Origin of the sequence: Brevundimonas sp. GCM10030266, assembly GCF_042666595.1 — a bacterium.
Taxonomy (GTDB): Bacteria; Pseudomonadota; Alphaproteobacteria; order Caulobacterales; family Caulobacteraceae; genus Brevundimonas.
In genome coordinates this window covers 319,276-372,548 of sequence record NZ_JBHTCY010000005.1, presented here as the reverse complement: position 1 = coordinate 372,548, position 53,273 = coordinate 319,276, and the positions used below count along the sequence as shown (strand labels likewise).

General features: G+C 68.4%; 59 protein-coding genes and 2 tRNA genes (1 of these 61 running past the window's edge). 24 read left to right on the top strand and 37 right to left on the bottom strand.

The window, feature by feature from the left end:
* Window positions 1-882, bottom strand: the 5' portion of a protein-coding gene (locus tag ACFQQC_RS16720) for an arginine N-succinyltransferase (RefSeq protein WP_376863666.1). 126 nt of this gene lie to the left of the window's left edge; the window shows 882 of its 1,008 coding nt (coding positions 1-882); the start codon lies at window positions 880-882; the stop codon falls past the left edge of the window.
* A gap of 4 nt (window positions 883-886) precedes the next feature.
* The gene (locus ACFQQC_RS16715) at window positions 887-2,137 is read right to left on the bottom strand and encodes a hydrolase (protein WP_376863665.1); all 1,251 of its coding nucleotides are present in this window, start codon (window positions 2,135-2,137) and stop codon (window positions 887-889) included.
* Between the two features lie 103 nt (window positions 2,138-2,240).
* Here ACFQQC_RS16715 and ACFQQC_RS16710 point away from each other — a divergent pair, with 103 nt between their 5' ends.
* On the top strand, window positions 2,241-2,777 hold the full coding sequence (locus ACFQQC_RS16710; protein ID WP_376863664.1) for a hypothetical protein: 537 nt from the start codon (window positions 2,241-2,243) through the stop codon (window positions 2,775-2,777).
* A gap of 3 nt (window positions 2,778-2,780) precedes the next feature.
* On the opposite strand, the gene ACFQQC_RS16705 is transcribed toward ACFQQC_RS16710, so the two are convergent.
* From ACFQQC_RS16705 to ACFQQC_RS16695, 3 genes are all read right to left on the bottom strand, one after another.
* Entirely contained in the window at window positions 2,781-7,016 is a 4,236-nt protein-coding gene (locus tag ACFQQC_RS16705) for a translocation/assembly module TamB domain-containing protein (protein WP_376863663.1), read from the bottom strand.
* The gene (locus ACFQQC_RS16700; RefSeq protein ID WP_376863662.1) at window positions 7,013-8,800 is read right to left on the bottom strand and encodes an autotransporter assembly complex family protein; all 1,788 of its coding nucleotides are present in this window, start codon (window positions 8,798-8,800) and stop codon (window positions 7,013-7,015) included. Before ACFQQC_RS16700 ends, ACFQQC_RS16705 begins: the two co-directional genes overlap by 4 nt.
* 100 nt (window positions 8,801-8,900) lie before the next feature.
* Window positions 8,901-9,155 (bottom strand): hypothetical protein, encoded by a 255-nt coding sequence (locus tag ACFQQC_RS16695; protein ID WP_376863661.1) that lies wholly within the window; start codon window positions 9,153-9,155, stop codon window positions 8,901-8,903.
* Window positions 9,156-9,352: 197 nt separating this feature from the next.
* On the opposite strand from ACFQQC_RS16695, the gene ACFQQC_RS16690 reads away from it, so the two are divergent.
* Complete coding sequence (locus tag ACFQQC_RS16690; protein WP_376863660.1) at window positions 9,353-11,089, top strand: ATP-binding protein; 1,737 nt, start codon at window positions 9,353-9,355, stop codon at window positions 11,087-11,089.
* 2 nt (window positions 11,090-11,091) lie between these two features.
* Here ACFQQC_RS16690 and ACFQQC_RS16685 read toward each other — a convergent pair whose 3' ends face one another.
* The gene (locus ACFQQC_RS16685; protein WP_376863659.1) at window positions 11,092-12,183 is read right to left on the bottom strand and encodes a CaiB/BaiF CoA transferase family protein; all 1,092 of its coding nucleotides are present in this window, start codon (window positions 12,181-12,183) and stop codon (window positions 11,092-11,094) included.
* Between the two features lie 124 nt (window positions 12,184-12,307).
* On the opposite strand from ACFQQC_RS16685, the gene ACFQQC_RS16680 reads away from it, so the two are divergent.
* Window positions 12,308-12,384: transfer RNA gene (locus ACFQQC_RS16680), tRNA-Lys, on the top strand.
* Window positions 12,385-12,473: 89 nt separating this feature from the next.
* On the opposite strand, the gene ACFQQC_RS16675 is transcribed toward ACFQQC_RS16680, so the two are convergent.
* Window positions 12,474-13,355, bottom strand: coding sequence for a DUF1206 domain-containing protein (locus ACFQQC_RS16675; RefSeq protein ID WP_376863658.1), 882 nt, complete (start codon window positions 13,353-13,355; stop codon window positions 12,474-12,476).
* Between the two features lie 249 nt (window positions 13,356-13,604).
* On the opposite strand from ACFQQC_RS16675, the gene ACFQQC_RS16670 reads away from it, so the two are divergent.
* A complete protein-coding gene (locus tag ACFQQC_RS16670; protein WP_376863657.1) occupies window positions 13,605-14,144 on the top strand; it encodes a hypothetical protein in 540 nt (179 codons plus the stop codon).
* Between the two features lie 91 nt (window positions 14,145-14,235).
* On the opposite strand, the gene tgt is transcribed toward ACFQQC_RS16670, so the two are convergent.
* Entirely contained in the window at window positions 14,236-15,351 is a 1,116-nt protein-coding gene (tgt, locus tag ACFQQC_RS16665; protein ID WP_376863770.1) for a tRNA guanosine(34) transglycosylase Tgt, read from the bottom strand.
* Window positions 15,348-15,824: a hypothetical protein gene (locus tag ACFQQC_RS16660; RefSeq protein WP_376863656.1), complete on the bottom strand. Its 477-nt coding sequence runs from the start codon at window positions 15,822-15,824 to the stop codon at window positions 15,348-15,350. Before ACFQQC_RS16660 ends, tgt begins: the two co-directional genes overlap by 4 nt.
* Before the next feature lie 111 nt (window positions 15,825-15,935).
* On the opposite strand from ACFQQC_RS16660, the gene ACFQQC_RS16655 reads away from it, so the two are divergent.
* Complete coding sequence (locus ACFQQC_RS16655) at window positions 15,936-16,271, top strand: hypothetical protein (protein ID WP_376863655.1); 336 nt, start codon at window positions 15,936-15,938, stop codon at window positions 16,269-16,271.
* Between the two features lie 5 nt (window positions 16,272-16,276).
* On the opposite strand, the gene queA is transcribed toward ACFQQC_RS16655, so the two are convergent.
* Window positions 16,277-17,377: a tRNA preQ1(34) S-adenosylmethionine ribosyltransferase-isomerase QueA gene (queA, locus tag ACFQQC_RS16650; RefSeq protein WP_376863654.1), complete on the bottom strand. Its 1,101-nt coding sequence runs from the start codon at window positions 17,375-17,377 to the stop codon at window positions 16,277-16,279.
* A gap of 83 nt (window positions 17,378-17,460) precedes the next feature.
* Between queA and ACFQQC_RS16645 the strand changes: the two genes are divergently transcribed.
* From ACFQQC_RS16645 to ACFQQC_RS16620, 6 genes are all read left to right on the top strand, one after another.
* Window positions 17,461-17,883 (top strand): hypothetical protein, encoded by a 423-nt coding sequence (locus tag ACFQQC_RS16645; RefSeq protein ID WP_376863653.1) that lies wholly within the window; start codon window positions 17,461-17,463, stop codon window positions 17,881-17,883.
* 68 nt (window positions 17,884-17,951) lie between these two features.
* Window positions 17,952-19,394, top strand: a complete 1,443-nt coding sequence (locus ACFQQC_RS16640; RefSeq protein WP_376863652.1) for a response regulator — start codon at window positions 17,952-17,954, stop codon at window positions 19,392-19,394.
* 53 nt (window positions 19,395-19,447) lie between these two features.
* The gene (locus ACFQQC_RS16635) at window positions 19,448-19,912 is read left to right on the top strand and encodes a hypothetical protein (protein WP_376863651.1); all 465 of its coding nucleotides are present in this window, start codon (window positions 19,448-19,450) and stop codon (window positions 19,910-19,912) included.
* 92 nt (window positions 19,913-20,004) lie between these two features.
* Window positions 20,005-20,421: a hypothetical protein gene (locus tag ACFQQC_RS16630; RefSeq protein ID WP_376863650.1), complete on the top strand. Its 417-nt coding sequence runs from the start codon at window positions 20,005-20,007 to the stop codon at window positions 20,419-20,421.
* 50 nt (window positions 20,422-20,471) lie between these two features.
* On the top strand, window positions 20,472-22,151 hold the full coding sequence (locus ACFQQC_RS16625) for a lysine--tRNA ligase (protein WP_376863648.1): 1,680 nt from the start codon (window positions 20,472-20,474) through the stop codon (window positions 22,149-22,151).
* A 115-nt stretch (window positions 22,152-22,266) separates the two neighbouring features.
* A complete protein-coding gene (locus tag ACFQQC_RS16620; RefSeq protein ID WP_376863647.1) occupies window positions 22,267-22,746 on the top strand; it encodes an SH3 domain-containing protein in 480 nt (159 codons plus the stop codon).
* 101 nt (window positions 22,747-22,847) lie between these two features.
* Here the strand turns inward: ACFQQC_RS16620 and ACFQQC_RS16615 are convergent, their stop codons facing one another.
* The 7 genes from ACFQQC_RS16615 to ACFQQC_RS16585 form a co-directional block, all read right to left on the bottom strand.
* A complete protein-coding gene (locus ACFQQC_RS16615) occupies window positions 22,848-23,300 on the bottom strand; it encodes a helix-turn-helix transcriptional regulator (protein ID WP_376863646.1) in 453 nt (150 codons plus the stop codon).
* A 251-nt stretch (window positions 23,301-23,551) separates the two neighbouring features.
* Window positions 23,552-23,980: a hypothetical protein gene (locus ACFQQC_RS16610; RefSeq protein WP_376863645.1), complete on the bottom strand. Its 429-nt coding sequence runs from the start codon at window positions 23,978-23,980 to the stop codon at window positions 23,552-23,554.
* 88 nt (window positions 23,981-24,068) lie between these two features.
* Window positions 24,069-24,410, bottom strand: a complete 342-nt coding sequence (locus ACFQQC_RS16605; protein WP_376863644.1) for a hypothetical protein — start codon at window positions 24,408-24,410, stop codon at window positions 24,069-24,071.
* 38 nt (window positions 24,411-24,448) lie between these two features.
* Window positions 24,449-24,853 carry a hypothetical protein gene (locus tag ACFQQC_RS16600; RefSeq protein WP_376863643.1) on the bottom strand — a complete coding sequence of 135 codons (405 nt, stop codon included), beginning with the start codon at window positions 24,851-24,853 and terminating at the stop codon, window positions 24,449-24,451.
* Between the two features lie 64 nt (window positions 24,854-24,917).
* Complete coding sequence (locus ACFQQC_RS16595; RefSeq protein ID WP_376863642.1) at window positions 24,918-25,316, bottom strand: PaaI family thioesterase; 399 nt, start codon at window positions 25,314-25,316, stop codon at window positions 24,918-24,920.
* Complete coding sequence (locus ACFQQC_RS16590; protein WP_376863641.1) at window positions 25,313-25,789, bottom strand: PaaI family thioesterase; 477 nt, start codon at window positions 25,787-25,789, stop codon at window positions 25,313-25,315. Before ACFQQC_RS16590 ends, ACFQQC_RS16595 begins: the two co-directional genes overlap by 4 nt.
* Window positions 25,790-25,856: 67 nt before the next feature.
* Complete coding sequence (locus ACFQQC_RS16585; RefSeq protein ID WP_376863640.1) at window positions 25,857-27,464, bottom strand: response regulator; 1,608 nt, start codon at window positions 27,462-27,464, stop codon at window positions 25,857-25,859.
* Between the two features lie 204 nt (window positions 27,465-27,668).
* Here ACFQQC_RS16585 and queC point away from each other — a divergent pair, with 204 nt between their 5' ends.
* From queC to ACFQQC_RS16570, 3 genes are read left to right on the top strand one after another with little or no spacing between them, the layout of a single operon-like run.
* Complete coding sequence (gene queC, locus ACFQQC_RS16580; RefSeq protein ID WP_376863769.1) at window positions 27,669-28,379, top strand: 7-cyano-7-deazaguanine synthase QueC; 711 nt, start codon at window positions 27,669-27,671, stop codon at window positions 28,377-28,379.
* Window positions 28,376-29,011, top strand: coding sequence for a 7-carboxy-7-deazaguanine synthase (gene queE, locus ACFQQC_RS16575; protein ID WP_376863639.1), 636 nt, complete (start codon window positions 28,376-28,378; stop codon window positions 29,009-29,011). The genes queC and queE overlap by 4 nt, the downstream gene beginning before the upstream one ends.
* On the top strand, window positions 29,011-29,379 hold the full coding sequence (locus ACFQQC_RS16570; protein WP_376863638.1) for a 6-pyruvoyl tetrahydropterin synthase family protein: 369 nt from the start codon (window positions 29,011-29,013) through the stop codon (window positions 29,377-29,379). Before queE ends, ACFQQC_RS16570 begins: the two co-directional genes overlap by 1 nt.
* On the opposite strand, the gene ACFQQC_RS16565 is transcribed toward ACFQQC_RS16570, so the two are convergent.
* From ACFQQC_RS16565 to ACFQQC_RS16550, 4 genes are all read right to left on the bottom strand, one after another.
* Window positions 29,376-30,068: an alpha/beta fold hydrolase gene (locus ACFQQC_RS16565; RefSeq protein WP_376863637.1), complete on the bottom strand. Its 693-nt coding sequence runs from the start codon at window positions 30,066-30,068 to the stop codon at window positions 29,376-29,378. The two genes, ACFQQC_RS16570 and ACFQQC_RS16565, sit on opposite strands and share 4 nt — an antisense overlap.
* 32 nt (window positions 30,069-30,100) lie before the next feature.
* Window positions 30,101-30,358 (bottom strand): hypothetical protein, encoded by a 258-nt coding sequence (locus ACFQQC_RS16560; protein ID WP_376863636.1) that lies wholly within the window; start codon window positions 30,356-30,358, stop codon window positions 30,101-30,103.
* A 70-nt stretch (window positions 30,359-30,428) separates the two neighbouring features.
* Window positions 30,429-30,505 (bottom strand) — tRNA-Val (locus ACFQQC_RS16555).
* Window positions 30,506-30,608: 103 nt separating this feature from the next.
* A complete protein-coding gene (locus ACFQQC_RS16550) occupies window positions 30,609-33,938 on the bottom strand; it encodes an autotransporter domain-containing protein (RefSeq protein ID WP_376863634.1) in 3,330 nt (1,109 codons plus the stop codon).
* A 200-nt stretch (window positions 33,939-34,138) separates the two neighbouring features.
* On the opposite strand from ACFQQC_RS16550, the gene ACFQQC_RS16545 reads away from it, so the two are divergent.
* The 4 genes from ACFQQC_RS16545 to ACFQQC_RS16530 all read left to right on the top strand — a co-directional run bounded on the left by ACFQQC_RS16545 (window position 34,139) and on the right by ACFQQC_RS16530 (window position 37,167).
* A complete protein-coding gene (locus ACFQQC_RS16545; RefSeq protein ID WP_376863633.1) occupies window positions 34,139-35,023 on the top strand; it encodes an SPFH domain-containing protein in 885 nt (294 codons plus the stop codon).
* A gap of 2 nt (window positions 35,024-35,025) precedes the next feature.
* Window positions 35,026-35,211: a hypothetical protein gene (locus ACFQQC_RS16540; protein WP_376863632.1), complete on the top strand. Its 186-nt coding sequence runs from the start codon at window positions 35,026-35,028 to the stop codon at window positions 35,209-35,211.
* A 133-nt stretch (window positions 35,212-35,344) separates the two neighbouring features.
* Window positions 35,345-36,595, top strand: a complete 1,251-nt coding sequence (locus ACFQQC_RS16535; protein WP_376863768.1) for a glycosyltransferase — start codon at window positions 35,345-35,347, stop codon at window positions 36,593-36,595.
* A gap of 53 nt (window positions 36,596-36,648) precedes the next feature.
* Window positions 36,649-37,167, top strand: a complete 519-nt coding sequence (locus tag ACFQQC_RS16530; protein ID WP_376863631.1) for a phosphoglycerate mutase family protein — start codon at window positions 36,649-36,651, stop codon at window positions 37,165-37,167.
* A gap of 15 nt (window positions 37,168-37,182) precedes the next feature.
* Here the strand turns inward: ACFQQC_RS16530 and ACFQQC_RS16525 are convergent, their stop codons facing one another.
* The 5 genes from ACFQQC_RS16525 to ACFQQC_RS16505 all read right to left on the bottom strand — a co-directional run bounded on the left by ACFQQC_RS16525 (window position 37,183) and on the right by ACFQQC_RS16505 (window position 43,602).
* Window positions 37,183-39,315, bottom strand: a complete 2,133-nt coding sequence (locus ACFQQC_RS16525; RefSeq protein ID WP_376863630.1) for a DNA topoisomerase IV subunit B — start codon at window positions 39,313-39,315, stop codon at window positions 37,183-37,185.
* Complete coding sequence (locus ACFQQC_RS16520; RefSeq protein ID WP_376863629.1) at window positions 39,281-40,606, bottom strand: O-antigen ligase family protein; 1,326 nt, start codon at window positions 40,604-40,606, stop codon at window positions 39,281-39,283. Before ACFQQC_RS16520 ends, ACFQQC_RS16525 begins: the two co-directional genes overlap by 35 nt.
* Before the next feature lie 90 nt (window positions 40,607-40,696).
* Window positions 40,697-40,972, bottom strand: a complete 276-nt coding sequence (locus tag ACFQQC_RS16515) for a type II toxin-antitoxin system RelE/ParE family toxin (RefSeq protein ID WP_376863627.1) — start codon at window positions 40,970-40,972, stop codon at window positions 40,697-40,699.
* On the bottom strand, window positions 40,969-41,241 hold the full coding sequence (locus ACFQQC_RS16510; RefSeq protein WP_376863626.1) for a hypothetical protein: 273 nt from the start codon (window positions 41,239-41,241) through the stop codon (window positions 40,969-40,971). Before ACFQQC_RS16510 ends, ACFQQC_RS16515 begins: the two co-directional genes overlap by 4 nt.
* 27 nt (window positions 41,242-41,268) lie before the next feature.
* Window positions 41,269-43,602, bottom strand: coding sequence for an ATP-dependent helicase (locus tag ACFQQC_RS16505; RefSeq protein WP_376863625.1), 2,334 nt, complete (start codon window positions 43,600-43,602; stop codon window positions 41,269-41,271).
* Window positions 43,603-43,718: 116 nt separating this feature from the next.
* On the opposite strand from ACFQQC_RS16505, the gene ACFQQC_RS16500 reads away from it, so the two are divergent.
* Both ACFQQC_RS16500 and ACFQQC_RS16495 read left to right on the top strand, forming a co-directional pair.
* Window positions 43,719-43,916: a hypothetical protein gene (locus tag ACFQQC_RS16500; RefSeq protein WP_376863624.1), complete on the top strand. Its 198-nt coding sequence runs from the start codon at window positions 43,719-43,721 to the stop codon at window positions 43,914-43,916.
* A gap of 3 nt (window positions 43,917-43,919) precedes the next feature.
* On the top strand, window positions 43,920-44,231 hold the full coding sequence (locus ACFQQC_RS16495) for a hypothetical protein (protein WP_376863623.1): 312 nt from the start codon (window positions 43,920-43,922) through the stop codon (window positions 44,229-44,231).
* Here ACFQQC_RS16495 and ACFQQC_RS16490 read toward each other — a convergent pair.
* The 3 genes from ACFQQC_RS16490 to ACFQQC_RS16480 are packed head-to-tail and all read right to left on the bottom strand — an operon-like array spanning window position 44,228 to window position 45,689.
* A complete protein-coding gene (locus ACFQQC_RS16490; protein ID WP_376863622.1) occupies window positions 44,228-44,950 on the bottom strand; it encodes an SIMPL domain-containing protein in 723 nt (240 codons plus the stop codon). The genes ACFQQC_RS16495 and ACFQQC_RS16490 overlap by 4 nt on opposite strands.
* Before the next feature lie 49 nt (window positions 44,951-44,999).
* On the bottom strand, window positions 45,000-45,236 hold the full coding sequence (locus ACFQQC_RS16485; protein ID WP_376863621.1) for a ribbon-helix-helix domain-containing protein: 237 nt from the start codon (window positions 45,234-45,236) through the stop codon (window positions 45,000-45,002).
* Window positions 45,237-45,254: 18 nt separating this feature from the next.
* Window positions 45,255-45,689, bottom strand: coding sequence for a YbaY family lipoprotein (locus ACFQQC_RS16480; RefSeq protein WP_376863620.1), 435 nt, complete (start codon window positions 45,687-45,689; stop codon window positions 45,255-45,257).
* Window positions 45,690-45,818: 129 nt separating this feature from the next.
* Here ACFQQC_RS16480 and ACFQQC_RS16475 point away from each other — a divergent pair, with 129 nt between their 5' ends.
* A complete protein-coding gene (locus ACFQQC_RS16475; RefSeq protein ID WP_376863618.1) occupies window positions 45,819-46,748 on the top strand; it encodes a DMT family transporter in 930 nt (309 codons plus the stop codon).
* Window positions 46,749-46,758: 10 nt separating this feature from the next.
* On the opposite strand, the gene ACFQQC_RS16470 is transcribed toward ACFQQC_RS16475, so the two are convergent.
* Together ACFQQC_RS16470 and ACFQQC_RS16465 are read right to left on the bottom strand one after the other, a co-directional pair.
* Window positions 46,759-46,935: a hypothetical protein gene (locus ACFQQC_RS16470; protein ID WP_376863617.1), complete on the bottom strand. Its 177-nt coding sequence runs from the start codon at window positions 46,933-46,935 to the stop codon at window positions 46,759-46,761.
* A gap of 2 nt (window positions 46,936-46,937) precedes the next feature.
* Window positions 46,938-47,186 (bottom strand): DUF4169 family protein, encoded by a 249-nt coding sequence (locus ACFQQC_RS16465; RefSeq protein ID WP_376863616.1) that lies wholly within the window; start codon window positions 47,184-47,186, stop codon window positions 46,938-46,940.
* Here ACFQQC_RS16465 and ACFQQC_RS16460 point away from each other — a divergent pair.
* Complete coding sequence (locus ACFQQC_RS16460; RefSeq protein WP_376863615.1) at window positions 47,185-47,418, top strand: DUF2171 domain-containing protein; 234 nt, start codon at window positions 47,185-47,187, stop codon at window positions 47,416-47,418. The genes ACFQQC_RS16465 and ACFQQC_RS16460 overlap by 2 nt on opposite strands.
* Before the next feature lie 69 nt (window positions 47,419-47,487).
* Window positions 47,488-47,877 carry a YccF domain-containing protein gene (locus tag ACFQQC_RS16455; RefSeq protein WP_376863614.1) on the top strand — a complete coding sequence of 130 codons (390 nt, stop codon included), beginning with the start codon at window positions 47,488-47,490 and terminating at the stop codon, window positions 47,875-47,877.
* Here ACFQQC_RS16455 and ACFQQC_RS16450 read toward each other — a convergent pair whose 3' ends face one another.
* Genes ACFQQC_RS16450 through fumC form a run of 3 tightly spaced genes read right to left on the bottom strand, consistent with a single transcriptional unit; the run spans window position 47,878 to window position 50,551 of the window.
* The gene (locus tag ACFQQC_RS16450; protein ID WP_376863613.1) at window positions 47,878-48,609 is read right to left on the bottom strand and encodes an AAA family ATPase; all 732 of its coding nucleotides are present in this window, start codon (window positions 48,607-48,609) and stop codon (window positions 47,878-47,880) included.
* Window position 48,610: 1 nt separating this feature from the next.
* Window positions 48,611-49,138, bottom strand: a complete 528-nt coding sequence (locus ACFQQC_RS16445) for a hypothetical protein (protein WP_376863611.1) — start codon at window positions 49,136-49,138, stop codon at window positions 48,611-48,613.
* 21 nt (window positions 49,139-49,159) lie between these two features.
* Entirely contained in the window at window positions 49,160-50,551 is a 1,392-nt protein-coding gene (gene fumC / locus ACFQQC_RS16440; RefSeq protein WP_376863610.1) for a class II fumarate hydratase, read from the bottom strand.
* An 89-nt stretch (window positions 50,552-50,640) separates the two neighbouring features.
* Here fumC and ACFQQC_RS16435 point away from each other — a divergent pair, with 89 nt between their 5' ends.
* Window positions 50,641-50,994, top strand: a complete 354-nt coding sequence (locus tag ACFQQC_RS16435) for a RusA family crossover junction endodeoxyribonuclease (protein WP_376863609.1) — start codon at window positions 50,641-50,643, stop codon at window positions 50,992-50,994.
* Window positions 50,995-51,380: 386 nt separating this feature from the next.
* On the opposite strand, the gene ACFQQC_RS16430 is transcribed toward ACFQQC_RS16435, so the two are convergent.
* The 3 genes from ACFQQC_RS16430 to ACFQQC_RS16420 form a co-directional block, all read right to left on the bottom strand.
* A complete protein-coding gene (locus ACFQQC_RS16430; RefSeq protein ID WP_376863608.1) occupies window positions 51,381-52,121 on the bottom strand; it encodes a C13 family peptidase in 741 nt (246 codons plus the stop codon).
* Window positions 52,122-52,183: 62 nt separating this feature from the next.
* Entirely contained in the window at window positions 52,184-52,636 is a 453-nt protein-coding gene (locus ACFQQC_RS16425; protein ID WP_376863607.1) for a ClpXP protease specificity-enhancing factor SspB, read from the bottom strand.
* Window positions 52,637-52,641: 5 nt separating this feature from the next.
* On the bottom strand, window positions 52,642-53,136 hold the full coding sequence (locus ACFQQC_RS16420) for an SspB family protein (protein ID WP_376863606.1): 495 nt from the start codon (window positions 53,134-53,136) through the stop codon (window positions 52,642-52,644).
* Window positions 53,137-53,273 lie beyond the last annotated feature (137 nt).

The following is a 53,273-nucleotide window of genomic DNA, read 5'->3' as shown; positions in this document are numbered from 1 at the left end:
GTTGGTCGAGATCAGGCCGGGCAGTTCGGCCTCGACCTCGTCCGCGATGGCGACGGTCAGGGGGCGGGCGTCGCGGACGGTGCGGATGTTGTCGCGCTGGCACGAGACGGTCGGCCCGGCGTCGAAGATGTCGATCAGGCCGTTGGGACGGAAGCCCTCGCTCTCCAGCAGGGCCATGGCGGGCACGCCCTGCGGGTGGACCTTGCCGATCACCGCGCGGGCAGGCTCGGGCAGCAGTTCGACATAGATCGGATGGCGCGGGGCCAGGTCGAGGATGAACTGCTTGTCGGTCGAGCCGGTCATCCGGTCCGCCTCGTCGAAGTCCATCGGAAAGAACTTATGGGCGACGTGATCCCAGAAGGGGCAGGCGCCGTCAGGGGTGAAGACCCCACGCAGCTCGGCCAGGACGTTCTCGTTGAACAGCTCCGGCTCGGCGCCGATCAGCATGTAGCGCGACTGGCTCAGCAGGCGGCCCGCGCCGCCCTTGCGCCGGTCGGCCTTGAGGAAGAGCGAGCCGACTTCGGTCCAGCCGGTGCATTCGTTGACCAGCACCAGCGTCTTCTGTTCCAGCTTGATGCCGAGCGACGGCGAGGACTGGGCGTTGTTGACGACCCGGAAGCTGAAGAAGGGACGCTTCAGGCCGACGGAGGCCTTCACCGAGCCGATGCCGTCAACATCGCCGGTGTCCGACTCCTCCAGCATCAGGGTGTACCAGCGCTCGTGCGGCTCCATCTTGCCCGCGAAGCTGTCGCGGCTGAGGTCGAGACGTTCGGATAGCTGGTCCGGGTCTTCCGGCAGGCTGGTGAAGCCCGGGCCGGAGAGGATGGCCAGTTCGAGCAGGTGGTCGAGATCGGCGGGGCCGGCAGGTCGGACGACGAGCATGGGGTTACATCGTCTCCAGACGCAGGGACTTCAGTTTTTGGGCGTCGATCTCGCCCGAGGCGATCTTGCACAGGATCAGCGCAGACAGCTGGGCCCGTTCGACGAAGCTGGCGGGCCAGGCGAACTCCTGATCCGAATGGATGTCGCCGCCCAAGACGCCGAGGGTGTCGATATTGGGCAGGCCCGCGGCGTGCAGGTTGTTGCCCTCGCAGACTCCGCCGGACGGCTTCCAGGCGATGGTCTGACCCAGCAGGGCGCCGGTTTCCTTCACCGCCTCGAACAGGGCGGTCTGGGAGGCGTCCATGGGCTTGGGCGCGCGGGTCATGCCGCCGTGCAGGTCCAGCGTCAGGCCGGGGAAGGGGGGCTCGGCGGCGATTTGCTGCACCGTCTCCGAAATCCACGCCGAGGACTGGGCGTCGGGGACGCGGACGTTGAAGCGGACCACGGCGTTGTCGGCGACGACGTTCAGGGCGCCGCCGCCGCTGATCTTGGCGACATTGACGGTGACGCCCTCGCGCTGGCCGTTCAGGGCGTGCAGGCGGGCGGCGATGATGGCGGCGCCGGCGACGGCGTTGGCGCCTTCATGGAAGGCGCGGCCCGCGTGGGCGGCCTTGCCGGTGACGATCAGGTGGTAGTTGCCGCTGCCCTTGCGCTCGCCCGCCAGGGTGCCGTCGGCGAGGGCGGGCTCATAGGTCATGCCGACATGGCCGCGCGCGCCGAGCTCGGCCAGCAGGGGGGCGGAGGCGGGGGAGCCGATCTCCTCGTCCGGCGACAGCAGGACCGTCCAGCCGACGCGCTCGCGGTCCGGATGGGTCTCGAACGCCTCCAGCGCCGCCAGCAGGACGGAAATGCCGCCCTTCATGTCGGCGATGCCGGGACCGTTCAGGGCGCCGTCGGCGCGGGTGACGACGGTCTGGAAGCCCGAGGTCTCCGGGAAGACGGTGTCGTAGTGGCCGGTCAGGACGACCTGCAGCGGGGCGTCGGGGCGGCAGGTGATCTTCAGGGCGTCGGCGTGCGCCTCTTCGCGCACAGCGCCGTCGTCAGAGACGGTGGTCGATCCCTGTGTCGGGACGCGCTCGACGGTGGCGGGCAGGGCGCGCGCCGTGGTTTCGAGCAGGGCCAGGACAGCACTCAACCCCTCGGCGTGGCGGCTGCCGGAGTTGACATTCGCCCACTCCACCGCACGACCGATGATGACGGCTTCTCGGGCCGTGACGTGATCAAGCACGGACTGTTCAGAAGGCAGAATCCGCATCGGCCGGACCCTAAACAAGCGCGCGGCAAAGGTGAAGCGAGGCCGGGTTACGACTCGTCACGGGATCGGGTTAGGGTTCGCCTCCCTCTAAAGGAGAAAGCAAATGACTGACTGGGCAAAGGCCGCGAACCCGACCGCGGTGATTACGACCGAGGCGGACGCCATCGCCGCCGCACGCGCAAGTGCGATCGCCATCTTCCTGGGCGCGGCCTGGGGCGTGATCGGCCTCGTCTACATGCTGACCGCCGGGCAGGCGGCGATGGACGCGGCGGTCGCGCAGGCCTCCGCCGGAACGCCGGAAATGGCCGGAGCCATCGGCCAGTTCGCCCTGTGGACCGGTGTCGGCCTGTGCGTGATCCAGCTGGTGATCGGCCTGTTCCAGTGGGCCAAGCCGAACATCGTGATCCCGATCATTTTCGTGATCCTGGTCGGCTTCGGCCTGATCATGGGCGTCTTCGGACTGCTGGCCGCCAGCGCCATGCCGGAAGTCGCCGAAGCCAACGCCGCCACCCCCGCCTGGCAGACCTGGATCGGCCTGGTGCTGCTGGTCGTGCAACTGGTTCTGCACATTGCGGGCATCCGCGGCGCGTCCAAGCTGGACAAGCTCCGCAACGCCGAAGCCAACACCTGGGACAACTAGGTCCTACCGGTTCGGGCGGCGGTCTCCGGATCCGTCGCCCGGCTGCCGGCTCTGCCGACGCCAGCGGACGGACAGGCTGGCGTCGCCCTGGCCGCCGAATTTCGAGCTGACCGTCAGATTGCGGCGCACCTGCCATTCGACGTTGACCTCGGCTCCGTCCTCGCCGCCGCCGATGATCTCCAGATAGACGTTGTCGGTGATGTAGCGCCCTCCGGCCACGGTCAGGCTGGACGCCTCGCCGCCGAACGACAGGCGGTCCAGACCCGCCAGTTCGCGCAGGTTCCCGATCACATCGAAGCCGCCGCCGCCCGCCAGCGCGGCCACGCCCGCCGCCAGCTGGGCCGCCTCGAAGGCGGACAGCTGCGAGGCCGAGCGGCCGAACAGCACCTGCGACAGGATCTCGTCCTGCGGCAGGGCGGGGGTCGAGGTCAGGGCGATCTCGGGCCGCGCCGCCGTGCCGGTGACGCGGATGGTCGCGGTCAGGGCGGGATCCTCGCGGGTGGCCGACAGGTTCAGGCGGATCTGGTCCGGCTGGGTCGACAGGGAGACCGTGCCGGTCTGGTCGAAGATGAAGCGCTTGCCGGCGAAGTCGTAGTCGCCGCGCACCACCCGGGCGGTGCCGGTCAGGTTCGGGCGCGAGATGGTGCCGGTGACGCGGGCGTTGACCCCCATCTCGACATTCAGGCCGCGACCGACCACACGCACGTCGCCGCCGGGGGAGCGGATGGCGATATCCATGCCGATCTGGGGACCGCGCGAGCGGGTCTGCTGCTCCTCCGGCACATCGCCGCCGGGGCGGTTGATCTCGACCACATCCATGCGGACGATGCCGTTGGAGCCGGGCGGATTGGCCTCGATCCGGGCCTCGTCGATGTCCATCTGGCCGGTCAGGCGGATATTGCCGTCCTCGCCCCGGATGACGGTGATCGGGCCGGAGGCGCGGGCTTCGGCGATGTCGTTGTCGATGATGCGGAACCGGCGCAGCAGCAGCTGGAAGCTGGAGCCCGAGCCCTGACGCAGGCCGATGCGGCCCTGTCCGCTGACGTCGCCGCCCGAGCCGTCGTTGGCGCTGAAGGTCTCGATCAGGGCGGTGGTGTCGTCAAACCGGCTGTTCAGGGTCATGCCGGCCAGCCGCAGGCCGGTGGCGTTGTCGCGGAAGGCGCCCTGCGCGAGGTCCAGACGGCCGTTGATGCGCGGCTCGGCCAGGGTGCCGGCGAGGGTGGCGTTGGCGTTCATCTGCCCGGCCAGCGAGCGGTCGCCGCCCAGGAACAGGTCCCAGATCGGCTGAATCTGGCCACGGATGTTCACCGTGCCCTGCATCGGACGGGTGCGGGCGATGGCCAGGCGCAGGGGGGCGGCCGAGGCCTCGACCGGCAGGGTCAGGTCGGCGCTGGCCTGAACCGCGTCCGTGTCGGTGGCGCGGGCCTGCAGGCGCAGGGTGTTGTCCACCAGGGTGGCGTTCAGCGTGCCGTCGACCTCCATGCCGCGCGGGGCGTCGATGCTGCGCAGGTTCTCCAGATTGACGTTGGCCGAGCCGGACAGGTCGTCGCCGGAGCCGCGCAGGGACAGGTTGCCGGTCACCCGACCGCGCAGGTCCGGGGACAGGGAGCCCAGCTCGACGCTGGTCAGATTGGCCTCGATGACGGCGGCGCGGGAATCCTGGCGCAGGTCTCCGGTCAGGACGCCGCCGCCGACCGCAAGATCGACGCGGACGACGCGCCCGTCGCCGGACAGGGCCACGACGGCGGGGGAGCGGGTGGTGAAGTCGATCTCGCGCACCGAGCCGCCGCCCTGGAGGGTGACGCTCTGCGACGGGCCCTCGCGGGAGTAGACGCCGGAGCCATCGAACGAGAGCGGGGTCGGGCCGCCGACATCGGCCTTGAGGGTGAAGGGCAGGCGTTCCAGCGTGCCGCGACCGTCCAGATCGAGGGTGCGGATGACGTAGGGCGAGCCGGCGAAGCGGACGTTGCGGCCCGAGACGTCCAGAACGGCGGTCTCGCTGCCGCCGCCCTCGGTCAGGCGCACCCGGCCATTGGCTTCCCCGGAGGCCAGGAAGGCGCCGGGGCGGGCGGTGAAGGTCAGGTCGGCGCTGGACGGGATACGGCTGGACAGGGCGATGTCGCCTCGCGCGGTCACGCCGCCGGCGTCCAGATCCACATTGCTGAGGCGGATGCGCGGGCCGCCGAGGTAGAAGTTTCCGCTGGCCCGCGCCGGGCCGTAGTTCGAGCCGGCGGTGATGGCGACGCTGCCGTCCGAGGCGTCCTCGCCCTTGCGGAAGCTGAGGGTCAGGTTGGCGTCGGTCAGCTTGAGCGGGCCGGCGTTGACGTTGGCGAAGGCGGCGCGCAGGTCGGCGCGGGGTCTGGCCAGGGTGCCGGTCAGGGCCCCGTCGCCGGTCATGGCGCCGTCGATCTCGACCGGGCCGACACCGAACGGGCCGCGCGCATTCCAGTCCAGGGCCAGCCGCAGTCCGCCATTGCCCTCGATCAGGCCGCGGGCGTTGGCTGCGCCCTGGGCGCCGTTCAGGGCCGCGCGCTCGACCTCGATCCGGCCGTTGTTGAGGGCGCCGGTCAGCTGCAGTCGCGGCGTGGCGCCGAGCAGGCGATCCAGCTCGCCCTGACCGGTGGCCAGGCCCCGACCGCGACCGTCGAAGGTCAGACGCCAGGGAGCGCCGGTGCGGGCCGTGGAGGCGGAGAGGGGGCCGCCGAAGGCGCCGCGCGCGCCGCTGTGGATCTTCGACGCGTCGGTGATGCGGACATCGCCCCGGAAGCCGAGGCCGCCCAGCAGGTTGCGGCCGCCCGAGCCGGTGGCCTTCAGGGCCTGACCGGTCAGGTCGATCTTCTGCAGCAGGATGGCGCCGTCCGGCTGGCGGGCGGCGTCGAAGATGATGCGCGGGCGCTGGCCCAGCAGGCCGCCGATGATGCCGGCGGTGGAGCCGCCGTCGGCCTGGATGTCGCCGTCCAGATCCATCCGTCCGTTGCGGACCTGGACGTTCAGGTCGCCGTGGACGCGACGGGCCTCATAGCTGGAGACCTCGACGGCCAGCAGGTCGGCGGCGCCGTTCAGGGTCCAGTTGGCGGCATCGCCCTTGAACGTCCCGGTATAGGAGGCCGGGCCCGCCGAGGGGGCGCCGGTCAGCCGGTTCAGGGACGGGGTGGCGATCTCCAGCCGGATGCCGTCGCGGCTGCGGCGGTCCTTGAGGCTGATCTGGCCGCTGGCGCGGGAGTTGAGGTTCTCGGCGATCAGGGCCCAGCCCACGCCCTGCTGGCCGTCGCCGTCGGTGTCCGGCGTGGTCGCGAAGCCGAAGCGGGCGGTGCGGCCGATGCGCTCGGCGAACGGCGCCAGCAGGTCCGAGCCCGAGAAGTCGAAATAGCCGCTGATCCGGGTGTTGTCCTTGCCGTACTCGCCCTTGACGGTCAGGGGCGTGAAGGTGCCGGTGCGGACCACGGCGTCGATGATCTCGCCGTTGACGAGGGCGCGGGCCATGAAGGGCTGGTCGGGCGAATAGCCCAGCGCGCCGGCGATGGGGCCGCCCTGGGCCTCGACGGCGCTCAGGTCCAGCCGGGTCTCGGGCAGCTTGCCACCGAAGACGGCGTTCAGGCGCAGGTGGTCGCCGGGCCGGCTGAGGCTGAGCGCATTGACGATGGCCTGTTTGGCGCCCTTGCGCGGGATGTTGGCCTCGCCGGACAGGTTCCAGCGGCCGTACTCCTTGGAGAAGCCTTCCAGCAGTTCGACGTTGGCGGCGAACCGGTCGATGTCGATGGTCAGGGGCTGGGGGCCGGACGGGCCGGTCGGCGGCTCGACCTCGGGACGACGGATCAGGCGGATGACGTCCGCCTCAATGGTGTCGGCGTGGAAGCGACGGGTGACCAGCGGCAGCCAGCTCCAGTCGACCCGGACCTTGTGCGCCTCCAGCCAGACGCCCTTGGCGTCGGTGACGGTGACCCGGTCGATGGTGAAGTCGTCGAACAGGTCGCCCTTGACCCCCTCGACATTGATCCGGCCGTAGCGCCCGATCTTCTTGCCCGTGACGAAGCTGGTGACCAGGTCGCGACCCGCGTCGCTGACGATGTACATCCGCCCGCCGACCAGCAGGACGACCAGCAGGGCCGCCAGGATGGCGAGGCCCATGCCGCCGAAGAAGGCGAGGGCCTGCAGGCGCGTGCGCTTGCGCTTCGCCTTTGCGACGGGGGTGTCAGCCGGTTCGACGTCCGGCGTCTCGGGGGGCGGGGCGTCGGTCAAAACGCCTGTCCGATGCTGACGTAGATCTGGAAGTCGGCGTCGCCCTCGCGGCGATCCAGCGGGAAGGCGATGTCGGCGCGGATCGGGCCGAAGGGCAGCTTATAGCGCACGCCGAAGCCCGCGCCGTAGCGCAGGTTGTTGAAGTTCGGCGTCTCCTGGAAGCCGATGGCGCCGGCATCGACGAAGGCCACGGCCTGGAAGTTGCGCCAGACATCCCGACGGATTTCGAGCGAGGTCTCGAACAGGCTGAGGCCGCCGCGCGGGGTGTTGTCGGGCAGGCGCGGGCCGACGCCCTGGTATTCATAGCCGCGCACGGAGCCGCCGCCACCGGAGTAGAACAGGCGGTCAGACGGCACGGTCAGCTCTTCACCGCCGATAATGGAACCGAGGCGGACACGACCGGCCAGCACGGTCTTGGCGTTGTCCTGCAGCGGCAGATAGGCGGTGGCCTGGCTTTCCGTGCGCAGGAACAGGACGGTGTCCTCGCCGCCCACGGCGGTGGGCTGGACCGAGGCGGTCAGACGCCAGCCGGTCGTCGGATCGAGCGGATCGTTGGAGCGGTCCAGATAGAAGCTGCCCCGGCCGGTCAGGATGTAGAGATCACGGTCGAAGTTAAGCGGCAGCTGGGTCAGCGGGTCGAAGCGGTTCTCGTTGTAGTGACCGATGTCCAGACCGACGCCGTAGCTGACCCACGAGGTCTTGCCGAGACGTTGTTGCAGGTCGGCGGCCAAGGTCAGCGCCGCGCGTTCGTAGGCGTCGGTGTCCTCGTTCACGAGGGCGGCGTCGAGCTTCAGCGTCTGGCCCGGACGGCGCCAGTGCGGCAGGCTGAGGTTGGCGCCCAGCCGGCTGTCGATGTCGGCGATGCGGACGTCCCAGACGAGTGTGTCGGCGCGGCCGAAGCGGTTGTGCCAGGTCCAGCGGGCGTCCACGCCGGAGCCTTCGGCGGTGGAGTAGGTGGCGCCGGCTTCAAGGATGCGGCGGGGGCGGTCGGTCAGGGTGACGACGACAGGACGGTTGCCGTCCGGATTGGTCTGTTCGGCTGCGGCCAGGGCCACGCCGACGCCGTCATAGACGCCCGTCTCGAGCAGGCGACGCTCCAGTTCGGCCACGTCCTCGGGATCATAGACGTCGCCCTCGGACCAGGGCGCGAGGCCGGCGACCCAGTCGGGATTGGTCGGGCCGCGGGTTTCCAGCCGGACGCCGTCCAGACGCACGAGCTGGCCGGAGGCGATGTTGTAGGTCGGGAAGACGGTCCGGGCGGCGTGATCGACCACCACGCGGCGCGGCTCTGCCCGGGCGTCGGCATAGCCGCTGCGCACCAGGCCGGCGACGAGACGACCCTCGGCGGCGATGACGTCCACGGCCCGACCGGGTTCGCCGGCCCTGAGCCGGATGTCCTCCACGACTCCGCCGCCGATTTCCGCGTCCGGCTGGGGCGCGACCCAGTTGACGACGGGGTCAGTCAGGAGGAAGCGCGGGCCGGGCGTCACATTGACGATGGCGACAGGCGTGTCCTCGCCCTCGACAAGGTCTTCCAGCACCGGCTGATAATAGCCTTCGGACCGCAGCAGGGCTTCGGCGGCCTCCATGGCGCCGCGGGCGCGGCGGCGGGCCTCGAAACGGTTGGAGGGCGGGCCGTCCACCTCGCCGACCGCCCGGACCAGCTGTTCACGCAGCGTCCCGTCCAGCTCGCCCCGGATCTGGGCGCGAGGATCGGCCGCGGCGGCGGAGGCGAAAGCCAGACCCGCCAGGCTGACGAGGAAGAAGGCGGGCCGTGACGTCAAACTTGAACCTTGGTCATAGGCCAGGTGGCCAACTCATCAGGACGACGCTCCCCCGCCGTCAACGTTATCTCTGCGCGTTCAGCGCGACCGGAACCCTGCCTCAGTAGAAGAGGGTTTCGCTTTCCGGCTGCACGGATTCTTCCGAGCTCCGCTGTTCGGGCGGAAGGGTGGTGGAAACGGTCGGCGGCGGCGTGACCGGAGTCTCCACCGGGGCGACGGGCTCCTCGACGACCGGCGGCGGCGCCTGTTCGGCGGCCTTGTCGGCGAGGCTGTCATCGTCAACGGGACGCGGATCGTCGCAGGCGGCCACGGCGAAGGCGGTCGACAGGGCCAGCAGGGCGGCAAGGCGTTTCATGGTCGAAGAAGTCTCCCCCGGATCAGGCCATCCAACGCACTGCCGGCTCAGCCGTTCCATAGAGTGTTTCGCGGCGCCGCGCATCCTCTGTCCACAGCCTTGAAGGGCCTGGCGCGCAGGCGCTCGCGCGACCGCCGTTCTCGGAAACCAATCGTTGGTCAATTGCGCGCAACCTGAAGGTGGGGAGAAAACAAGAAATGTCCGTCACCGCCTACGCCCTCGTATCGCAGGTGAGGTTCAGGGAGCTGAAGACGCGCATCGGCCTGGCCGCCTTTATCGGCGCCACGGCCTGGTTCTTCGCGCCCAGCCTCTGGCCCGCCGTCTGGTTCGCCGCCGTGGTGGTCAGCCAGATCGCCGACTGGGCCGTGTTCCGCCGGTTCCGCCTCAATCCCGAATGGGTTCCCGACCGGGGTTATGTGATCCTGTCGTGCGCCGTCACGGCGTTCGGCGTCGCCATCTATTCCAGCATCGCAGCCTGGCTGTGGGTGGACGGCGGCGAGATCGGCCGCGCCTTCGCCCTGGTGCAGATCGCCGGCGGCCTGCTGCACGTCAGTCTGCATATGCACCACGCCCGCCCGATCCTGATCTCGGCGGTGGCCACCCACGGCGCCTATTTCCTGGGACTGCCGGTGATGACGGCGATCCTGACCGGCTACTGGCACGAGTTGCTCGTGGCGCTGGGCTGCCTGCTCTACATGAGCCATCTGGTCGTCGCCGTGCGTCAGGCCAGCGCGACGACGGAGGTGCTGCGCTCGGCAAAGGAGATGGAGCAGCAGGCGCGCCAGAAGGCCGAGGAGGCCAGCGCCGCCAAGTCCGATTTCCTCGCGGTGATCAGCCATGAGATCCGCACCCCGATGAACGCGGTGATTTCGGCCGCCAACCTGCTGCGCCGGACGAAGCTGGACGACCGCCAGTCCGAGCATGTCTCGATGCTGACCGACGCCGGCGAGGTGTTGATGGGACTGCTGAACGACGTGCTGGACGTCTCGAAGATCGAAGCGGGCAAGATGGTGCTGGAAACGGACGACGTGGACGTGCGCGCCCGTCTGGCCTCGCTGGCCCGCCTGTGGGAGCCGCGCGCGGCGGCGAACGGCGTGGAACTGGTGGTCGAGGCCTCGGGCGCGGTGCCGGAGTGCGTGCGGACCGACCCGCTGCGGCTCCAGCAGATCCTGTTCAACCTGATCTCCAATGCGGTGAAGTTCACGGATCAGGGGCGGATCACCGTGTCTGCGGACTGGGCCGACGGGGCGTTGACGGTGGCGGTGTCCGACACCGGTTGTGGCATCCCCGCCGTCCGGCTGGCCCATGTCTTCGACAGCTTCGAACAGGCCGAGGCGGGAACGACGCGCCGGTACGGCGGCACGGGACTGGGCCTGTCGATCAGCCGCAAGCTGGCCGAGATCATGGGGGGCGAGTTGACGGTGCGCAGCGTGGAGGGGGAGGGATCGACCTTCACCCTGACCCTGCCCATGGAGGTGTCGGCCTCGCGTCCGGCCGAGGCGAGCGTGGACGTGGTGGAGGTCGGGGCGCTGGCCGGCCGCAGCATCCTCGCCGCCGACGACCACGAGGTGAACCGTCGCATCCTGACCCTGTTGCTGGAGCCGCACGGCTGCCGCCTGACGATGGTCGAGAACGGCGCGGAGGCGCTGGAGGCGGCGGCGGTCGAGCGCTTCGACGCGGTGCTGATGGACATGCAGATGCCGGTCATGGACGGGCTGGAAGCCGCGCGGCGTATCCGGGCGAGCGGCGGCATGAACGCCGGGACGCCGATCATCGCCCTGACCGCCAATGCGTTGGATGTGCACCGGCAGGCCTGGACGGCGGTGGGCGTGGAGGCCTTCCTGACCAAGCCGATCGATCCGACCGCGCTGGTCCAGACCCTCGCCTCTGCCTGCGAGAGCGGTGAGCGCCCGACGCGGGCCGCCGTGGCCTGACCTCAGCCCCAGAGGGCGAGGGCCTCGTCCAGCGAGAGGGCGGGGCGTTGCGGCTCGGGTGTCGCCTGACCGTCGAAGCGCGGCGCGGGCGCGGGCTGGACGACGCCTTGATCCACGAAGGTGGCGCGCGCGGCGTTGTGCGGGTGCAGCGGGGCTTCGCCCATCGTCAGCACCGGGGCGACACAGGCGTCCGTGCCTTCGAAATGCGCCGCCCAGTCGTCACGGTCGCGGCTGGCGAACAGGGCTTCGAAGCGGGCGTGCAGGGCCGGCCAGTTCGCCATGTCGAACTGCGGCGCTTCCTCTGGCGTCAGACCCAGCCCGGCGATGAGGGCGGCGTAGAACTGCGGCTCCAGCGCGCCGACGGCGACGAATTTCCCGTCCTTGCAGGTGAAGCAGCGATAGAAGGGCGCGCCGCCGTCCAGCAGGTTGGCGCCGCGCGCGTCGCTCCACAGGCCACGCGGGCGGAAGGCGTGGAACAGGCCGGTCAGCAGGGCCGAGCCGTCGGTCATGGCGGCGTCGACGACGGCGCCCCTGCCGCTGATCCGGGCCTGAAGCAGGGCCGCCAGCACGCCCGAAACCAGAAACATGGCCCCGCCGCCATAGTCGCCCAGCATGTTCAACGGCGCGCGGGGCGGGCGGTCCGGCTCGCCCAGCGGATGCAGGGCGCCGGACAGGGCGATGTAGTTGATATCGTGCCCGACCCTGTCCGCCAGCGGCCCTGTCTGGCCCCAGCCGGTCACCCGCCCGAACACCAGTCGGGGGTTGCGCGCGGCCAGAACCTCCGGCCCCAGTCCCAGCCGCTCCATCACGCCGGGCCGGAAGCCCTCGATAATGGCGTCGGCGCCTCCGACCAGATCAAGGATGCGGGCGTGGTCGGCCGGATCCTTCAGATTCACCCCGACCGCCGCGCGGCCCCGGTGCAGGATCTCGCCGCCGACGTCGCTGAACACCGCCGCGCCGGCCGAGGCGCTGCGGGTCAGGCGCAGCACCTCCGCCCCCATGTCCGCCAGAACCATGCCGGCGAAGGTCACCGGGCCGAGGCCGTCGAACTCGAGGATACGGAGGCCGGCGAGGGGCTTTGCGGAGGCTGTCATGCGCCTTGCGTAACCGGTTCGCGATAAACCTGTCGAGCGGTCCATCGCGCGGGGTTGACCCGCGCGGCGACATGTCGGAAAAGCCGCGCCTCCGGATTCGCAGACGCGACCCGGTGAACGATGTGCGTCCTTAGCTCAGTTGGTTAGAGCATCTGACTTTTAATCAGAGGGTCCTCGGTTCGAGCCCGAGAGGACGTACCATCGCTTCCCCTTCACAGGATGCGCCCGGACGGGTCGGTCGAACGGCCGGGTCGGGAAGGCTTGTCCGGCGCTGAGCCTCGTCACGGTGATCAGAACAGCCGGCCGCCCGTGAAGCTGAATTTGCGAAAGCGCGCCTCCACCAGAGAGAACAGGCCGAAGGCCACGAAGCCGCCGCCGGCGAGGGACAGGGCGACCCGGCCGATCGGGTCGGCCACCAGGGCGTTGAGCGCGCCGCCGAGGCTGGTCACGTCTTCGGGGCTGGATCGCACCGCCGCCAGGGCGATGAAGACGGCCAGCGGCAGATAGGCGAGCCCTCGCGCCAGATAGCCAGCGCGCGCCAGCGGCGAGAGCCAGCGACAGACCGCCTCCGAGCAGCTCAGCCGGTCGGTGAAATTCTCACGCCAGGCCCGGCTGACATTGCCGATGCCGACACCGGCGACCGCGACGGCGATCCCCGCCAGCAGCCATTCGCCATGAGGCAGGGACAGGATCTGTTCCGCGTGCCTGTGGGTGCGCTGGACCTCTGACAGCTCGGGGTCGGAGGGGCGGTGGAAGGCCAGGCTGAGGGCCGCCCAGGACAGGATCGCATAGCCGAAGGCGCTGCACGTCTGGCTGAGGCGCATGGACAGGGCGTCCCGCGACAGGCCGGCGCGATCAATGTCGAAGACGCCCTGCAGGATGCGCCAGCCGAAGAAGGCGAGCAGGCCGAGGCTGGCGATCAGCAGCCAGATCCAGCTGAAGGGTTGCTGCGCCAGCCAGCCGAGCGCGCCGGTCGGGCTGGTGGCGTTGATGCTCCGGAACAGGACCGCCGACAGGGTGATCAGACCGACGGCGAGATAGAGCAGGCCCCGAACGCCGTAGCCGACACGGGCCGCGCCCTCGACCACGGCGGGGGTCAGGCCCGGCGCCTTGCGCCAGGTCGAGCGTTTGATGGCGAGGGGACGCAGGGTGTCCCGGGCGAGTTGCAGCATTCAGCCTCAATCCCTGAGGACGAAATCGGCTCCTGCCGCCGGGTACGGAATGACACCGGTGGCGGGCTTTGTGCATCTCAAAACTGAGACTGCGGCCTCTTCACCGCCTCCGCCGCGAGAGGCATGGTGGCCATGGACGCCGCCTTGCGGCTGCCGGAGCCGGCTGTCCTTTCCGAACCTTCAGTGGCTCCGGTTCGGACGGCCGGCTCCCGCCTTTCTTGCGCCTGCCAACCGTGGTTGAAAGGCGCCATGCGCGTCCTGTTCCTGCTCCTTCCCGCCCTCGCCCTTTCCGCCTGCAACGCGGGGAACTCCGCGGTGGAGGGCGCGCGGTCGTTCGGTTCGGGCTTCGGCGCGGCGGCGACGGCGCCGCTGGAGGACTTCAACCTGCGTCGGGAGTACATCCCCACCGTGCTGCTGCAGGCCGAGGCCAATCCCTATGACCTGCGCAACCTGAACCACTGCACCACCATCGGGGCGGAGATCGCGCGGCTGAACGAGGCGCTGGGGCCGGACACGGACGAGCCGCCGTCGCCCGACAATCCCTATCTGAGCGAGCGGGCCGCTGATGCGGCGTCGAAGGCTGCGCTGGACGCCATCCGGGACACCACCACGGACTTCATCCCCGGGCGGTCGTGGATCCGCCGCCTGAGCGGGGCCGAGCGGCACCGGCTGCAGGTGCAGTCGGCGGTGCAGGCCGGGCGGATGCGCCGGGCCTTCCTGAAAGGCGTCGGCATGCAGCGGAACTGCGCCCCGCCGGCGGCCCCGGGCTGGTTCAGACCACGCAGGTAGGTTTTAGGTTCTGGGTTTCAGGTTCTGGGGACAGAATCCAAACTGCTCTGAATCTGCCTTCCCTAGAACCTAAAACCTGGAGCCTGGAACCTCAGTTAGAGGCGTGCCGCGCGTGGAAGTCGCGCCGGAATTGTTCGAAGCGACCTTCCGAGATTGCGGCGCGCATGGCGGCGGTCAGGGCCTGGAAGAAGGCGATGTTGTGCCAGCTGAGCAGGATCTTGCCGAGAATCTCGTCGGCGCGGATCAGGTGGTGCAGGTAAGCCTTTGAATAGTCCTGTGACGCCAGGCAGGGGACCTCGGGGTCCAGCGGGTCCTGATCCTCGGCGAAGCGGGCGTTCTTGAGGTTGATCGGGCCGTTCCAGGTCCAGGCCTGGCCGTGGCGGCCGGCGCGGGTGGGCAGGACGCAGTCGAACATGTCGACGCCGCGCCAGACGGCCTCCACCAGATCAACCGGCTTGCCGACGCCCATCAGGTAACGGGGACGGTCCTTGGGCAGGAACTCCGGCGCATAGTCCAGCACCTCGCACATGGCCTGATGGCCCTCGCCGACGGCGAGGCCGCCGATGGCGTAGCCGTCGAAGCCGATCTCCTGCAGGCGCTCGGACGATTCCCTGCGCAGGGTCTCATAGGTCGAGCCCTGCTGGATGCCGAACAGGGCCTGCGTATCGCGCGTGCCGAAGGCGTTTTTCGAGCGCAGGGCCCAGCGGGCGGACAGTTCCATCCCCTCGCGGGCGCGTTTCTCCTCGGCGGGCCAGGCGACGCATTCGTCCAGCTGCATGACGATGTCCGAGCCCAGACGGTCGGCCTGGATCTCGATGGAGCGTTCCGGCGTCAGGACGTGCTTGGAGCCGTCGATGTGGCTGGAGAAGGTCACCGCCTCCTCGGTCAGCTTGGAAATGCCCGACAGGGACATGACCTGGAAGCCGCCCGAGTCGGTCAGGATCGGCTTGTCCCAGCGCATGAAGTTGTGGAGGCCGCCGAGGCGCTCCATCCGCTCCGGGCCGGGGCGCAGCATCAGGTGGTAGGTGTTGCCCAGCAGGATATCGGCGCCGGTCTGCTTCACCTGATCCACGGTCAGGGCCTTGACCGTGGCGGCGGTGCCGACGGGCATGAAGGCGGGGGTGCGGATGTCGCCGCGGCTGGTCTTGAGCACCCCGGTGCGGGCGCGGCCATCGGTGGCGGAGATGTCGAACGGGAAGGTCATCAGTCGGTCAGCTTGTCCAGCGCCTCGGCGCGCTGCAGGTCCTTGGGGCGGCCGAAGCGGCGGGCCATGGCGGCCTGTTCGGCGGTGCGGGCGGTCGGGATGTGGCGATCCTGAACCGGGCGGTCAACGCGGGTGCGGAAGGCGACGGGCGCCCAGCCGTCGTCTGTCTTTACCTCCAGCCCGACCATGATCTCGATCGGCACCGGGGTGGTGTCGATGCGGGCCAGCAGGCGCGAGCGGAAGCGATCCTGCGTCTTCGGGGTGATGATCTGCCCGCCGAAGGCCTCGATCAGGTCGTTGGCGGTCTCTTCGGACGAGACCAGCACGTCGATATCGGGCACGGGCCAGTCGGGCAGGCCGGACAGGGCCATGGCGGCGCCGCCGAAGATTAGCCAGCCGTTGCGAAGCTCCAGCGCCTCGGCCGTGGCGGCCAGCATTTCGAGGCTCTGGATCAGGGGGCGGGGGAGAGTGCTCATCAGGCGGCGCTCTTTATCCGATCCGCACGGTTGAGGGGAGGGTGTGCGGCAAGAGTTGTTAAGCGTCGTCACCCAGAGTTGCGCCTGCGGGTGATCACGAGGGGTGCGGCCATGCGAAAACTTGCTGCGGTGCTGGCGGCGTTGCTTCTGGCCGGTTGCATGGGCGGCGCCGACCGGCAGGACATCCGCTGCTATGCGATCAGTGCGATGGGGATGGCCCAGGACCGGACAAACTCCGACGTCGCCGTCGTGACGGCCTTCTATCTCGGGCGACTGGACGCCTCCGACCCTGAAGGGCGGTGGGGGACAGATCTCTTCAACGTCATCGACGACATGAACCGGTCACCGCCGGGAGATGCGGAGGCTGCCGGCTGCGTGGAGACGTTCCGGGCCGCCATGGCCAAGCAGGCCGAAGCGACCGCGGCCTATCGCGCGGGCCGGGACTGAGCCGGTCAGGCCCGGAACAGCAGGCTGCCGTCGCCGTAGGAATAGAAGCGGTAGCCATTGTCGATGGCGTGGGCGTAGGCGGCCTTCATGGTGTCCAGCCCGGCGAAGGCGCTGACCAGCATGAACAGGGTCGACTTCGGCAGGTGGAAATTGGTCATCAGCACGTCCACGGCGCGGAAGCGGTAGCCGGGGGTGATGAAGATGGCGGTGTCGCCGTGGAAGGGGCGGACCACCCCGTCCTCGCCGGTCGCGCTTTCCAGCAAACGGAGCGAGGTTGTGCCGACGCAGACGATGCGGCCGCCGGCCGCGTGGACGGCGTTCAGGGCGTCGGCGATCTGCGGTGAGACCTCGCCCCATTCGGAATGCATCCTGTGGTCGGCGGTGTCGTCGGCCTTGACCGGCAGGAAGGTGCCGGCGCCGACGTGCAGGGTCACGGCGTGGGTCGAGACGCCGCGCGCCTTCAGGGCGTCCAGCAGGGGCGGGGTGAAGTGCAGGCCCGCCGTGGGGGCGGCGACCGAGCCGTCATGCTCGGCGAAGACGGTCTGGTAGTCCGAGCGGTCGCGGTCGTCCTCGGGGCGCTTGGCGGCGATATAGGGCGGCAGGGGCATGACCCCGACGTCGCGGATGGCATCGTCCAGCGCCGGTCCGGTCAGGTCGAACTTCAGGGTGACCAGACCGTCGTCGCCCTTGCCCGTGACCGTGGCGTCCAGCCGGCCCAGTTCGCAGGCGCCGTCGCTGACAGCGCCGAAGCGGATGCGGTCACCATCCTTGATCCGCTTGCCGGGCTTCATGAAGGCGGACCAGACGTCGGGGGCGTCGCGGTGGTGCAGGGTGGCCTCGACCTCGACGGTCAGGGTGTCGCCATCGGGGCCTCCGACCACGGGATTGGGCCGTTCACGCACGCCGGAGAGGCGGGCCGGGATCACGCGGGTGTCGTTGAACACCAGGGCGTCGCCGGGGCGCAGGAAGTCCGGCAGGTCGCGGATGATCCGGTCCTCGAGCCCGTCCGGGCGCACGACCAGAAGGCGCGCGGAGTCGCGCGGCTCGGCGGGGCGCAGCGCGATGTTGTCGTCAGGCAGGTCGAAGTCGAAATCAGCGGTCTTCATCAGGCGGCGCAAAGGCCATGCGGGCGGGGATGGGTCAAGTCGTCGCCCTGACGTGGCGTCATCCATCTGGCATGGGTGCGCGCATGAAACTGATCCCTGTTCTCGCCGTCTCCGCCCTGTTCGGGCTCGTCGCCGCCTGTGAGGAGGCCGTCTCCACCCTGCAGGAAATCGAGGACACCGCCGCCAAGGCCTCGGCCACGGCGACCGAGATCAACACCCGCGCCGACCAGATCCAGCAGGCGGCCAACGACCCCGTCGGCGCCCTGCGTGGCGTGGTGACGGCCAATCTGACACGCGTACCGACCGATCAGCCGGGCATCTATGTGGTCACCGACGTCCAGACCGGCTGCCAGTTCCTCGCCACCTATCAGGCCGACGGAACGACCGTCGCCAGCATCGCCCCGCGTGTCGAACAGACCGCCGACGGCGGCACGCGCCAGCGCTGCATCGCCCTGCCGGGCGCCGGATCGGGCGAGGCGCAGACCGAGGCGGAAGCCGAGGGCTGACCCGGGCTGAGGCAACGGAAGTCGTCGCTTTTAAGCGTTACTTCAGGCGTTTGCGCCAGTCTGGGCGCATGGGCCTCGAACTCCCCCACCTTGCAGACGGCGCTGCTCTGAGCGCCTGGGACCGGCTGCGTCGGCCGGTGTGGCTGTTCGACCCGGTCAGTTGTCGTGGTGTCTACGCCAATATCGCCGCCCTGGCGCTGTGGGGTGCGAGCGATCTTGCCGAGTTGCTCTCGAGGGATTTTTCCAAACTGTCTCCGGCGGTGCGGGCGCGAACCGACCGTCTGAAGACCGTGACGACGGATGGGCGCGAGGTCGAGGAGCGATGGACCTTCTATCCGAATGGCGAGCCGGTGACGGTTCAGGCCGTGATCTCGACCGTGGCCCTGTCCGATGGTCGCGAGGTCCTGCTGTTCGAAGCGGCCCAGACCGAGGTCGAGGCCGAGGAGCGCCGGGCTGTCGAGGCGTTGCGCCATTCGTCCGGCCCGGTTGGACTGTTCAACGGCGAAGGCGTCGCCCTGTTCGCCAATCCGGCCGCCTTCGCCACCTATGGCCCGGACGCGGGTTTTGTGGGCCGGTTCGCGTCGGCGGGGGATGGCGAGACCGTTCTGGCGGCGGCCATGGGAGAATCCGCGACCGGCGCGGTGTTTCAGATGATTACCCGGGCGGGCCCGCGCTGGCACCACGTCGATTGCCGCCCCCTGCACGACCCCGTCACCGGCGCGATCAGCGTACTGCTGAACGAACGGGACGTGACGGACCGGGTCGAAGCTGAGGCCGCGCGCGCCGCCGCCGAGCAGAAGGCCGCGATGGCGGAGGCGCGTCAGCGCTTCCTGACGGACATGTCGCACGAACTGCGGACCCCGTTGAACGCTGTGCTGGGGTTCTCCGCCCTGCTCGAAGAGAAAAGCGCGGACGCCGAACATCGGGCGTTCGCGTCGCGGATCCATGGCGCCGGTGAACGTCTGGCGACGGTGGTTGAACAGATGATCGGGCTGTCGGTGCAGGACGAGGTGGCCGACACCTCGCCGCTGACGCCGACCGAAGGCGGCGCCGCCCCCGACCACGGCGACGCGGACGAGGCTGATCAGGACGGTCGGGCCATGCGCGTGCTGTATGTGGACGACAATGACAGCAATCGCGTTCTGATCGCCGCCATGCTGGCCGTGCAGGGGATCATTTGCGAGACCGCCGACGACGGGGCGCAGGGGCTGGCGGCGGCGGCGCGCGGTGGCTGGGACGTGATCCTCATGGATATCCAGATGCCGGTCATGGACGGCGTGGAATCCACCCGACGAATCCGTCAGCTGGACGGGCAGGTCGCCGCTGTTCCGGTGATCGCCCTGACGGCCAACACCCTGGATGAGCAACTGGCGACCTATACGGAGGCCGGCATGAACGACTGTATCGCCAAGCCGGTGAAGACGGTCGAACTGCTGACCAAGCTGATCCACTGGGCTTCGACGCCGTGGCGCGAAGAGACTACCGACGCCTCTGCGGAGGTCGCGGCCTGACGGGTTTTCTCGCATCGGGCTGAACCGAAGCGACCGGCGTCGGTTGGGGCAGGATGAAAGCCCCTGATCTTCTCCCCTCCGCCCTGATCGGCGCCGTCGCCAGCGCCCGGTCGATGACGCCCATGGCCGCCCTCGCCGCCGCTCATCTGGCGAAGCGCCAGACGCCCGGAAAGCTGCGCCTGCTGACCCATCCGCTGTTCACGGCGGGGGCATTGGCGATGGGCGCGGGCGAGCTGTACGGCGACAAGATGAAGTCCGCCCCGGACCGGACGGTCTTCCTCGGCCTGCTGGCGCGGATCATGAGCGCCGGCATCGCCGGGAGCGCGCTGGCGCCGAAGGGGCGGGAGCGGGTCGGCGGGCTGGTCGCCATCGCGACCGCCGTGCCTCTGGCCTATCTGACCCTGGCGGGCCGCAAGAGGGCCATGCGCCGGATCGGCCAGACGAAGAGCGGCCTGATCGAGGATGCGTTGATCGTGGCCTCCGGCGCGGCGGTGGTGGCGGGGACGGTGCGGCGGTGATGCACGCCAAGATTGGCTTTACGCTTCGCCTCTAGGGTCGCGTCACCGACGCGGAGGTGGCGATGAGTTTTGGAAGGCGAACGACCGGACCGATGGCTGCGCCACGGGCAGTCGGTCTTTCTGATGCCCCACGGACCCGTCGCGGCGGCTACTGGCTGGGTTTGCTGGCCAGCGCCGCCACCGCTGTGGTGACCATGGCCGCCATGCCGTTCATCTCACAGTTCAAACTGAACGGCGCCCCGATTCAGGCGCTCATCGTGCCGGGCGCTATCGCGGTGCTGAACACGACCGTGGTGGCGGCGATCATCTTCCTGTTAAGCGACCTTGCATTGCGAGGCCTCGGCTGGCGAAGACCGTGGATCTACGGGGCCGTTTGCGCGGTCGCGACACTCGTCTTCTATGTGGGCCTTGCCCTCCTGACCAAGGCGGTCAATCCGATCTTCACCCTCTATGTCGCTGTCTGGCCTGCGGTCGTCGGCGGCTGGGTGATGGGCCACTATCGGCGCTGAAGGCAGGTCAGTCGTTGACCCGCGCCGCTCAAGGCGGCAAAGCCCGTCCCATGCTGCAGAACATCGAACTCCTCGCGCGCGACGCCAAGTCGTGGCCGTTTGAACAGGCCCGTAATCTTCTGAACCACGTTCTGAAGAAGCGGCTGAGCGACGCCGAGCGCGAGGCGGCGAAACTGCTGATCGACGCGGGCAAGGCGGACGAGGCGCTGGCGACCTTCCCGGCGCTGCAACGCGCGGTGATCCTGGAGACGGGCTATGGTCCGTCGGGCCTGCCGCACATGGGCACCTTCGGCGAGGTGGCGCGCACGACCATGGTGCGCAACGCCTTCCGCGCCCTGACCGGCGACCACTGGCCGACCCGCCTGATCGCCTTCAGCGACGACATGGACGGCCTGCGCAAGGTGCCCGAGGGCATTCCGAACCCGGAAATGCTGCGCGAGGACCTGCACCTGTCGCTGACCCGCGTGCGCGATCCGTTCGGCACGCACGACAGCTTCGGCGCGCACAATAACGCCCGTCTGCAGGCCTTCCTCGACAGCTTCGGCTTCGATTACGAGTTCATGTCCTCGACCGAGACCTACAAGTCCGGCCGGTTCGACGAGGTGCTGCTGCGCCTGCTGGAGCGGTTCGACGCGGTCATGGCGATCATGCTGCCGACGCTGGGCGAGGAACGCCGGGCGACCTATTCGCCCTTCCTGCCGATCAGCCCGATCACCGGGCATGTGCTGCAGGTGCCGACGCTGGAGCGGAACGTCGAGAAGGGGACCATCACCTTCGAGGACCCGGCGGGCGAGCCCGGCAATCGGACGGAAGTGCCGGTCACCGGCGGCCATGTGAAGCTGCAGTGGAAGCCCGACTGGGCCATGCGCTGGGTCGCGCTGGACGTCGACTACGAGATGTCGGGCAAGGACCTGATCGAGAGCGTGCGCGAGTCGTCCAAGCTGTGCCGCGCCCTGGGCGGGACGCCGCCGGAAGGCTTCAACTACGAGCTCTTCCTCGACATCGAGGGTAAGAAGATCTCCAAGTCCAAGGGCAACGGCCTGACGATGGAGGAGTGGCTGCGCTACGGCACGCCCGAGAGCCTGAGCTGGTACATGTTCCAGTCGCCGAAGTCGGCCAAGTCGTTGCACTTCAACGTCATTCCGCGCGCGATCGACGACTATCTGTCGTTCATCGACCAGTTCCAGACGCAGGAGCCGACCAAGCAGATCGACAACGCCGTCTGGTCGATCCACGCGGGCAATCCGCCGAAGGTCGCCAGCCCGGTCTCCTTCAGCCTGCTGCTGAACCTCGTCGGCGTGGCCAACGCCTCGTCGAAGGAACAGCTGTGGGCGTATTTCGCCAAGTATCTGCCCGACGCCACGCCGGAAAATGAGCCGACGCTCGACCGGCTGATGGGCCATGCGCTGAACTACTACGAAGACTTCGTCCGCCCGACGAAGTCCTTCCGCCTGCCGACCGAGCAGGAGAAAGCGGCGCTGCTGGATCTGGCGGAGCGGCTGAAGGCCCTTCCGGCGGACACGACCGACGGCGAGACGATCCAGAACGAGGTCTATGCGGTGGGCAAGGCGCACGCCTTCGAGCCGCTGCGGGCCTGGTTCGGCGCGCTGTACGAGGTGCTGCTGGGCGCGTCGCAGGGCCCGCGCTTCGGCTCGTTCGCGGCGATCTACGGCCTGCCGCAGACGATCGAACTGATCGAGAAGGGCGCGAACGGCGAACTGGCGGGCTGATTTCTTCTGTCCGGTAACGGACATGAACGGAAGATAACGGCACGGCTCCGGGAGCCTTCAGGTTCGCTTGGGCATTCTCCCAATCATCGACCAACTCGATGACAGGAGATGAGCCATGTCGAAGACCAAGATCACCGCCGCTTTCGCCGCCGCCGCCATGCTGGGCGGCCTGGCTCCGATGGCGCTCCCGACCGCCGCCATGGCCCAGCAGGCCAACGGCATCACCAACTGTGACGCCCCGGGCGGCCGTCAACGCGCCGGCGCCCTGATCGGGGCCGTCGTCGGCGGTCTGGCGGGCAGCCAGATCTCGAGCAACGAACGCGCGCTGGGCGCTGTCGGCGGCGCCGCCGCCGGTGCGGCCGCCGGTTCGTACATCGGCTGCAACCAGCAGCGCGCTCGCGCCGAGTCGGCCCAGAGCGGCGCCCAGTACCGCGCCTCGTCCAACCTGCGCATCCGCTCGGGCCCGGGCACCGGCTATCGTCAGGTCGGCAGCCTCTCGGCCGGCCAGCCCTTCTCGGCCATCGGCTCGCAGGGTGAATGGGTCCAGATCGCCGGTGGCGGCTGGGTCAACGCCCACTACGTCAGCGCCTACTGATATAAGGCGCGCTAACGCGCGCGACGCGGTCGCTCGCTGCTTGAGCGCGTAGCGTACAAGGAAGGGTCACCTCGCAAGGGGTGGCCCTTTTCGTTTGTGCGTTACTGACTGACCCAGAGGATGCGGCCCATCCAGAGGATGTCGGCGCGCTGGACGGCCCGGGGCGGATAGGCCGGGTTGATGGAGGCGAGGGTGACGGTCTGAGGCGTCAGGGCCGCAACCTCCTTGGCCAGGGTCTCGCCGCCGGTGGTGCGCACCACCACCCGGTCGCCCCGCCGGACCTCCCGAGCTTCGCGATCCACGATCACCCTGTCGCCGGCCCGATAGACCGGCGCCATCGAGTCGCCGACGATCCGCAGGCTCAGCAGGCTGTCGGAGGCGCGCGGCAGTTCCGTCTGCTCCCAGCCCTCGCCGACGGGCAGGCCCGCGTCATCGAAGAAGCCGTCCTGACCGGCCTGGGCCATGCCGAGCAGGGGAATGGTCTCGATCCGCTCCGCATCGTCGCGGGCCAGGGTGGCGAAGTCGGCCAGCGACAGGTTGCAGACCTCCAGCACCCGCGTCAGGCTTTCGGTCGAGGGCCAGCGGGGGCGGGGCGGCGTGCCGGGGCTGAACCGCTTGGACGGATTGAAACTGGTCGCGTCCAGTCCCGCCTTGCGCGCCAGGCCGGACGCGCTGAGACCCTCACGCCGGGCGAGGCGATCAAGGGCGCTCCAGATGCGGTCGTGCGTGAGGGGCAGGGGGCTATGTCCTGTGCGGACGTAGGAATATCTGCCTATTCGGTGCGCCGGTCAACGCGTGGCGGAGATCACTCCAGCCCTGCGGCCCGACGTTCCTGCCAGGCCCAGAAGGCCCCGACGGCGATCGAGATAAGGACGCCGTAACTGGCGATATTGATGACCAGATAGAAGGCGCCAGGCGGCGGGCGGAAATCAACGAGGGTCAGCAGGTGGCTCATGACGATCAGGGACTGCAGGGCGCAGGCCCAGACCGGCCAGGCGCGACGGCTCTTCCAGGCCAGGCCGGCGCAGACCGCCAAGAACAGCGCATCAATGGCCATCAGGCCCCATTGGGTCGTGGCGGTGGCGCTCTTGTCCTGCACGAGCTGGGAGGCGAACAGGCCGAGCATATAGGCGCCGGCGCCGATGCGCTCGGGTTCGTCGCCCTTCAGGAACGCAAACGCCGTGACCAGCACCGCGATTGCGAAGCCGATCTGCGATGCGAGGGTGTCAAACATGAAATCGCCCCCATGCCGTCTGGCATGAGGGCGACTTTGCATCGAGTCTGCGCAAACCGGAATGACCGGCGGCGGACATTACACCGAATTAAACCGCGCGGAGACGGCCAACCGGGCGCGAGTCGTTCGGAACGTCGACCGGCTTGTCCAGAACGCCGATGGCGTAGGTGCCCCAGCCGAGACGGCGGTGGTCCTTGGCAAGCTCTTCGTGGCAGGCGACGATGGCCTGACGCGCGGCGCTGAGGGCGGCGATCGCCTCCATGGCCTTGGCTTGCGACTCGGCGCCGGAGACGGGCGAGAGGCTGAGGGTCGTACGGGCGCCGATCATGGCCTGAACCAGGGTCGTGGCGTGCGCGATGGCAGCATCAACCGACTGCTCGGTCGCATTCAGGTCGCCGGCGACGCTGGCGATAACTTCAGCCTTATCCATGAAAACCCTCCAACACACAAAACGTGGTGAGCGGATCATTAACACGGAACGGTAGTATGTGGTAGGGTTTTGTTTGCCTTGTTTGTCAGCGCTTTATTAACCAGATCGGCGTCGATCGGGGCGACACCGCCGCCGAACGGGGGCGGATCGCCGGGCTTGTCGGTCGGTCCGATGGCGAGGGTGTCGAGGCCCAGCTTGCGGGCGAGGGCGGCGAGGGCCCCGTGGGTCTGCACCAGATGCGAGCGCGCCTCGGCCAGGGCGCCGATGCTGGCGGCGGCGCCGTCAAAGACCCGCTGGCCCGCCACCGCGGACAGCAGGGCGTCGGACCGGGCGGCGGGCAGGCTGGCGGCGAGAAGCGCGGTTTCCGCCAGCGCCTGATCAATGGCGGTTTCGGCGGCGTAGAGGCGGGCGGCCAGCGCCTCGCCGATGACTTGTCTGGACATGTGAAAGCTCCCCCGTGACGGCGTGTCACCGGGTCATGCAATCACAGGATGTACTTTAATGCAACTAAAGGTCGTGTCCGGACACGAGGAAGTGGGCGCTGAGGCTGGCGATGGGCTGGCTTTCGTCGTCCTGCCACGCTTCAGCCTGAACGTGCGCCACCCGGCGCCCGGCCTTGCTGATGCGCGCGCGGGCGTGGACGTCCTGCGGGCGGCCCGAGCGGAGATAGGTCACGGTGACGTTGATCGGCCGCGGCAGCTTGAGGCGCGGATAGAGGATCGCGACCTGGGCGACCGCGGTCAGTTCCAGCATCGCCGCGGTCGATCCGCCGTGCAGGGCCGGCAAGACGGGGTTGCCGATCAGGCGATCCGCGAACGGCATGGTCACCGTCAGCTGGTCCCCGTCCTGCCGGGTCAGCAGGCCGAGGAAGCGGGCATAGGGCAGGGTGTCGAGAAGGTCGCTCATGCCCCGGCCTCCCGACGGGGCTTCAGGTTGGCCCCGGCGCCGCGCCCGTCGTTGGAGTTCAGGATGTAGGCGGCCTGGGCGGCGGCGACCGGGTCCTCGATGTCGTCCTCGAAGGCCCAGGCGCGGACGAAGGCGATGGACCGGGTCAGGCGATAGCAGCGGGCCTCGGCGATCAGACCCGAGCGGGCGCGGGCGGCGCGCATGTAGTCCACCCGCAGGTCGAGGGTGGCGATGGGTTCGAACCGGTCCAGCGCGATCCAGACGGCCATGCCTCCGGCATGATCCAGCAGGGCGGTGACCAGGCCGCCGGCGAGCACGTCCGTCTCCGGATCGCCGACCAGATCCTCGCGCCAGGGGACTTTCAACCGCACGCGATCTCCCGCCACGCCGTCAATGGCGAAGCCGAGCGCATGGGTATGGGCGGAGGCCGAGGCCAGCTGGGGCAGGATGGCGGCGAGGTCGGGCGCGGTCATGCGCCTGTTGTCCGCCGCGTCGGCGATTCCGCCAAGCGGGGAGGCGTTATTCGTCCGTCAGCGGCTTTCAGGCGACGGAACGGGCGTCGCGGGGCTGGGTCTGGGCCATGTCGCCCATGGCGGCTTGTTCGAGCGCCGCGTTCATGGCCATGCGCAGGCGTTCCGGCTTGATCGGCTTCTCGACCACGGCGGCCATGCCGATGGAGAGGTAGCGACGGGCGTCCTCCGGATCGGCGTTGGCGGTCAGGGCGACGATGGGGATGTTGCGCACCGGGCCGTCCAGCGCGCGGATGGCCTGGGTGGCCTGCACCCCGTCCATGCGCGGCATCTTGATGTCCATCAGGACCATGTCGAAGCGGCGTTCCTGAACGGCCTCGACCGCCTCGACCCCATCCTCGGCGGTTTCGGAGGTGCAGCCGAACATCTCGCACAGGGCCTGGGCGACCACGCGGTTGGTGGCGTTGTCGTCGACGATGAGGATGTGCGGGCTGTCCTGCAGGTCCAGATCGGGCAGGCTCTCGACGTTGGAGGCCGGGGCCGCTTCCATCTCGGCGCGCTCGACGTTCAGGTCGAAGGCGAAGGTGGCGCCGCGGCCCGGGTTGTTCTCGGCCCAGATCCGGCCGTCCATGCGGTCGATGATCTGGCGGCAGATCGACAGGCCCAGGCCCGCGCCGTCAGGGCCGGAGCCGTGGACGAAGGGCTCGAAGATCACATCGACGCGCGCGGCGTCCACGCCGGGGCCGTCGTCACGGACGCGCGCCTCCAGCCGGATGCGATTGCCGTCGGCGACCGCTTTCAGGCCCGCCTCGACCATGCCGTTGCGGGCGAATTTCAGGGCGTTGCCGATCAGGTTGTTGAACACCTGCTTGATCCGGATCGAGTCGATCACGGCGGCCAGCTCGGTGTCGCCCTCGTAGCTGACCATCAGGGTGACGTTGTCCTGCGAGGCGCGCGGCGCCCACATGGCTTCGACGTCGTCCATCATGGCCCGCAGGGGGGTCGGTTCGGCGTTCAGCTCCAGCTCGCCGGCCTCGGCGCGCGACAGGTCCAGGGCGTCCTGCAGGATGCGCAGCAGGGTCTCGGACGACTCGACGATGGTGGCGACGTGCGCCTGGGCCTGGGCGTTCAGCGGTTGCCGACGCAGGAGCTCGGCCACGGCCAGCACGCCGTTCATCGGCGTCCGCAGCTCATGGCTCATGATGGCGAGGAACTGGCTCTTGGCGCGCGCGGCCGTCAGGGCCTGGGTGCGGGTGTCGCTCAGTTCGATGTTCTGCAGGCGCTGGCGTTCGTTCACCGCCTGCAGCAGGGACACGGCCGTGCCGACGCCGTGATATTTGCCGTTGCGGGTGACGATGAAGCCGCGGGTCAGGGCGCCGGGGCCGCCCTGGATCAGGATATCGCAGAAGGCGTCGATCTCGACGCCGGCTTCCACGACGGCCGGCTCGCTGTCCATGACGTGGACGACCGGGCGACCGGCGTAGAGGGCGTGGCCGAAGGCGCCGGCGATCTTGAGCAGGAAGGCGTTGCGTTCGATCAGGCCGATGGGGCGATCACCGTCCACGACCGGGATGACCAGCGTGTCCGGTTCGCGCTCGAACCGCGCAAAGACGTCACTGCCCGGCGTCTCCGGCGTGACCGCCTGGGCGCGTTCAGTAAGGGTTTCGATCGTCGGCATAACTGGCCGGCACTCCACTGCGACCGGTGGACAATGTGTCAGAACCGTTTGCAGAAGGGTTAAGACCGAATCATTCGCCGTCTTCCGGCCATTTTTGCCCTTCGGCCCTCGCGGGTGTAGAAGGCCGGTCCGCCGAAATCAGGCCCCATCCCCCTTGTCCATGCGCGCGGCCGACCGGCCGACCGCAGGTTTGTCGTGAGCGAATTGTCCCAGAAGCCCTCAAAATCGGCCCTTGTTCTGTTCTCCGGCGGGCAGGACAGCGCGACCTGCCTGGCCTGGGCGCTGGAGCGGTTCGACCGGGTGGAGACCGTCGGCTTCGACTATGGCCAGCGCCATGCGGTCGAGATGGAGGCGCGCCTGAATGTCCGCGAGGGCATGGCGAAGGTGCTGCCGCAGTGGGCGGATCGCCTCGGGCCAGACCACGTCGTGGACCTGACCGGCTATGGAAAGATCGCCGAGAGCGCCCTGACCGCCGAGCGCGCCATCGAGATGGATGAACGCGGCCTGCCGACGACCTTCGTGCCGGGGCGCAATCTGGTCTTCCTGACCTGCGCCGCCGCGCTGGCGGACCGGCGAGGGCTGGAGGTGCTGGTCGGGGGCATGTGCGAGACCGACTTCTCGGGCTATCCCGACTGCCGCCGCGACACCATCGAGGCGATGGCGCAGGCGCTGAGCCTGGGTCTGGACAAGCCGGTGGTGATCGACACCCCGCTGATGCACCTGACCAAGGCCCAGACCTGGGAACTGGCCGACCGGATCGGCGGCGACGCCTTGGTCGAGCTGATCGTCGAGGCCTCGCACACCTGCTATCGCGGCGACCGCGCGCATCGTCATGCTTGGGGTTACGGCTGCGACGACTGCCCGGCTTGCGAGCTAAGGGCGGCGGGGCACGCCGAGTGGGTCGCGAGCCGATGAGCTATGCGGCCAAGGAAATCTTCCTGACGGTGCAGGGGGAGGGCGGTCAGGCCGGCCGTCCGGCCGTCTTCCTGCGCTTCGCCGGCTGCAATCTTTGGAACGGGCTGGAGCGGGACCGCGCCACCGCCGTCTGCACCTTCTGCGATACGGATTTCGTCGGCACGGACGGTGACGGCGGCGGCAAGTTCGCCACCGCTGATCTGCTGGCCGATCATGTCGCGGCGATGTGGCGGGGCCGCCAGGGCGATCCCAAACTTGTCGTCTGCACCGGCGGCGAGCCCCTGCTGCAGCTGGATCCGCCCCTGATCGACGCTCTGCACGCCCGCGGCTTCGAGATCGCCATCGAGAGCAACGGCACCCTGGCGGCGCCGGACGGCATCGACTGGGTCTGCATCAGCCCCAAGGCCGACGCTCCCGTGATCCAGATCAAGGGGCAGGAGCTGAAGCTGGTCTATCCGCAGCCCAAGGCCATGCCGGAGCGGTTCGAGGAGCTCGATTTCGAGCGCTTCTGGCTGCAGCCCATGGATGGCCCCGATCAGGCGGCCAACACCGCCGCCGCCATCGAATACTGCCTGACCCACCCCCAGTGGCGCCTGAGCGTCCAGACCCACAAGTACATCGGCGTCCGCTAATGCCCGTCTTCGAGATCACCAAACAGGCCGCCTTCGATGCGGCCCACCACTTCCCTAACGAACCCGAGGGCAGCATCTATCGCCGCGTCCACGGCCATTCGTTCACGGTCGAGGCGACGGTGCGGTCCGAGGTGCTGGATGTGGAGCACGGCTGGGTCGCCGACCTCGGCGCACTGGACCGGGCGCTGAAGGCGGCCGCCGAGAAGCTGGATCACGGGATGCTGAACGAGCACCCGGGGCTGGAGCTGCCGTCGCTGGAGAACCTGTGCCTGTGGTTCGTCGGTCAGTTGAAGCCGGACTGGCCGGGCCTGTGCCGAATCCAGGTGGCCCGCCCGACCATCAATGAGCGCTGCGTCCTGAGCCTCTAGGCCTTCAGCCAGTCGGTCAGGGCCGCGTTGACGGCTTCGGGCTGCTCAAGCGTCGAGATGTGGCCAGCGTCCGGTACGATGACCAGTCGCGCGCCGGGGATGGCGTCGGCCATCTCGCGAGCGTGCTCGGGCGGGGTGACCCCGTCCTGATCGCCGACCAGCACCAGGGTCGGAACGGCGATGGCGGATAGGGAGGGGCGGGAATCGATCCGCCCGATGATCGCGCCCTGTTGCCGCGCGAAGCCCTCGGCGCCGACGACCTGACCCATGCGGGTCATCAGATTGATCAGACCCTCGTCCGTTCGGTGATCGGGGTGCAGCAGGTTGGGCAGGAGGTCGGCCACGACGGCCTCATACTCGCCGTTCGCCGCCCGGCTGATCAGCCCGCGCCGCTTGGCGGTCTGCTCCGGCGTATCGGGACGGGCGGAGGTGTCCAGCAGGCCCAGCTTCACCACCCGGTCCGGCGCCTGACGCATGATCTCCAGCGCGATGTAGCCGCCCAGGGACAGGCCGCCGAGGGCGAAGGTCGGCGGCGCGTCGCGCAGCACGGCGGCGGCGATATCGGCGATGGTCTCGCCCTCGAGCGTGGAGGCGACCGTCACCGGTCCGTGGGTCCACAGGGCGGAGATCTGGGCCGAGAACAGCTCGGGCGTGCAGATCAGGCCGGGAATGAGCAGGGTCGGGGTCATGCCCTGAAACTAGGGAGCCGGGGCCCGGAAGGCTAGCAGTCCTTGCCCTGACGCTGGCGGCGTTCGCATCGGCGCTGCTCGCGTTCCCACTCGCGTTGCTCGCGCTCGCGCCGGGCGCGGGTTTCCTCGTCGGAGGTCGTGACCGCATCCACGCCCGCGCCGACGACCTTGGCGCCGGCCCCGACGACCGCTGCGCCGGCGCCGACGGCGGCGCCGACCACACACCCTTGCAGCATCAGGGCCCCTCCCAGAGTGGCGGACAGGGCGAATACGCGGGTGATGGTTGTCATGGCTGATCTCCGGACCGCCCAGCCGTAGACCGGAACTGATGAACGCAGTCTGACGATGAAGACGGAGGAATGGTGGGCGGCGAGGGGTTCGAACCCCCGACCCCCTCGGTGTAAACGAGGTGCTCTGACCAGCTGAGCTAGCCGCCCGGTCGCGCGAAGCGAGGAGCGCCTTCTAGGCCGGACCGCGGAAAAGAAAAAGGGCCGCCGGTGATCCCGGCGGCCCTTTGATCGTCTGGCGTGCGTCCGGTCCTTAGAACCGGAAGCTGGCCCGCAGGAACAGCATGTAGCGGACGTAGTTGTCGAGCATCTCGGCGTCGGCGCTGACCGACAGCATGCCCAGTTCGTTGCCGACGTTCAGGCGGAAGCCGACGATCGGGCCGCCCCCTTCGATGGTGTCGGGCGACAGGGCGAAGTCCGGACCGCCCGAGCGGAAGCGGGCGATGGTCTCGCCCGGATCGACCGAGATGTTCTGACGCCAGCCAAGGCGCAGTTCCGGCTTCAGCCAGCTGTTCTGGCCCATCGACATGCCGATGTTGATGGCCGCGGTGGCCGAGAACATGTGGCCGTCACGGTCGTCGATCTCGAGGTCGAAGCCGTCGCCGCCGCCTTCCTCGGTATGTCCGTCCTCGCTCAGCGAGAAGTATTCGACATAGCCTTCCGGACGGATGCTGAAGCGGCCGAAATTGCGCTCGTACGAGGCGCCGGCGGCGGCCGACAGGGTCAGGCCGTTCCAGTCCGAGGTGGAGGTCAGGTTCAGGCCGGCGCCGACGAAGCGGCGCTCCGATTCGAACGTGGCGTAACCGGCGGCCGCCCGGGCCCAGGTCGTCCAGTACTGGCCCTGGGCGCGCCAGTAGAGGCCCATTTCCAGCAGGTTGGCCGACAGGACTTCCTCGGCCTCGGCTTCCGGATCTTCCAGATCGGAGGAGGTGAAGGCGACCGACAGGCCCACGGCGCCAAGGCCGGTGCCGCGCTCGACGCCGCCGGCGACGCCGAAGCCTTCCGAGCGGAAGCCGTAGGTGTCCGTCTTGTCCTTGTCGGCGTAGAAATTGATCTCCTGCACCCAGGCGCTGGTCTCGCCCGGCGCCGCGGAGGCGTTCCGGCCGGTCAGGGCGCGGGTCACGGCGTCGACGCCCGACGCCAGCGACAGCAGCGGGCCACCCGAGTGATCCGGCAGCAATTGCTCGTACAGGTCGAAGAAGCCGTCACGGCTGGTCTGCGCCAGGAAGGCGTCGCGCAGGGCGATCGCCGAGTCGCTGGTGCCGGTCAGGCTGTTGTAGAAGGCGTCGTAGAGGCCTGCCTCGACCGCGATCATCCCGGCCTCGTCCGTCGTGCGCTGGCGCACGTCCGCATAGACCTGGTTGGCGCCGGCATCGACGCCCGCCTCGACCACATAGAGGTAGGGCGAGTTGTTCTGGGTCTGGGTCAGATCCAGCGTGCCCGCGGTCAGCGAGCCTGCGTTGATCAGTTCAAAGCGCTGGGTGCCTGCGCCGGGCGCAAGCAGGGAGTTGAAGCGCACGCCGACGCCGGCGCCGGCGGCGAGGTTTGCATTGCCCGTGACGTTGAAGCCGCCGGCCAAATTGTTCGCCGGGTCGATCGAGACGATCAGGGTGCCGTTGGCGCCGACGTTGAGGTCGGAGATGGTCTGTGCGGTTCCCTGACGGGCATCCAGAACGCCATTGGCGACGGTGATGGACAGGTCGCCGTCCGAATCCGAGATCGCGCCGCGCACGATGCCGCCGCCGGTGATGTCGAGCCGGTCGGCGCCGGCGCCGAACGAGATGTCGCCGGTCACGGTGCCGTTGCGGATGTCCATGACGTCGGCGCCCGAGCCGAACAGGACGTCGCCGATGATCGCCGGCTCCTGGCTGTTGGGCACGCCGTCGCCGTCGCTGTCGGGATCGGAGGAGGTCGGCGTTCCGGCGACGCCGGTCTGCAGCAGGGTCACGCCGGTCGTGTTGGCCGCGACATCGATCGCCACCGCCGAGCCGGTGGTCGCATCCCCGTCCGCGTTGGGAATCAGGTTCGTTTCGATGGAGCCGGTGTTGGTGATCGACGTCAGGGTGCCGCTCAGGTCCTGGATGGCTCTGGAGTCGACGAGGGTTCCCGAGGCGCCGGCGATGATGGTGCCGTTGTTGACGAGCGACGGCAGGTTGGCGCCGGCGTCGATGCGAATGGCGCCGGCCGTGCCGGCGGCGTCGTCACCGAGCACACCCGCGGTGATGTTCAGGTTGTTGATGAAGGTCGGGGTGTTGGTTCCCGAGCCCAGACGAACCGCGGTCGCGTCCGCCTCAACGGCGACCGCCGTGATGGTGCCTTCGTTCCGGATGCCGCCGTTGATGTCCACGGTCTGGCCGGCATTGCCGCCGACGACGAGGGCGTTGGCGTCGAACCCGGCATAGACGCCCTGGGCGTTGAACGAGCCGCGGTTGATCAGGCCGTAGGCCGAATCGCCGGTCCCGGCGACGCCGAGGGTGATCGATTCGGTCGCCGACCCGATCTGGACCGCGGGGCCGGAGCCGAAGCTGGTGATGGAGGCGGTGCCTTCGTTCGCATCCGGCACGCCGTCGCCGTCACGATCGGTGTCGTCGCGGTTCTTGGTGCCGTCGCCGTCGTCGTCCTCGTCGCCGTTCTTGACGCCGTCGTTGTCATCATCGCCCTCGATGCCCGCGGCCGAGTAGGTGGGGGGCGCGTCGAAGATGACACCGGCGCCGACATTGGCGGCGACCAGCACGGCAGGGCCGCCCGTCAGCAGATCGTCGGCATCGAGCTCGTCGAGGAAGAGGACATCGTCGTCGTTTTCCGGCGTCTCGACATAGCCCTCGGGCCGCTCCGGCGGCGCGCTGGTGTAGCGGAAGCCGCTGGCGATGATCGAGCCGCCGAACATGACGCGACCGCTTACGTCGCCTTCAATCGCCGCGCCGATCGTATTCTCGCCGCGGGCGTTGATGGTTCCGGTGACATTGACCGGGCCGTTGACCGCGCCGGTCGTGTGCAGGCCGTAGCTGTTGTTGCCGGTCACATTGATCACGCCCAGCAGATCGACCCGGCCCGTCAGGTCCGACTCGATCGACACGCCCGCGGAGTTGTTGCCCTCGACGACGATGCTCGAAGCGCCTTCGGTCAGCAGGTTGCCGGTGTGGACGCCCGGGCCGGCGAAGCGAATGCCGTAACGACCGGTTCCGTTCGCCAGGGGGCCGTCGGCATCGCCGTCGTTATCGGTATCGACGTCGGTTTCGCTGGTGATGTTGTCAGTGATGACGATCGAACCGGCCATACGAACATTGGCCGTGTTCCCGGGGTTCACGAGGATGCCGGTCGCGCCGTCGGCGGCGTTGGCCATCGTGATCGTGCCGCCGGTGTCGATGGTGACGTTGTGGCTCGAATTCAGGGTGACGGCGACGCCGCTGGTCAGGGCGATCGAACCACCGCCGGCGATGCGAATGGTGTCCGCACCAGTGCCGGTGGCGTTGCCGGTGGTGATCGGCGTGGTCCGGGCCGTGTTGATCACGACCTCGGCCATGGCGCCGGACGCCGTCAGCAGGGGAGCGAGCGCCACCGCGGTCGCGAGTAGAATACGCATTCGAGAAATTACCCCTGTGGACGACACGCGCAGAGACGCAGGCGATCCTCTAACAGGGACCATGCCAGCCTGCCTCAAGTTTCTCGAATTTGAGGCGAATGCAAGGCCGAAGGCGCGGCGAAGAGGACGGAGCGAAGCGAGGCTATTGCCATTTATGAAATCGAAGTGATATCACTTTCATATTGTCAGGAGGGGAATCAATGACCGTCACAACCCATTCGAAATCCGTCGAGCGTCCGGCGAACACCGCCAATGGCGTGCTGATGCTGCTGGTGGGTCTGGTGTTGACCTTCGGGGGCCCCTTGGTCGTGCCCCTGAACATCGACAACGTCGCACTGGTGGTCGGAGGGATCGCGACCGGCGTGATCGGCCTGTTCCTGCTGTGCGGCCTCTATTCGCTGCAGCCCAACGAAGGCTCGGCGATCCTGCTGTTCGGCGACTATCGCGGGACGGATCGCAAGACCGGCCTGCGCTGGGTTCTGCCCTGGTACACCCGCAAGAAGATCAGCCTGCGCGTTCGCAACCTGACTAGCGACAAGCTGAAGGTGAACGACAAGAAGGGCAATCCGATCGAGATCGCCGCCAACGTCGTGTGGCGGGTCGAGGACTCGGCCCAGGCCCTGTTCGACGTCGATGACTTCCAGCAGTTCGTGAACATCCAGGTCGACACCGGCCTGCGCGACATGGCTTCGCACTATGCCTACGACCACGGTGAGGAGCATGAGCTGACGCTGCGCGCCGATGCCGAGGATGTGGCGGCCCGGTTGCGCGAAGAACTGGTCGGTCGGGTCAAGGTGGCCGGCGTGGTCATCGACGAGGCCCGCATCGCCCACCTGGCCTATGCGCCCGAGATCGCCAGCGCCATGCTGAAGCGCCAGCAGGCCGAAGCCGTTCTGGCCGCCCGCCAACTCATCGTGAGAGGCGCCGTCGGCATGGTTGAAAGCGCGCTGAACGATCTCGGGGAGCGTGGCGTGGTCGAGCTGGACGAGGATCGCAAGGCGGCCATGGTGTCCAACCTGCTGGTCGTCCTGTGCGCTGACCGTGAAGCCCAGCCGGTCGTCAACACCGGCACCCTCTACGGCTGATCATGGCGGGCAAGCCGAGAAAGCCCTTCCTGATGCGGGCGTCTCCGGGCGTGATGGCGGCGGTCGAGAAACTGGCCGCCGCCGAGTTGCGTTCCGTCAATGCGGAGGTGGAAATCCTGCTGCGCGAGGCGCTGTCGCGTCGCGGTGTTCCGATCGCGGACGATCAACGACCTGAAGACGACGCTTGAGCTTGACCGCGAGCAGGGCTACGGGCGCTTCATGGTGAAGTCTCACATGTCCCGGGTCCGCAAGGCCCGTCGCATCCAGAAGCGGGTCCAGCGCGTTGGCGATTCCGGCATAAGCGCAACGGAGCGGGAACTGATGAGTCTGGCGGGTCTGGAAGTCCAGGAAGGCGAGCTTCGCCTGATCCCGGGCTGGGACGAGGAAGTGTCCGAAACCCTGAAGGCCGCCAAACGGGCCGCGGCGGATGAGCGGCCCCGGTTCGTCGACACCACCATGCTCTATGCGCCCAAGTCGGGCGGGGTGAAGCGCTACCTGCTGTCGAAGAAGGCCTGGCTGGAAGAGAACCGCCCGGGCGTCGCCCATTCGCTGGTCGTGCCGGGGCAGCATCACAAGGCCGGGGACGACGGAATCATCCAGCTTCACGCGACCAAGCTGCCGTTCGGCGACGGCTATCGCTGGCCGACCTCGGTGCGCCGCTGGGCGGCCTGGGTCGCGTCGCTGAATCCGTCCCTGATCGAGGCGGGCGACCCCTATACCCCGGGGCAGGGCGCCCTGGAGGCCGGCCAGAGGGCCGGTTGCCCGGTCGTCGGCTTCTGCCACTCCGATCCCGCCGGCCTGGCCGCCCTGCATTTCGGCGAGTGGGCCAAGAAGCCGGTCGAGAAGCGCTGGGCCCGCCTGTTCGGCCAGTTCGACCGGGTGGTCTCGCCCAGCCGCTACATCGCCCGTCGTCTGGAAGAGGCGGGGATCAAGGATATCGTCATCCAGCCGCTGGGCGTCGAGATCGACACCTTCCGCCCGGATCGCCGCGACCGCGACTGGCTGCTGAAGAAGCTGAACCTCCCGGCCTCGGCCCGGCTGCTGTGCTTCGCGGGCCGTCCGGCGCGCGAGAAGAATATCGATGTGCTGATCGAGGCCGTCCAGAAGTTGGGCGATCCCTATCATCTGGTGCTGGTCGGGGCGGGGCAGGGGCTGCCCGCCGAGGAGCGGGTGATCTCCCTGCCGTACGAGGCCAATCCCAAGGCCGTGGCCAAGATCATCGCCTCCTGCGACGCCTTCGTGCACGCCAATGACAAGGAGCCGTTCGGCCTGATCGTGCTGGAGGCCATGGCCTGTGGCCGTCCGGTCGTCGGCGTCAACGCGGGCGGGGTGAAGGAGACGGTCGACAACAGCGTGGGCCAACTGGCCGACGCCGCCGAACCGGGCGTCTACGCCGAGGCGATCAAGGCCCTGTTCGAGCGCGACATCGAGGCCCTCGGCGCCGCCGCGCGCCAGAAGGCGGTCGAGCGCTTCGCCTGGAACCGGGTCTTCGAGGACCTGTGCATGACCTACGCTGACGTCAGCGGTCAGCGCGCCTTCGTCGAACCGGCCGGAGACTGGGCCGAGCACTAGGCTCGACAGGCCGCTCCGGCGGGATCAGTCTCCCCGGAAAACGGGAGGCCATCATGAAACGCCTGCTGCTCGCGACCGCGCTGACGCTGCTGTCCGCGACGTCCGCCATGGCTCAGACGGTGTATATCGTTCGTCACGCGGAGAAGGCTGACGGCGGGTCCGATCCGGTGTTGTCAGCCGCAGGACTTGAGCGGGCCGACGCCCTCGCGAGGGCGCTGAGGGAAGCGCACCCCGATCTGATCCTCGTCAGCCCGATGCAGCGCACCGCCCTGACCGCCGCGCCGACCGCCGCCCATCACGGCGTGACCCCGATCGTCGTGCCCTTTGACGACGGGGTGCAGGGGCAGGTCGCCGCCACGGTCGCCCGGGTGCGCGCCTTGCCGCCGGAAGCGGTTGTCCTGATCGTCGGCCACAGCAACACGGCGCCGCTGATTGCCCGCAGCCTGGGTTACGCCGAGGCGGCGGACATGCCGGACTGCGAGTTCAGCCGGCTCACCCGGCTGACCTTGCGTGGCGGCAGCGTGATGGCCACGGTCATGCCCTATGGACGGCGGGACGACTGTCCCGCCTGAGGCGGCCCAGCAGGCTCAGACGTCCAGATCGGCCACGGCGAACCGCGCGTTGTCCTGGATGAACTGGTAGCGGGCCTCGGCCTTCTTGCCCATCAGGCGCTCGACCAGATCCTCGATCTCGGTCTCGTCCTCGGGCAGTTCGACCCGCGCCAGGGTGCGCTTCTTCGGGTCCATGGTGGTCTCCTTGAGCTGGGAGGCCATCATCTCGCCAAGGCCCTTGAACCGGCCGATCTCGGTCTTCTTGCCCTTGAACACGGTCGCCAGCAGCTCGTCGCGGTGGGCGTCGTCGCGGGCGTATTCGGACAGGGCTCCCGCCTGGATACGGTAGAGCGGCGGCAGGGCCATGAAGACCCGGCCCTGACGGATCGCTTCGGGCATGGAGCGGTAGAAGAAGGTGATCAGCAGGGCCGCGATGTGGGCGCCGTCCACGTCGGCGTCGGTCATGATGACGATGCGCTCGTAACGCAGGTCATCGATGTTGAACCGGTTGCCCGGCTGCACGCCCAGCGCCAGCGCCAGATCGGACAGTTCGACGTTGGCGCGCAGCTTGTCCGCCGTCGCCGAGGCGACGTTCAGGATTTTGCCGCGCAGGGGCAGGATGGCCTGGGTCGTCCGGTCACGCGCCTGTTTGGCCGAGCCGCCGGCCGAGTCGCCCTCGACGATGAACAGTTCGGTGCCGTTGGCGCCCTGACGCGAGCAGTCGGACAGCTTGCCCGGCAGGCGCAGCTTGCGGGTGGCCGAGGCGCGCTGGACTTCCTTGTCCTTGCGGCGCTTCAGCCGGTCCTCGGCCCGCTCGATGATGTAGCCCAGCAGGGTATTGGCCTGTTTGGGGCTTTCGGTCAGCCAGTGGTCCAGCGGGTCGCGCAGCAGCTGTTCGACCAGCCGCTGGCCTTCCGGCGAGGACAGGCGGTCCTTGGTCTGGCCCTGGAACTCGGGATTGCGGATGAAGACCGAGATCATGGCGCCGGCGTTGGCGATGACGTCTTCCGCCGTGATCAGACTTGCGCGCTTCTCGCCGGTCAGCTCGCCATAGGCCTTCAGGCCCTTGACCAGCGCCGCGCGGAAGCCCGCCTCGTGCGTGCCGCCGTCGGGGGTCGAGACAGTGTTACAGTAGGAGCTGACGAAGCTGTCGGCCTCGCCGAAACCGATGGGCGACCAGGTGACGGCCCATTCGACCGCCCCGGCTTCGCCCTTGCGCTCGACCCGGCCCGCGAAGGCCGGGGTGACGGTTTCCAGTTCACCGATGCGCTCGGCCAGGGCGTCGGCCAGACCGCCCGGGAAGTGCAGGGTGGCGCTGGCGGGAGTCGCGTCCGTGATCCGGTCCGGCGAGCAGGTCCATTTGATCTCGACGCCGCGGAACAGATAGGCCTTGGAGCGGGCCATGCGGAACAGGCGGGCCGGCTTGAAGGCCGCGCCGACGCCGAAGATTTCCGCGTCCGGGTGGAAACGGATCAGGGTGCCGCGCTTCTTGGACGGCTGCACCTGCTGGATCGGGGCCAGCACATGGCCGCGCGAGAACGACTGCTTCCATTCGAAGCCATCGCGCCAGACGGTGACGTCCAGATGGTCCGAGAGGGCGTTGACGACCGAGACGCCGACGCCGTGCAGGCCGCCCGAGGTCTCATAGGCCTTGCCCGAGAATTTGCCGCCCGAGTGCAGCACGGTCATCACGACTTCCAGCGCCGACTTGCCGGGGTGCTTGGGGTGCGGGTCGACGGGGATGCCGCGACCGTCGTCATAGACCGACAGGAAGCCGTCGGCGTCGAGGTCGACCTTGATGATCTTGGCGTGGCGGGCCACGGCCTCGTCCATCGCGTTGTCGAGCACTTCGGCGAATAGGTGGTGCAGTGCCCGCTCGTCGGTGCCGCCGATATACATGCCGGGGCGTTTGCGGACCGGCTCCAGCCCTTCCAGCACCTCGATCGAGGAGGCGGAGTAGCCGGTGGCCGCAGCCGAGGCGGCCTGCGACGGCACGTCGGCGGGGCGGGGCGTCGGGGCGGGCGCAGGCTCGGGCGGCGCGACCGGCGCGGCGGCTTGCGGCGCGGGCGTCACTTCAGGCGCAGCGACAGCAGGCGCGGGAACGGGTTCGGTCGGACGCGGCTGCGTCGGCTCGTCATCGAACAGGAAGAGATCGGCGGAGTTGGCCATTCATCGAGTGTGCGGCGATTCGGGGACCGGTCTGGTAGGCCCGACGGGGCTTTGGGGCAAGCGGAACCGCCGCGGCTGTGGACGACGGCAGGAAGGCGCGGGTCATCACGGCCATGAACAGGACGAACGGCAGGCTCTGGTGGGTCAGCAGGATCGATTCCGAAAGGCTCAGGGCGAAGAAGGCGACGAGGAAGCCCAGCGCCCACCAGCCCTCGCGGGCGCCCGCTCCGGCGCTGCGGAACAACAGGATGACGAAGGTCACCGCCATCTGGACGCCGACCAGGATGGCGCCGGGCCAGCCGAGCTGGACCAGCAGGTCGATCCAGCCGTTGTGCGCCGAGGGCACCAGCCAGCCGGTTTCCCGGCGCACCCAGTCGGCGGGCGGGCTTTCGCCGATCCGGCCCCAGAAGGCGCCGTAGCCGTAGCCGGTCATCGGACGCTCGGCCACGCGGCGCATCAGGCTGGCCCAGATGTCGGTCCGGCCGGTCAGCGATGGATCCTTGCCCAGCGCGCCCAGCACCTCGGCCGAATGGGTTTCCCAAAACCACAGGCCGGCTCCGGCGGCGACGACCGCGGCCCAGATGGCGACCACGGCGAAGGCCGCGCCGCCCTTGCGCAGGGCCCAGAAACCGGCGACCACGCCGACGCCCATCATCAGGCAGAGCAGGGAGGTCTTGGACTGGGTGGCCAGCACCAGCAGGCTGGACAGGGCGAAGGAGAGGGCAGGCAGCAGACGTCGACTGTCGCCCGAAGCCAGACAGGCCGCCGCCGCCGTCGCGCCGATCACCATGACGGCGCCCATCTGGTTCTTCTCGTACCAGAGCCCGCGCCACAGGCCGGCGTTGACGTCGTGGTGCACCCCGATGGCGGGGAAGGCGAAAACCATGATCAGGCTGCCCACGGCCATGATCAGGCTGGCCAGCATCAGCAGGCGGGGCAGATGCTGCCCCCTGAAGGCCGCGCCCAGATACAGGGCGAACACCCCGCTCATGGCCAGGGCGATCACCCGGCGGGTGGTGGTGTGATAGTCGATCGACCAGTATTTCGAGGCGAAGCACAGGGCGACCAGCAGTCCGATGGCGATGGCGCCCGGCCAGGCGCGCCACATCCGGTCGATCCGGTACAGCACCAGCCCGAGGGTCGCCGCATAGGCCGGCAGCCAGATCAGCCGCAGGATCGGCGTCTCCTCCTGCGTCGGCGCGAACACCGGCCCGATCAGGGCCCCCGTCAGCATGAAGATCATGGCGACGCAGATCGCCGTCTCCCACCAGGCGGGGGACGGTTCGGTCACATCGTTCGCTGGACGGGACTCACGCACGAACCGGAGAGTCGGTGGTCGGGCTTAAGGAAGGGTTGGGGGCGCGCGCTACGGGGGCGTGGCTTATCGATTTTGCCGCCCATGCAGGATGCGAAGCACGATGACAGTGTCGCGCATGCGGCGGTAGCGGATGACGAAGCCGTCGCGACCGAATTGAACCTGTTTCTCGCGGAGGTCGCCGCGGATCCTGATGCCGATGTCAGGGAAGTCAGCCAGGAGATCGAAGGCGCTCACGATCCTGAGCGCAGCAGCTCTACCGGCGGAGGGGGAGTGAGCGGCGAGCCATCGCACCTGGGTCTCGAAGTCGAGTTCGGCCCTCGGCGACAGAATAACCTTCATTCAGGCTTGCCGAAGGTCTTGTCGATCAGCGCCAGGAAGTCAGGCCGCACATCGTCCCATGAACGTCCCCGCTCATGGAGGCCCGGCGATTCAGGTTCGTCAGTGCGTGGGTCGCCGTTGATCCAGCTGAAGTCGTCGTAGTCGAAGAAGCGGGCGTCCAGCACCATCGCGGCCAGTTCTTCCGGCGCGATGCCCATCGCCTTGGCCCGCTCGGCGATCTTGCCGGCGGTGTAGGCATCGAGTTCGAGGGTCAGGGCGCCGTCAGCCATTCGCCGCTTGTAGCACGGATCGCATCGTCAGGCCTTCTCCACGAACGTATCGATCACCTTCTTCTCGCCCGCCTTGTCAAAGGCGACGACCAGCTTGTTGCCCTCGATGGCCTTGACGGCGCCGTAGCCGAATTTCTGGTGGAAGACCCGGTCGCCGCGCGACCAGCCGGAGCCGGCCTTGGGATCCCCGGTGGCGACCAGACGGCCGTCGCCTTCCAGCAGGGTCTGGCGGGCGGGCTGGGCGTTGGGGACGCGATTGGCGGTGAAGGCCTGGCCGCGCTTCCAGCCCGGCGAGGAATAACCCGAGCCGAACGAGGGCGCCTCGTCCCAGCGGCTCTTGGCCTCCTTCATGCCCGAGGAGGCGCCGTAGTAGCCGGTGTCCGACTGCGGCTCGACGTGATCGATGGGCAGTTCGTCGACGAAGCGGCTGGGAAGCTGGCTGGTCCAGCGCCCGTAGACGAGGCGGTTGGCGGCGAAGGAGATGCGCACATCCTCCTTGCCCCGGGTCACGCCGACATAGGCCAGGCGACGTTCCTCCTCGAGGCCCTTCTCGCCCTTCTCGTCGATGCTGCGCTGGCTGGGGAAGACGCCTTCTTCCCAGCCCGGCAGGAAGACCAGGGGGAACTCCAGCCCCTTGGCCCCATGCAGGGTCATGATCTGCACCGAGTCCGCGCTTTCGCCCCGGTCCAGATCCATGACCAGCGAGACGTGCTCCAGATAGGCGGTCAGGCCGTCGAACTGCTGCATCGACTGCGTCAGCTCTTTCAGGTTGTCGAGCCGGGTCTGGCCAGTCGCCCGGTCGGCCTTCTGCATGTCGGTGTAGCCGCTCTCTTCCAGAACCGCCTCGGTCAGCTCCCAGTGGCTGGTCGTCTGGCCCAGGGCGCGCCAGCGATCAATGTCGCGGATGAAGTTGGAGAAGGCCGTACGGGTGCGGGCCTGAAGCTCGTCCGTGCCGATCAGGTGGCGCACCGCCGCCATGGCCGAGACGCCGTTCTCACGGGCGATCTGCAGCACCTTCTGCACGCTGGTGTCGCCCAGCCCGCGCTTGGGCACATTGACGATCCGCTCGAAGGCCAGATCATCGTCCTCGGACAGGATCAGGCGCAGATAGGCGTGGGCGTCGCGGATTTCGGCCCGCTCGAAGAAGCGGGGGCCGCCGATGACGGTGTAGGGCACCGCCAGCATCACGAACCGCTCTTCAAACGCCCGCATCTGGAACGAGGCGCGCACCAGCACCGCCATGTCGCGATAGCTGACGCCCTGCTTGCGGGCGGTCTCGATCTCGTCGGCGATCAGCCGGGCCTCGGCCTCGCCGTCCCAGACGCCGCGCACCCGGACCTTGTCGCCGGTCTTGTCCTCGGTCCATAGCGTCTTGCCCAGACGGCTGCGGTTCGCCTTGATCAGCCCGGAGGCGGCGCCGAGGATGTGGTGGGTTGAGCGATAGTTGCGCTCCAGCCGGATCACCTTGGCGCCCGGGAAGTCCCGCTCGAAGCGCAGGATGTTGTCCACCTCGGCCCCGCGCCAGCCGTAGATCGACTGGTCGTCGTCGCCGACGCAGCAGACGTTGCCGGTCGAGGAAGTCAGCAGGCGCAGCCACAGATACTGGGCGACGTTGGTGTCCTGATATTCGTCCACCAGGATGTAGCGGAAGCGGCGGCGATATTCCTCAGCGATATCCGCATTCTGGGACAGGATGGTCAGGTTGTGCAGCAGCAGGTCGCCGAAGTCGCAGGCGTTCAGGCTGGCCAGCCGCGCCTGATAGGCGGCGTACAGGGCGTGCCCCTTGCCGTTGGCGAAATCCTCGGACGGCGGCAGCTTGTCGGGCGTCCAGCCGCGGTTCTTCCAGTGGTCGATCAGGTTGTTCAGCGACTTGGGCGTCCAGCGCTTGGTGTCGAGGTTGGCGGCCTCGAGCAACTGCTTGCACACCCGCTCCTGATCGTCGGTGTCCAGGATGGTGAAGGTCGATTTCAGTCCGACCAGTTCGGCGTGGCGGCGCAGGATCTGGGCGGCGACCGAGTGGAAGGTGCCCAGCCAGCGCAGGCCCTCTGACGACGGCCCGATCAGATGGGTGATCCGCTCGCGCATCTCCCGCGCGGCCTTGTTGGTGAAGGTGACGACCAGCAGCTCCCAAGGCTTGGCCCGGCCCGTGGCGAGGATGTGCGCCAGCCGGGTGGTCAGCACCCGCGTCTTGCCGGTGCCCGCGCCGGCCAGCACCAGCACCGGTCCCTCGGTGGTCTCCACCGCGTCGCGCTGCTCGGGGTTCAGCCCCTTCAGATAGTCGGACGCCGGGGAGGGCGCGCGGCCGTCGGGGCCGTGCGCGCGGGCGAGGTCGGAGATGCGGGGGGGAGCGGAATCGGTCATGGGAACCGGGAGAACATAAGGAGACCGGACGGGCTTGTCAGCCGCCCTGTACGGAACTCCTGATGGCCGCACTCCGTTCTGTGGCCCGGACAGGGTTGGAAACAGGAGGGCCGAGCATGGCCGAGGGTACGAGCAACAGCGGTGGCGGCGGAAACGCGGGCCTCGCGTTCATTGTCGGCGCGCTGGTCGTGGTGGTCGCCGTGATCGCCTTCTTCCTCTTCAGTGGCGGCCTGCCGGGCACTCAGAAGAAGGAAGTCAATGTTGACGTGGACCTGCCTGAAGTCTCGGCCCCCGCCGCGCCGTCGGGGAACTGAGCCATGACCGATCCGAACGCGCCGCCCCCCGACCGCCCCGAGGTCGTGCATCACACCACGATCAACAACCCGACCCCGAGCGGCGGAGGCGGGGGCTTCCTCGGCTTCCTGATCGGCGGACTGGTCGTGGTGGTGATCATCATCGGCGTGGTGCTGATGACGCGCGGCGGCGAGATCGAGACGCCGAAGGCGACCGATGTCGATATCAATCTCAATCTGCCGGACGCGCCCAAGATGCCGGACCTGCCGACCCCGCCGCCGGTCGAACCGCCGACCCTGCCGGAGCCCGCGCCCGCGCCGGCCCCCGCCGGCTAGCGCAGCTGGTAGGTGACGGTCGCGACCACGCGGACCCGCTTGTTCAGCGAGGTGGACTCCGTGTCGATGTCCTCGCGCGCGAGGATTTCGAACGAGCCCTGCGTGGCCTGCCGGATCGGTCCGAGAGGCGCGCCGGAATCCTTGGCGAACTGCTCGGCGCCCGACCGGGCCGAGGCGGTGGCCTCGGCGATCATCGACGGCCGGACATCGTTCAGCTTGGTGAAGACGTAGTTGGGCGCGGCGAAGTCCAGCTGCACGCCCTGACGCACCAGATCGTTCAGCGCCCGTTCGGTGGTGGCGACCCGCTGCACGTCATTGGTGCGGACGGTGACGCTCTGGCTGACGATGTAGCGGATGGTGTTTTCCGAAGAGCCGTATTCCCGCGCCCGGGTGTCGGTCACCTGCATCCGACCCACGCTGACCTGCGCGTCCGGATAGCCCTGCGTCCGCAGGAAGGCGCGCACGGCGGCCAGATCGCGGTCGATCTGGCCCTGCGCCGTCGGCAGATCGTCGTTGGCCGCCTTGAAGCTGAGGGTCAGGACGGCGAGGTCGGCCACCACATTGCGCTCGGCCACGCCGCGGACAGTCACCTGTCGATTGCCGACCTGGGCGTTGACCACGCCCGAACCGATGAAGGCGCCCGCGCCGATCAGGCCGATGGCGATCAGACCGCCGAAGACGGCGGCGGGAAGCAGGGATTTGTCGAGGGTGAAGACCACGGCCAGGCTCCATGAGGGAGCGCCGACGATGCGCTCGCCATGGCCGAAGTCAATCGGTCGAAACCTGACCCGCGAAGCTGTGATCGCCGCCCGCCCATCGCAGCGCCAGCAGGCGACAGGCCGACGCCAGCGGGGTGCGTCCCCGGGTCTCGTCGATGCGCTTCATCAACCCGGCGTGGGATAGGCCCATGGCGGCGCCAACCTGATCCAGCACGACCCAGAATTCAGGTTCCAGCGCCACCGAGGTGGCGTGGCCGGATAGGGAGACGGAGCGCTTCTTCAGCATCCGCCCTCAGTACGGTGATCAGCGCACGGCGACCAGAGTGATGTCGGCCGTGGCCGGGGCGCCGTTGGTCAGGACCGCGTGGCGGGTGTCGGTGGTGAAGCGCAGGGCGCCGGACGGATCGCGGATCTCGGCCCGCACCGCATAGGTGTGGCGCGGATCGATCTGGCTGGCGGGGAAGCCCAGCGTCGCCTGATACGGCGGCGCGCGGCCTTCCAGAGGCTCGGTGTGTTCGGCCAGAACCTCGGCGGGGGCGTCGGCGCGGCTGACGTCCTCGACGCGGACCTTCAGCACATGGCCGGGCGGCAGCAGGATGCGTTCGCGGTAGGTGGCGGTGACGTTGACGATCGCCATGCCGTGACCGGCTTGCGGGGGTGTCTGTGGCTCGCCGGACGGCGTGGGCGCGCAGGCCATCAGGGCCAGTGGCAGGATCGGGATCAGCAGGGCGCGACGCATGGGCGGGGTCTCCGGTTTCGGGTTCCTAACGCATGGTCGGGCCGGAAGCTGCGCGGCACAAGGCGGCCTTATGCGCCGCCCCATATAACCGTGCTTGTGCCGCCCTTTCAGCGCGGGCATTGCGGGGCCATGACCGAACCCGTCGAAGCGCCCGTCGCGCGCCCCCGCCTGAACCGCACGACTCTGCTGGGGATCGGCGGCGTCGCCATCTGCGCGATCATCTGGGGCACGACCTGGTTCGCCATCACCCTGCAACTGGGCGAGGTCCCTAACATCGCCTCCATCGTCTGGCGCTTCGGCCTGGCCTCGGCGGTGCTGTTCCTCGGCTGCCTGCTGTTCCGCCAGAACCTGAAGCTGACGAAGGCGCAGCATCTGGCGGCGCTGGGGCAGGGGGCGTTCGCCTTCTCGGTCAGCTACAGCTTCACCTATGGGGCCGAGGAGCACGTCGCCTCGGCCATCGTGGCGGTGACCTTTGCCTCCCTGACCTTCATCAACCTGGTCCTGTTCCGCCTCGTCGCGCGGCAGAAGGCGGCGGCGGCGTCCTGGGGCGGGGCCCTGCTGGGCATCGCCGGCGTGGCTGTGCTGTCCGGCGGCGAGGTTCTGGGCGCGGGCTTCGATCAGCGCGCCGCCATCGGCGTCGGCATGGCCCTGATCGCCACAACGGCTTCGGCCTTCGGCAATTTCTTCGCCTGGAAGGGTCAGCAGAGCGGCTCGCAGGCCATCCCCTCGACCGCCTGGGCCATGGCCTATGGCACAGGCCTGCTGGCGATCTACGGCATCGCCACCGGCGTGGAGTTCACGATCGAACCGACCGCCAGCTACATCGGCTCGCTGCTCTATCTGTCGCTGTTCGGCTCGGTGATCGCCTTCGGCCTGTATTTCACCATCGCCCGCACCATCGGCTACGCCATGGCCAGCTATATCTCGGCCCTGACCCCGCCCATCGCCATGCTGGTGTCGGTGCTGTTTGAGGGCGCGCGCTTCGGCTGGCCGGCGCTGGTCGGCCTGTTGCTGGTGCTGTCCGGACAGGCGTTGCTGATCCGCGCGCCCAAGGCCTGAGCCTCCGGCTTCAGCGCCGGAACCAGCCGGTTTTCTTCTGCCGGCGATCCGCCTCGACCAGCGGCGCGGCCGCTTCGGGCGTCTTCGCCTTTGCCAGCTTTTCGCGGCGGGTCCGTTCGGCGGCGAGGCGGCGCATCGCGATCAGGGCGATCAGGCCGGCCCGCGTCTTCGGGGCATAGCCGCCCATGCTCAGTCCTCCAGCTTCGATCCATCCAGAAGCTGTTCGGCGCGGGTCCGTTCCTTGTCGGCCTTGGTCTTTTCGGCCTTCGTGCGCCCGTGCGCGGCGCGGTTGGCGGAGGCGGTCGCCTTCGCCTCGGCCTTGGCCCGGTCCTTCCGGAACCGGTTCAGGTTCACGATCTCGCCCATGACGTCTCCATGATGCAACCGGCCGTGGGCCGGACGGTTGTCCAGCCTCACACAGTCTGAGGAGAGTCCCATGGTAGACGCCAGCCAAATCCGCGAACACCTCGAAGTCGTCGGCTCGGACGGCGAACACGTCGGCCGCGTCGATCATGTGATCGGCGACCAGATCGAGCTGGCCAAGCTCGATCTCGCGGGCGGTTTCAAGCACCACATGATCCCCGTCAGCTGGGTCGATCACGTCGATGAGCATGTCCATCTGAACGTGACGAAGGATGAGGCCAAGGCCCGCTGGACCGAGAAGCACTGACCATCCGGCTTACGCCGAATTCACGAAGGGCCCGCTTTCACCGGCGGGCCCTTTGCTTATGTTGGGATCATGATCCGTCTGATCCTCAACCTGCTCTGGTTCTTCTTCGGCGGCTGGCTGTCCGGCCTGTTGTGGCTGCTGGGCGGCGCCTTGCTGGCCGTGACCATTGTCGGCCTGCCGTGGACCTTCGCCGCCTGGCGGATCGCCAGCTACAGCTTCTGGCCCTTCGGGCGCGAGGTCGTGTGGCAGGACCAGCCCAATCCCGTGGTGGGCGGCGTCGGCGTGGTGCTGAACATCATCTGGTTCCTGGTGGCCGGCTGGTACATCGCCCTGTCTCACCTGCTGATCGCGGTGGCCGAGTTCGTCAGCATCATCGGCATCCCCTTCGCCCTGAAGGACCTGGAGCTGGCCAAGCTGGCGCTGGCCCCGGTCGGTCGGACCATCCGCGACAAGCGCTGATCAGTCGTCCGCCAGCAGGACGTCGAGATAGGTCTCCCGCCGGTTCAGGAAGCCCCGGGTCACCGCGTAGTGCTCGGTGTCTTCATACGCCACGCGATCAAGCCCATGGGGCGAGGTCTGGTAGATCCACGCATCGGGATAGCCGAGAATGATCGGTGAATGGGTGGCGATGATGAACTGCGAGCCGTCGTTCACGAGCTGATGCAGGCGGGCCAGAAACGAGAGTTGCCGCGAGGGTGACAGGGCGGCTTCCGGCTCGTCCAGAATGTAGAGCCCATTGCCCTGCAGGCGGTTCTCGAACAGGTCGAAGAAGGCCTCGCCGTGGGATTTTTCGTGGACGCGCGTCTGGCCTGCGCGGTTGGTCCCGCTCGCTTCCAGATAGGTCGCGGTGGTGAAGTAGCTCTCGGCCCGCAGGAAGTAGCCGTCTGTCGCCTTGCGCGGAGCCCGGACCGGTCGGATGAAGCGATGCAGCGGCGAGTGGGAGGCGCGGGTCGAATACTGGTGGTCCCGCGAGCCGCCCTCGGCGTTGAAGCCCCACGCCACCGCCAGCGCCTCGATCAGGGTCGATTTGCCCGATCCATTCTCGCCGACGAGGAAGGTTACGCGGGGATGGAAGGTCAGGGTCTCGGTCCGTCGCACCGCCGGGACGTTGAACGGATAGGCGTCGTCGTCCCAGCCTTCCCGCCTCTCCAGCCGCGCCTCGATCCAGTAGGGACGGTCCAGCGCGGGCATGTCAGCGGGCCAAGCGCATGGCTGTCGAAAGCTTGCGGAACCAGGCTTCGGTGAGGGCCGCCTGTTTGCGGAACTGGGCGTTGTCGGGGCTGACGCCGTGGCGGCCGCCTTCGTAGAACGAGACGATGAACACCTCGTCCCCGGCGGTCAGGCGCAGACCCAGCCAGCGGATGCGCTCGGGAATGTCGCTGACGCCCTGCTCTGCGACGGGGACAGGGCTGACCGGGTCGCCATCCGGCTCGGCGCGGATCAGAACCGTTTCGTCCCGCACGCCTTCGACGGCGAGGAGCGAGGCGGTCGGGATAGCCCGCGACTCCTCGCCCTTTCCGACGATCACCTGTCCGCCATCCGCGGACAGGCCGATGAAACTGCCGTCATCCGGCGAGACGAACAGGTCGGTGACCCCGTGCGCCTTGGCGACGGCGGCGGTGACGGACTTGATCCGGTCGCGGCTCGCCTTCTCGCGGTTCATCGCCCGGACTGTTATCCAGATGATGAAGGCCGCGAACCCGAGAAAGATCAGCTTCATCGGCCTTCCCGATCGTTCGGCTTACTGCGGCGCGATCATCAGTTCGGGGCGGACGTACTGGTCGAACTCTTCGTTGGTCAGATAGCCGCCGCCGACGGCTTCCTCGCGCAAGGTGGTGCCGTTCTTGTGCGCGGTCTTGGCGATCTTGGCGCAGGCGTCATAGCCCAGCTTGCCGTTCAGGGCGGTGACCAGCATCAGCGAGTTGTCGAGGCCGCGCTTGATGTTGTCCTCGCGGGGCTCGATGCCGACAACGCAGTTGTCGGTGAAGCTGATGGCCGCGTCGGCGACCAGGCGGACCGACTGCAGGAAGTTGTAGGCCATGACCGGGTTGAAGACGTTCAACTCGAAATGCCCTTGAGAGCCGGCGAACGTCAGAGCCGAGTGGTTGCCGAACACCTGGGCGCAAACCTGGGTCAGGGCTTCGGACTGGGTCGGGTTGACCTTGCCCGGCATGATCGACGAGCCCGGCTCGTTCTCCGGCAGGGCCAGTTCGCCCAGGCCCGAGCGGGGGCCGGAGCCCAGGAAGCGGATGTCGTTGGCGATCTTGAACAGCGAGGCGGCGACCGTGTTGATGGCGCCGTGGCTGAAGACCATGGCGTCGTGGGCGGCCAGGGCCTCGAACTTGTTCGGGGCGGTGGTGAAGGGCAGGCCGGTGATGCCGGCGATCTGCTCGGCGACCTTCTCGGCGAAGCCGATGGGGGCGTTCAGGCCGGTGCCGACGGCGGTGCCGCCCTGCGCCAGCTCCATCAGCTTGGGCAGGGTCTGCTCGATGCGCTCGATGCCGTTGGCGACCTGCTGGGCGTAGCCGCCGAACTCCTGACCCAGCGTCAGCGGGGTGGCGTCCTGGGTGTGGGTGCGGCCGATCTTGATGATGTGCTGCCAGGCGTCCGACTTGGCCTTCAGGGCCGCGTGCAGGTGCTTCAGGGCTGGGATCAGGTCACGGACGACCTGCTCGGCGCACGCCACATGCATCGCGGTCGGATAGGTGTCGTTCGACGACTGGCTCATGTTGACGTGGTCGTTCGGGTGGACCGGCTTCTTGGAGCCCATCTCGCCGCCCAGCATCTCGATGGCGCGGTTCGAGATGACCTCGTTGGCGTTCATGTTCGATTGGGTGCCCGAGCCGGTCTGCCAGACGACCAGCGGGAAGTGGTCGTTCAGCTTGCCTTCGATGACCTCATTGGCGGCGGCGACGATGGCGTCGGCCAGCTTGGGATCCAGCTTGCCCAGATCGCGGTTGGTCTCGGCGGCGGCCCGCTTGACGATGCCCAGGGCGCGGACGATCGGCAGGGGCTGCTTTTCCCAGCCGATCTTGAAATTGCCCAGCGAGCGCTGCGCCTGCGCGCCCCAGTAACGGTCGGCGGCGACCTCGATGGGGCCGAAGGTATCGGTTTCGGTGCGGACGTTGCTCATCGCGGACGGCTCTCTCAGGCGTGGCGGGAAGATGCGCGGGGGTGTAGCACGGGGAGGCGGGCGGGCAAGGCTCGCGGCGGAAACCGTGAATGACCCCCGGCTGGATCGGCACTGGAAAGGTACGCGCGCGTGAGAGCGGCGAGGTGGTGGAGATCGCCATCGACGGGCTGACCACCCAGGCCAAATACTACAAGCCGCTGGTCTATGAGTTCATGCGCAAGGAGTGGGCTTCGCGACCGGCCTGGGGCGACTATGTCGTCGAGATCGTGATGGAGCACGTCGGCGACCCGCCGTGGATGGACCTCGACAACCTGGCCAAGGCCCTGCTGGACGCCATCAAGGGCTATCTGTTCCACGACGACAGCCAGGTCGCCCGCCTGCTGGTCGAGCGCCGCGAGGGCGAGCGCGAGCGGATCACCATCCGGGTGTTTCCGCGTCGGTGACCCCACCCAGGTTTGAAATGTGCACTCCGCAAAAAATGGAGTGCACATAGTGCACATTTTCCCGTGAGGCGGGGGATGGTGTGCGGGGTTCTACCGCGTGGGGGGCGTCAGGGCGCAACGCGGGGACCGGGCGCGAGGCGCCGCGGCGAGGTTTTGTGTGTGGCGGAGGCTGGCGTGGGCTCGACCTTGAGGGAGCAGCGCAGACCGCGATGTCAAAGACCGGGGGCGCAGTCTGACAGGCCGATGCGTCAGATTTGGACGTATGAACGCGATGAACTTGTCATCCCGGCCGAAGCGTAGCGGAGAGCCGGGACGCGACGGTCTTTCCAGATATCCCCACGCCTGGACCGCCGTGCGCTCAAGCCCTCTCCCATCGGGAGAGGGGACTACGGCGCGCGCTGGAACCGCAGCGTCGGCAGGCGCATCTGCATGTCGGCGCCGACGAACAGCTGGGGCTCGGACGGGCGTTCGATGCCGGCCTCGGCCTCCTTGCGGTTCACGCAGGCGCGGGCGTCGGCGGCCAGGGCCAGGAAGTCCGGCGCGTTCGGCAGGGTTTCCAGGATGCAGCCGTCAAACCACGGATAGCGCTCGTCAGCGCCGCAGCCGAACGAGGTCCGGTCCCGTCGGGCCGCCGTCAGCACCATCCGGTTCGGCCCCTGCAGGGCGTTCAGGAAGATGCCGGAATAGCAGGCCGAGACGATCACCACGGTGGGGCGGGCGCCGCAGGTGTTGCGGACCATGTTCGCCATTACATCCGGCGTCATGCGCGGCGCATTGCCGAAGACCATTCCGTCCGGGGCACCGTGGGAGGTGAAATAGAGCAGGCAGCCGCGCGTAGCTTTGGCGGCGGCGGCGCGGACACCGGACAGGACCGCGTCCGGCGCATCACGCTGGAGGCTGAACTCCACCATACTGGCGCGCTCGAACCCTGCGCGCTGGAAGGCCTGTCCCAGATCGCGTCGGGCATTGTCGAAGGCCTGGATGGGCTGGCCCCGTCCGTCCCGCCAGTCTGCCTGGATGATGGCGGCGGTCCAGCCCTCGAAGCGGCTCCCGGACTGGCTCTGCGCCGCTGCCGGCGCGGCGAACGCCAGCACCCCCGTCAGGACGACAATCAAACCCCGAAGCATTCGCACCCCCCGCAGTTTCAGTCTGCGACGTTATCCGATCAGGGCGCGAGGGGAAGGGGGCGTCAGGATTTTTGAGGCAGATCGGGCAGAACGGGTGAGCCGTCCCAGAAGAGATGAAGCGCCGCTCCAGCATCCGTGAAATCGGTGACGGACGAGAAGGGAATGGTCACCGAAGTCGGGACATCATCAAAGTGCAGGGCAAGGGTGAAGGTCTCCTCCGTCACCGTCACGACGGCGAAGTCGTGCTGGAGAATGACCGTCATCCGATCGGGAAACCGGCGGCGCAGCTTTTCGGGCAGGATGACGCCGTCGGTGCTGGTCTTGAACGTGATCAGGTAATGCTCGCCCTCGTTCAGCGCCGTCGGCGTCGGGCGCGCCCTCAGAATGAGGGTCAGGATCGCGCGTTGTGACGATGCGGCGGGCAGGGACTGCAGGCCGTCATCGGCCTGGGCGAAGGTCGGTGAGGCGGTCAGCAGGCAGGCTGTGACGAGCAGGCAGGAAAGCAGCCCGCGCATCCGCTCTATTTCTTCCGGAACTGGTCCAGCGAGATGACCTTGGGTGCGTCATCACCGCCCAGCGCCGGTACGGGCGCCTCATCGGCGTCGGCGGCGGCGACCTCGGCGGCGATGTCCTCGACGGTCGCCGGCGGCTCGAACTGCAGCAGGAACTGCACCGACGGGTCATAGAAGCGGGTCACGGCCGTGTAGGGCATGGCCAGCACCTTGGGCATGCCGCCGAACTTCAGCATCACCGAGAAGCGGGTCGGCTCGACCTTCAGATCCCAGTACTGATGCTGGAGGACCACCGTCATCTCGTCCGGATATTTGGCGATCACGTCCGGCGGAACGCTGACGCCCGGTGCCCGCGTCTTGAAGGTGATGTAGAAATGGTGCGCGCCCGGAATCCCGTCCGGCCCGGCCGCCCGGTCGAGCGCAGCCTTGATCACCCCGCGCAGGGCGTCCTGCGCCAGCTGCTCGTAGTGCATGTCGTCCACGGGGGGCGTTTCTTCAGCCATCAGGTCGGGGTCTCGCTGTCCAGCGGCGGTGATACCCCCCGAAGGGCCTGGGCGGAAGACGGCAAAGAGGGTTAGCGCGGGGATTTGTCCCCAGCGTGAGCGTATTTCCTGAAATGAGGAAAGTGGGAGGCTTCTGT

Bases quoted from the DNA above. Each gene is read 5' to 3' on its own strand.
- ACFQQC_RS16475 (WP_376863618.1), top strand. From the start codon at position 45,819: ATGACCGAACCCGTCGAAGCGCCCGTCGCGCGCCCCCGCCTGAACCGC.
- ACFQQC_RS16530 (WP_376863631.1), top strand. From the start codon at position 36,649: ATGAAACGCCTGCTGCTCGCGACCGCGCTGACGCTGCTGTCCGCGACG.
- ACFQQC_RS16510 (WP_376863626.1), bottom strand. From the start codon at position 41,241: ATGGCTGACGGCGCCCTGACCCTCGAACTCGATGCCTACACCGCCGGC.
- ACFQQC_RS16715 (WP_376863665.1), bottom strand. From the start codon at position 2,137: ATGCGGATTCTGCCTTCTGAACAGTCCGTGCTTGATCACGTCACGGCC.
- ACFQQC_RS16435 (WP_376863609.1), top strand. From the start codon at position 50,641: ATGACCCCCGGCTGGATCGGCACTGGAAAGGTACGCGCGCGTGAGAGC.
- ACFQQC_RS16600 (WP_376863643.1), bottom strand. From the start codon at position 24,853: ATGTCCAGACAAGTCATCGGCGAGGCGCTGGCCGCCCGCCTCTACGCC.
- ACFQQC_RS16495 (WP_376863623.1), top strand. From the start codon at position 43,920: ATGACCGATCCGAACGCGCCGCCCCCCGACCGCCCCGAGGTCGTGCAT.
- ACFQQC_RS16595 (WP_376863642.1), bottom strand. From the start codon at position 25,316: ATGAGCGACCTTCTCGACACCCTGCCCTATGCCCGCTTCCTCGGCCTG.
- ACFQQC_RS16590 (WP_376863641.1), bottom strand. From the start codon at position 25,789: ATGACCGCGCCCGACCTCGCCGCCATCCTGCCCCAGCTGGCCTCGGCC.
- ACFQQC_RS16430 (WP_376863608.1), bottom strand. From the start codon at position 52,121: ATGCTTCGGGGTTTGATTGTCGTCCTGACGGGGGTGCTGGCGTTCGCC.
- ACFQQC_RS16545 (WP_376863633.1), top strand. From the start codon at position 34,139: ATGACCGTCACAACCCATTCGAAATCCGTCGAGCGTCCGGCGAACACC.
- ACFQQC_RS16480 (WP_376863620.1), bottom strand. From the start codon at position 45,689: ATGCGTCGCGCCCTGCTGATCCCGATCCTGCCACTGGCCCTGATGGCC.
- ACFQQC_RS16455 (WP_376863614.1), top strand. From the start codon at position 47,488: ATGATCCGTCTGATCCTCAACCTGCTCTGGTTCTTCTTCGGCGGCTGG.
- ACFQQC_RS16445 (WP_376863611.1), bottom strand. From the start codon at position 49,138: ATGAAGCTGATCTTTCTCGGGTTCGCGGCCTTCATCATCTGGATAACA.
- ACFQQC_RS16670 (WP_376863657.1), top strand. From the start codon at position 13,605: ATGCGCGTCCTGTTCCTGCTCCTTCCCGCCCTCGCCCTTTCCGCCTGC.
- ACFQQC_RS16690 (WP_376863660.1), top strand. From the start codon at position 9,353: ATGTCCGTCACCGCCTACGCCCTCGTATCGCAGGTGAGGTTCAGGGAG.
- ACFQQC_RS16425 (WP_376863607.1), bottom strand. From the start codon at position 52,636: ATGCGCGGGCTGCTTTCCTGCCTGCTCGTCACAGCCTGCCTGCTGACC.
- fumC (WP_376863610.1), bottom strand. From the start codon at position 50,551: ATGAGCAACGTCCGCACCGAAACCGATACCTTCGGCCCCATCGAGGTC.
- ACFQQC_RS16655 (WP_376863655.1), top strand. From the start codon at position 15,936: ATGCGAAAACTTGCTGCGGTGCTGGCGGCGTTGCTTCTGGCCGGTTGC.
- ACFQQC_RS16630 (WP_376863650.1), top strand. From the start codon at position 20,005: ATGGCTGCGCCACGGGCAGTCGGTCTTTCTGATGCCCCACGGACCCGT.
- ACFQQC_RS16585 (WP_376863640.1), bottom strand. From the start codon at position 27,464: ATGCCGACGATCGAAACCCTTACTGAACGCGCCCAGGCGGTCACGCCG.
- ACFQQC_RS16420 (WP_376863606.1), bottom strand. From the start codon at position 53,136: ATGGCTGAAGAAACGCCCCCCGTGGACGACATGCACTACGAGCAGCTG.
- ACFQQC_RS16540 (WP_376863632.1), top strand. From the start codon at position 35,026: ATGGCGGGCAAGCCGAGAAAGCCCTTCCTGATGCGGGCGTCTCCGGGC.
- ACFQQC_RS16685 (WP_376863659.1), bottom strand. From the start codon at position 12,183: ATGACAGCCTCCGCAAAGCCCCTCGCCGGCCTCCGTATCCTCGAGTTC.
- ACFQQC_RS16485 (WP_376863621.1), bottom strand. From the start codon at position 45,236: ATGCTGAAGAAGCGCTCCGTCTCCCTATCCGGCCACGCCACCTCGGTG.
- ACFQQC_RS16625 (WP_376863648.1), top strand. From the start codon at position 20,472: ATGCTGCAGAACATCGAACTCCTCGCGCGCGACGCCAAGTCGTGGCCG.
- ACFQQC_RS16560 (WP_376863636.1), bottom strand. From the start codon at position 30,358: ATGACAACCATCACCCGCGTATTCGCCCTGTCCGCCACTCTGGGAGGG.
- ACFQQC_RS16505 (WP_376863625.1), bottom strand. From the start codon at position 43,602: ATGACCGATTCCGCTCCCCCCCGCATCTCCGACCTCGCCCGCGCGCAC.
- ACFQQC_RS16525 (WP_376863630.1), bottom strand. From the start codon at position 39,315: ATGGCCAACTCCGCCGATCTCTTCCTGTTCGATGACGAGCCGACGCAG.
- ACFQQC_RS16570 (WP_376863638.1), top strand. From the start codon at position 29,011: ATGCCCGTCTTCGAGATCACCAAACAGGCCGCCTTCGATGCGGCCCAC.
- ACFQQC_RS16645 (WP_376863653.1), top strand. From the start codon at position 17,461: ATGAAACTGATCCCTGTTCTCGCCGTCTCCGCCCTGTTCGGGCTCGTC.
- ACFQQC_RS16640 (WP_376863652.1), top strand. From the start codon at position 17,952: ATGGGCCTCGAACTCCCCCACCTTGCAGACGGCGCTGCTCTGAGCGCC.
- ACFQQC_RS16500 (WP_376863624.1), top strand. From the start codon at position 43,719: ATGGCCGAGGGTACGAGCAACAGCGGTGGCGGCGGAAACGCGGGCCTC.
- queA (WP_376863654.1), bottom strand. From the start codon at position 17,377: ATGAAGACCGCTGATTTCGACTTCGACCTGCCTGACGACAACATCGCG.
- ACFQQC_RS16620 (WP_376863647.1), top strand. From the start codon at position 22,267: ATGTCGAAGACCAAGATCACCGCCGCTTTCGCCGCCGCCGCCATGCTG.
- ACFQQC_RS16695 (WP_376863661.1), bottom strand. From the start codon at position 9,155: ATGAAACGCCTTGCCGCCCTGCTGGCCCTGTCGACCGCCTTCGCCGTG.
- ACFQQC_RS16460 (WP_376863615.1), top strand. From the start codon at position 47,185: ATGGTAGACGCCAGCCAAATCCGCGAACACCTCGAAGTCGTCGGCTCG.
- ACFQQC_RS16550 (WP_376863634.1), bottom strand. From the start codon at position 33,938: ATGCGTATTCTACTCGCGACCGCGGTGGCGCTCGCTCCCCTGCTGACG.
- ACFQQC_RS16565 (WP_376863637.1), bottom strand. From the start codon at position 30,068: ATGACCCCGACCCTGCTCATTCCCGGCCTGATCTGCACGCCCGAGCTG.
- ACFQQC_RS16660 (WP_376863656.1), bottom strand. From the start codon at position 15,824: ATGAGCACTCTCCCCCGCCCCCTGATCCAGAGCCTCGAAATGCTGGCC.
- ACFQQC_RS16470 (WP_376863617.1), bottom strand. From the start codon at position 46,935: ATGGGCGGCTATGCCCCGAAGACGCGGGCCGGCCTGATCGCCCTGATC.
- ACFQQC_RS16450 (WP_376863613.1), bottom strand. From the start codon at position 48,609: ATGCCCGCGCTGGACCGTCCCTACTGGATCGAGGCGCGGCTGGAGAGG.
- ACFQQC_RS16710 (WP_376863664.1), top strand. From the start codon at position 2,241: ATGACTGACTGGGCAAAGGCCGCGAACCCGACCGCGGTGATTACGACC.
- ACFQQC_RS16465 (WP_376863616.1), bottom strand. From the start codon at position 47,186: ATGGGACTCTCCTCAGACTGTGTGAGGCTGGACAACCGTCCGGCCCAC.
- ACFQQC_RS16515 (WP_376863627.1), bottom strand. From the start codon at position 40,972: ATGAAGGTTATTCTGTCGCCGAGGGCCGAACTCGACTTCGAGACCCAG.
- ACFQQC_RS16675 (WP_376863658.1), bottom strand. From the start codon at position 13,355: ATGCTGCAACTCGCCCGGGACACCCTGCGTCCCCTCGCCATCAAACGC.
- ACFQQC_RS16535 (WP_376863768.1), top strand. From the start codon at position 35,345: ATGAGTCTGGCGGGTCTGGAAGTCCAGGAAGGCGAGCTTCGCCTGATC.
- ACFQQC_RS16610 (WP_376863645.1), bottom strand. From the start codon at position 23,980: ATGTTTGACACCCTCGCATCGCAGATCGGCTTCGCAATCGCGGTGCTG.
- queE (WP_376863639.1), top strand. From the start codon at position 28,376: ATGAGCTATGCGGCCAAGGAAATCTTCCTGACGGTGCAGGGGGAGGGC.
- ACFQQC_RS16605 (WP_376863644.1), bottom strand. From the start codon at position 24,410: ATGGATAAGGCTGAAGTTATCGCCAGCGTCGCCGGCGACCTGAATGCG.
- ACFQQC_RS16635 (WP_376863651.1), top strand. From the start codon at position 19,448: ATGAAAGCCCCTGATCTTCTCCCCTCCGCCCTGATCGGCGCCGTCGCC.